Source organism: Fervidibacillus halotolerans (assembly GCF_026547205.1).
Lineage (GTDB): Bacteria > Bacillota > Bacilli > Bacillales > Caldibacillaceae > Fervidibacillus > Fervidibacillus halotolerans.
Map to the genome: position 1 here is coordinate 680,685 of NZ_CP106877.1, position 57,671 is coordinate 738,355.

53 protein-coding genes, 1 tRNA gene, 3 pseudogenes and 2 riboswitches (2 of these 59 cut by a window edge) are annotated in these 57,671 nt (G+C 36.8%); of the genes and pseudogenes, 31 read left to right on the forward strand and 26 right to left on the reverse strand.

The window, feature by feature from the left end; translation table 11 throughout:
• Positions 1-833 carry the 3' portion of an HAAS signaling domain-containing protein gene (locus OE105_RS03215; protein WP_275421296.1) on the forward strand. Its footprint begins 169 nt before the window's first position, so 833 of the gene's 1,002 nt are visible here — the last part of the coding sequence; its start codon lies off the left edge, out of view; its stop codon occupies positions 831-833.
• 134 nt (positions 834-967) lie between these two features.
• Here OE105_RS03215 and ade read toward each other — a convergent pair whose 3' ends face one another.
• Complete coding sequence (gene ade / locus OE105_RS03220; RefSeq protein ID WP_275421297.1) at positions 968-2,704, reverse strand: adenine deaminase; 1,737 nt, start codon at positions 2,702-2,704, stop codon at positions 968-970.
• 52 nt (positions 2,705-2,756) lie between these two features.
• A riboswitch (purine riboswitch) is annotated at positions 2,757-2,858 on the reverse strand.
• A 239-nt stretch (positions 2,859-3,097) separates the two neighbouring features.
• On the opposite strand from ade, the gene OE105_RS03225 reads away from it, so the two are divergent.
• Complete coding sequence (locus OE105_RS03225; protein ID WP_275421298.1) at positions 3,098-3,370, forward strand: DUF3986 family protein; 273 nt, start codon at positions 3,098-3,100, stop codon at positions 3,368-3,370.
• 162 nt (positions 3,371-3,532) lie between these two features.
• Positions 3,533-4,243 carry an HAD family hydrolase gene (locus OE105_RS03230; RefSeq protein WP_275421299.1) on the forward strand — a complete coding sequence of 237 codons (711 nt, stop codon included), beginning with the start codon at positions 3,533-3,535 and terminating at the stop codon, positions 4,241-4,243.
• A gap of 322 nt (positions 4,244-4,565) precedes the next feature.
• Here OE105_RS03230 and OE105_RS03235 read toward each other — a convergent pair whose 3' ends face one another.
• The 4 genes from OE105_RS03235 to hutG all read right to left on the reverse strand — a co-directional run bounded on the left by OE105_RS03235 (position 4,566) and on the right by hutG (position 10,259).
• Positions 4,566-5,903 (reverse strand): YjiH family protein, encoded by a 1,338-nt coding sequence (locus tag OE105_RS03235; protein ID WP_275421300.1) that lies wholly within the window; start codon positions 5,901-5,903, stop codon positions 4,566-4,568.
• A 205-nt stretch (positions 5,904-6,108) separates the two neighbouring features.
• Positions 6,109-7,386 carry an imidazolonepropionase gene (gene hutI / locus OE105_RS03240; RefSeq protein WP_275421301.1) on the reverse strand — a complete coding sequence of 426 codons (1,278 nt, stop codon included), beginning with the start codon at positions 7,384-7,386 and terminating at the stop codon, positions 6,109-6,111.
• 128 nt (positions 7,387-7,514) lie between these two features.
• Positions 7,515-9,179: a urocanate hydratase gene (hutU, locus tag OE105_RS03245; protein WP_275421302.1), complete on the reverse strand. Its 1,665-nt coding sequence runs from the start codon at positions 9,177-9,179 to the stop codon at positions 7,515-7,517.
• A gap of 210 nt (positions 9,180-9,389) precedes the next feature.
• On the reverse strand, positions 9,390-10,259 hold the full coding sequence (gene hutG / locus OE105_RS03250; protein WP_275421303.1) for a formimidoylglutamase: 870 nt from the start codon (positions 10,257-10,259) through the stop codon (positions 9,390-9,392).
• Between the two features lie 373 nt (positions 10,260-10,632).
• On the opposite strand from hutG, the gene OE105_RS03255 reads away from it, so the two are divergent.
• The 4 genes from OE105_RS03255 to OE105_RS03270 all read left to right on the forward strand — a co-directional run bounded on the left by OE105_RS03255 (position 10,633) and on the right by OE105_RS03270 (position 14,041).
• Positions 10,633-11,520 carry a LysR family transcriptional regulator gene (locus OE105_RS03255; protein WP_275421304.1) on the forward strand — a complete coding sequence of 296 codons (888 nt, stop codon included), beginning with the start codon at positions 10,633-10,635 and terminating at the stop codon, positions 11,518-11,520.
• 503 nt (positions 11,521-12,023) lie between these two features.
• The gene (locus OE105_RS03260; protein ID WP_275421305.1) at positions 12,024-12,896 is read left to right on the forward strand and encodes a CAP domain-containing protein; all 873 of its coding nucleotides are present in this window, start codon (positions 12,024-12,026) and stop codon (positions 12,894-12,896) included.
• 159 nt (positions 12,897-13,055) lie between these two features.
• Entirely contained in the window at positions 13,056-13,205 is a 150-nt protein-coding gene (locus tag OE105_RS03265; RefSeq protein WP_275421306.1) for a hypothetical protein, read from the forward strand.
• Between the two features lie 209 nt (positions 13,206-13,414).
• A complete protein-coding gene (locus OE105_RS03270) occupies positions 13,415-14,041 on the forward strand; it encodes a class I SAM-dependent methyltransferase (RefSeq protein ID WP_275421308.1) in 627 nt (208 codons plus the stop codon).
• Between the two features lie 573 nt (positions 14,042-14,614).
• Here OE105_RS03270 and OE105_RS03275 read toward each other — a convergent pair.
• Together OE105_RS03275 and OE105_RS03280 are read right to left on the reverse strand one after the other, a co-directional pair.
• A complete protein-coding gene (locus tag OE105_RS03275) occupies positions 14,615-15,121 on the reverse strand; it encodes a GNAT family N-acetyltransferase (RefSeq protein WP_275421309.1) in 507 nt (168 codons plus the stop codon).
• Positions 15,122-15,482: 361 nt separating this feature from the next.
• Complete coding sequence (locus tag OE105_RS03280; RefSeq protein ID WP_275421310.1) at positions 15,483-16,514, reverse strand: substrate-binding domain-containing protein; 1,032 nt, start codon at positions 16,512-16,514, stop codon at positions 15,483-15,485.
• Between the two features lie 372 nt (positions 16,515-16,886).
• Here OE105_RS03280 and OE105_RS03285 point away from each other — a divergent pair, with 372 nt between their 5' ends.
• From OE105_RS03285 to OE105_RS03310, 6 genes are all read left to right on the forward strand, one after another.
• A complete protein-coding gene (locus OE105_RS03285; RefSeq protein ID WP_275421311.1) occupies positions 16,887-17,951 on the forward strand; it encodes a BtaManbiosPhlase in 1,065 nt (354 codons plus the stop codon).
• 441 nt (positions 17,952-18,392) lie between these two features.
• Positions 18,393-19,682, forward strand: coding sequence for an extracellular solute-binding protein (locus tag OE105_RS03290; protein ID WP_275422078.1), 1,290 nt, complete (start codon positions 18,393-18,395; stop codon positions 19,680-19,682).
• On the forward strand, positions 19,683-20,558 hold the full coding sequence (locus OE105_RS03295; protein WP_275421313.1) for a carbohydrate ABC transporter permease: 876 nt from the start codon (positions 19,683-19,685) through the stop codon (positions 20,556-20,558).
• Complete coding sequence (locus OE105_RS03300; protein WP_275421314.1) at positions 20,545-21,378, forward strand: carbohydrate ABC transporter permease; 834 nt, start codon at positions 20,545-20,547, stop codon at positions 21,376-21,378. The genes OE105_RS03295 and OE105_RS03300 overlap by 14 nt, the downstream gene beginning before the upstream one ends.
• A 74-nt stretch (positions 21,379-21,452) precedes the next feature.
• Positions 21,453-23,069, forward strand: coding sequence for a glycoside hydrolase family 13 protein (locus OE105_RS03305; RefSeq protein ID WP_275421315.1), 1,617 nt, complete (start codon positions 21,453-21,455; stop codon positions 23,067-23,069).
• Between the two features lie 40 nt (positions 23,070-23,109).
• A complete protein-coding gene (locus OE105_RS03310) occupies positions 23,110-24,042 on the forward strand; it encodes an MTP-1 family protein (RefSeq protein ID WP_275421316.1) in 933 nt (310 codons plus the stop codon).
• A gap of 344 nt (positions 24,043-24,386) precedes the next feature.
• Here OE105_RS03310 and OE105_RS03315 read toward each other — a convergent pair whose 3' ends face one another.
• Complete coding sequence (locus tag OE105_RS03315) at positions 24,387-24,962, reverse strand: hypothetical protein (RefSeq protein WP_275421318.1); 576 nt, start codon at positions 24,960-24,962, stop codon at positions 24,387-24,389.
• A complete protein-coding gene (locus OE105_RS03320) occupies positions 24,959-25,810 on the reverse strand; it encodes a hypothetical protein (protein WP_275421319.1) in 852 nt (283 codons plus the stop codon). The genes OE105_RS03315 and OE105_RS03320 overlap by 4 nt, the downstream gene beginning before the upstream one ends.
• 193 nt (positions 25,811-26,003) lie before the next feature.
• Between OE105_RS03320 and OE105_RS03325 the strand changes: the two genes are divergently transcribed.
• On the forward strand, positions 26,004-26,669 hold the full coding sequence (locus tag OE105_RS03325; RefSeq protein WP_275421320.1) for an endonuclease III domain-containing protein: 666 nt from the start codon (positions 26,004-26,006) through the stop codon (positions 26,667-26,669).
• A gap of 149 nt (positions 26,670-26,818) precedes the next feature.
• Here the strand turns inward: OE105_RS03325 and OE105_RS03330 are convergent, their stop codons facing one another.
• Together OE105_RS03330 and OE105_RS03335 are read right to left on the reverse strand one after the other, a co-directional pair.
• Positions 26,819-26,965, reverse strand: a complete 147-nt coding sequence (locus OE105_RS03330; RefSeq protein ID WP_275421322.1) for a hypothetical protein — start codon at positions 26,963-26,965, stop codon at positions 26,819-26,821.
• 388 nt (positions 26,966-27,353) lie between these two features.
• Positions 27,354-29,087 (reverse strand): methyl-accepting chemotaxis protein, encoded by a 1,734-nt coding sequence (locus OE105_RS03335; RefSeq protein ID WP_275421323.1) that lies wholly within the window; start codon positions 29,085-29,087, stop codon positions 27,354-27,356.
• Positions 29,088-29,410: 323 nt separating this feature from the next.
• On the opposite strand from OE105_RS03335, the gene OE105_RS03340 reads away from it, so the two are divergent.
• Together OE105_RS03340 and OE105_RS03345 are read left to right on the forward strand one after the other, a co-directional pair.
• Positions 29,411-29,560 (forward strand): type 1 glutamine amidotransferase family protein, encoded by a 150-nt coding sequence (locus OE105_RS03340; RefSeq protein ID WP_275421324.1) that lies wholly within the window; start codon positions 29,411-29,413, stop codon positions 29,558-29,560.
• Positions 29,532-29,690, forward strand: coding sequence for a glycogen/starch/alpha-glucan phosphorylase (locus OE105_RS03345; RefSeq protein WP_275421326.1), 159 nt, complete (start codon positions 29,532-29,534; stop codon positions 29,688-29,690). Before OE105_RS03340 ends, OE105_RS03345 begins: the two co-directional genes overlap by 29 nt.
• 458 nt (positions 29,691-30,148) lie before the next feature.
• Here OE105_RS03345 and OE105_RS03350 read toward each other — a convergent pair whose 3' ends face one another.
• Entirely contained in the window at positions 30,149-30,973 is an 825-nt protein-coding gene (locus tag OE105_RS03350; protein WP_275421327.1) for an aldo/keto reductase, read from the reverse strand.
• 510 nt (positions 30,974-31,483) lie between these two features.
• Here OE105_RS03350 and OE105_RS03355 point away from each other — a divergent pair.
• Together OE105_RS03355 and OE105_RS03360 are read left to right on the forward strand one after the other, a co-directional pair.
• Positions 31,484-32,821 (forward strand): TrkH family potassium uptake protein, encoded by a 1,338-nt coding sequence (locus OE105_RS03355; protein ID WP_275421328.1) that lies wholly within the window; start codon positions 31,484-31,486, stop codon positions 32,819-32,821.
• Positions 32,822-33,187: 366 nt separating this feature from the next.
• Positions 33,188-34,177: a lipoate--protein ligase gene (locus OE105_RS03360; RefSeq protein WP_275421330.1), complete on the forward strand. Its 990-nt coding sequence runs from the start codon at positions 33,188-33,190 to the stop codon at positions 34,175-34,177.
• 377 nt (positions 34,178-34,554) lie between these two features.
• Here the strand turns inward: OE105_RS03360 and OE105_RS03365 are convergent, their stop codons facing one another.
• Positions 34,555-34,806, reverse strand: coding sequence for a hypothetical protein (locus OE105_RS03365; RefSeq protein ID WP_275421331.1), 252 nt, complete (start codon positions 34,804-34,806; stop codon positions 34,555-34,557).
• Entirely contained in the window at positions 34,803-35,477 is a 675-nt protein-coding gene (locus OE105_RS03370) for a DUF899 family protein (RefSeq protein ID WP_275421332.1), read from the reverse strand. Before OE105_RS03370 ends, OE105_RS03365 begins: the two co-directional genes overlap by 4 nt.
• Before the next feature lie 280 nt (positions 35,478-35,757).
• Positions 35,758-35,858, forward strand: a riboswitch (guanidine-I (ykkC/yxkD leader).
• A gap of 57 nt (positions 35,859-35,915) precedes the next feature.
• On the opposite strand from OE105_RS03370, the gene OE105_RS03375 reads away from it, so the two are divergent.
• Both OE105_RS03375 and OE105_RS03380 read left to right on the forward strand, forming a co-directional pair.
• Positions 35,916-36,254, forward strand: coding sequence for a DMT family transporter (locus OE105_RS03375; protein WP_275421333.1), 339 nt, complete (start codon positions 35,916-35,918; stop codon positions 36,252-36,254).
• A 2-nt stretch (positions 36,255-36,256) separates the two neighbouring features.
• Positions 36,257-36,571, forward strand: a complete 315-nt coding sequence (locus OE105_RS03380) for a DMT family transporter (protein WP_275421334.1) — start codon at positions 36,257-36,259, stop codon at positions 36,569-36,571.
• A gap of 52 nt (positions 36,572-36,623) precedes the next feature.
• Here the strand turns inward: OE105_RS03380 and OE105_RS03385 are convergent, their stop codons facing one another.
• Positions 36,624-37,103 carry a flavin reductase family protein gene (locus OE105_RS03385; RefSeq protein ID WP_275421335.1) on the reverse strand — a complete coding sequence of 160 codons (480 nt, stop codon included), beginning with the start codon at positions 37,101-37,103 and terminating at the stop codon, positions 36,624-36,626.
• A 324-nt stretch (positions 37,104-37,427) separates the two neighbouring features.
• Here OE105_RS03385 and OE105_RS03390 point away from each other — a divergent pair, with 324 nt between their 5' ends.
• From OE105_RS03390 to OE105_RS03405, 4 genes are all read left to right on the forward strand, one after another.
• Positions 37,428-37,679: a hypothetical protein gene (locus OE105_RS03390; RefSeq protein WP_275421336.1), complete on the forward strand. Its 252-nt coding sequence runs from the start codon at positions 37,428-37,430 to the stop codon at positions 37,677-37,679.
• 687 nt (positions 37,680-38,366) lie between these two features.
• Positions 38,367-40,109 carry a carbon starvation CstA family protein gene (locus tag OE105_RS03395; protein WP_275421337.1) on the forward strand — a complete coding sequence of 581 codons (1,743 nt, stop codon included), beginning with the start codon at positions 38,367-38,369 and terminating at the stop codon, positions 40,107-40,109.
• A gap of 150 nt (positions 40,110-40,259) precedes the next feature.
• Positions 40,260-40,517, forward strand: coding sequence for a cory-CC-star protein (locus tag OE105_RS03400; protein ID WP_275421338.1), 258 nt, complete (start codon positions 40,260-40,262; stop codon positions 40,515-40,517).
• Between the two features lie 17 nt (positions 40,518-40,534).
• Positions 40,535-41,458, forward strand: coding sequence for an ArsA family ATPase (locus OE105_RS03405; protein WP_275421339.1), 924 nt, complete (start codon positions 40,535-40,537; stop codon positions 41,456-41,458).
• A gap of 61 nt (positions 41,459-41,519) precedes the next feature.
• On the opposite strand, the gene OE105_RS03410 is transcribed toward OE105_RS03405, so the two are convergent.
• The 4 genes and pseudogenes from OE105_RS03410 to OE105_RS13920 all read right to left on the reverse strand — a co-directional run.
• Positions 41,520-43,097 (reverse strand): MFS transporter, encoded by a 1,578-nt coding sequence (locus OE105_RS03410; RefSeq protein ID WP_275422079.1) that lies wholly within the window; start codon positions 43,095-43,097, stop codon positions 41,520-41,522.
• A gap of 218 nt (positions 43,098-43,315) precedes the next feature.
• On the reverse strand, positions 43,316-43,870 hold the full coding sequence (locus OE105_RS03415; RefSeq protein ID WP_275421340.1) for a flavodoxin family protein: 555 nt from the start codon (positions 43,868-43,870) through the stop codon (positions 43,316-43,318).
• Positions 43,871-43,924: 54 nt separating this feature from the next.
• On the reverse strand, positions 43,925-44,614 hold the full coding sequence (locus tag OE105_RS03420; RefSeq protein WP_275421341.1) for an Rgg family transcriptional regulator: 690 nt from the start codon (positions 44,612-44,614) through the stop codon (positions 43,925-43,927).
• A 48-nt stretch (positions 44,615-44,662) separates the two neighbouring features.
• Positions 44,663-44,821 (reverse strand): annotated as a pseudogene (locus OE105_RS13920) (helix-turn-helix domain-containing protein); the annotation flags it as partial.
• Between the two features lie 239 nt (positions 44,822-45,060).
• Between OE105_RS13920 and OE105_RS03425 the strand changes: the two are divergent.
• Complete coding sequence (locus tag OE105_RS03425; RefSeq protein WP_275421342.1) at positions 45,061-45,363, forward strand: hypothetical protein; 303 nt, start codon at positions 45,061-45,063, stop codon at positions 45,361-45,363.
• Positions 45,364-45,512: 149 nt separating this feature from the next.
• Positions 45,513-45,797 (forward strand): annotated as a pseudogene (locus OE105_RS03430) (transposase); the annotation flags it as partial.
• Between the two features lie 186 nt (positions 45,798-45,983).
• On the opposite strand, the gene OE105_RS03435 reads toward OE105_RS03430, so the two are convergent.
• The 4 genes and pseudogenes from OE105_RS03435 to OE105_RS03450 form a co-directional block, all read right to left on the reverse strand.
• The gene (locus OE105_RS03435) at positions 45,984-46,490 is read right to left on the reverse strand and encodes a hypothetical protein (RefSeq protein WP_275421343.1); all 507 of its coding nucleotides are present in this window, start codon (positions 46,488-46,490) and stop codon (positions 45,984-45,986) included.
• Between the two features lie 188 nt (positions 46,491-46,678).
• Positions 46,679-46,869 (reverse strand): annotated as a pseudogene (locus OE105_RS03440) (ABC transporter); the annotation flags it as partial.
• Between the two features lie 194 nt (positions 46,870-47,063).
• The gene (locus OE105_RS03445; RefSeq protein WP_275421344.1) at positions 47,064-47,744 is read right to left on the reverse strand and encodes a fructose-6-phosphate aldolase; all 681 of its coding nucleotides are present in this window, start codon (positions 47,742-47,744) and stop codon (positions 47,064-47,066) included.
• Between the two features lie 452 nt (positions 47,745-48,196).
• A complete protein-coding gene (locus OE105_RS03450; protein ID WP_275421059.1) occupies positions 48,197-49,540 on the reverse strand; it encodes an ISLre2 family transposase in 1,344 nt (447 codons plus the stop codon).
• Positions 49,541-50,675: 1,135 nt separating this feature from the next.
• Between OE105_RS03450 and OE105_RS03455 the strand changes: the two genes are divergently transcribed.
• The 3 genes from OE105_RS03455 to OE105_RS03465 all read left to right on the forward strand — a co-directional run bounded on the left by OE105_RS03455 (position 50,676) and on the right by OE105_RS03465 (position 54,858).
• The gene (locus OE105_RS03455; protein ID WP_275419523.1) at positions 50,676-51,878 is read left to right on the forward strand and encodes a transposase; all 1,203 of its coding nucleotides are present in this window, start codon (positions 50,676-50,678) and stop codon (positions 51,876-51,878) included.
• Between the two features lie 282 nt (positions 51,879-52,160).
• Positions 52,161-53,672, forward strand: a complete 1,512-nt coding sequence (locus tag OE105_RS03460) for a malate:quinone oxidoreductase (protein ID WP_275421345.1) — start codon at positions 52,161-52,163, stop codon at positions 53,670-53,672.
• Between the two features lie 400 nt (positions 53,673-54,072).
• A complete protein-coding gene (locus OE105_RS03465; RefSeq protein ID WP_275421346.1) occupies positions 54,073-54,858 on the forward strand; it encodes a chloride channel protein in 786 nt (261 codons plus the stop codon).
• Here OE105_RS03465 and OE105_RS13925 read toward each other — a convergent pair.
• Both OE105_RS13925 and OE105_RS03470 read right to left on the reverse strand, forming a co-directional pair.
• A complete protein-coding gene (locus OE105_RS13925) occupies positions 54,814-55,206 on the reverse strand; it encodes an ABC transporter permease (protein ID WP_420842565.1) in 393 nt (130 codons plus the stop codon). The genes OE105_RS03465 and OE105_RS13925 overlap by 45 nt on opposite strands.
• Positions 55,131-55,604 (reverse strand): ATP-binding cassette domain-containing protein, encoded by a 474-nt coding sequence (locus OE105_RS03470; protein ID WP_275421348.1) that lies wholly within the window; start codon positions 55,602-55,604, stop codon positions 55,131-55,133. Before OE105_RS03470 ends, OE105_RS13925 begins: the two co-directional genes overlap by 76 nt.
• Positions 55,605-55,908: 304 nt before the next feature.
• On the opposite strand from OE105_RS03470, the gene OE105_RS03475 reads away from it, so the two are divergent.
• Entirely contained in the window at positions 55,909-56,220 is a 312-nt protein-coding gene (locus OE105_RS03475; RefSeq protein ID WP_275421350.1) for a hypothetical protein, read from the forward strand.
• Here OE105_RS03475 and OE105_RS03480 read toward each other — a convergent pair.
• A tRNA-Val gene (locus OE105_RS03480) sits at positions 56,218-56,290 on the reverse strand. The genes OE105_RS03475 and OE105_RS03480 overlap by 3 nt on opposite strands.
• Positions 56,291-56,721: 431 nt before the next feature.
• On the opposite strand from OE105_RS03480, the gene OE105_RS03485 reads away from it, so the two are divergent.
• On the forward strand, positions 56,722-57,671 hold the 5' portion of the coding sequence (locus OE105_RS03485; protein ID WP_275421351.1) for an AMP-binding protein. Its footprint extends 1,051 nt past the window's final position; only the first 950 of its 2,001 coding nucleotides appear in the window; its start codon is at positions 56,722-56,724; its stop codon lies beyond the right edge, outside the window.

Genomic DNA, 57,671 nt, shown 5'->3' on the forward strand with positions numbered 1-57,671 from the left:
ATCCAGAAAACATTGCGGATGGTTATCGAGGTACGAAACGGTATTTGATCGGTCCGAATTATTATGACACATATATTCTTGTTCTTAAAATTGTTATAGCATCTGTGTTCGTCGGTATTTCGCTCGCTGTACTCGTAGAAAATCTTTTTATCAGCGGAAATCAAATCGGTCAAGTTATGGAAAATTACGTTTCCCTTGTCTTTTCCGGAGTTTTGCAAGCTTTTACTTGGACGACGGTTGCCTTTTTTATCATTGAACGTAAAAATCGTTTTGCAAGCCACCTCACACAAAAAAGAGAATGGGATTTATCGAAACTGCCTGCCATCCCTCATAACAAAGCAATCATTTCTTTTGCGGATGCGATCGCAACAATCGTAGTGACGACGGTTGTTTATACGATTGTTATTACGATTATTTTTTCTGATCCGGAACTGATTGCCGCATATGTTCAAGGTGACAATGGAACGGTTGTCATTCCCGTTTTTCATACTGACGTTTTACAAGGGTATAAATTTTTTATTTTGACCGTATTTATGATGAGTATTTTAAAGGCGTTATTAAAATTGTATTACCGAAAATGGACAGTTTCCCACGCTGTCATTCACAGTGTGCTCACTGCTTTGGTTACAATTATTACTTTAGTGATCCTTTTAGATTCCACTGTATGGAATGCGAATTTCGCAACGGAAATTGATAGTCTGGTGAATTGGTCAATTGATTTCCCATTATTTTGGAAAAGAGTCAAACAGTCGATTGTTGCGGTGGTTGCCATTGTTGGTTTCACGCAAATTATCGTTGCCCTATATAAAGCATTTCGCTATCGATCGGCATGAATAAGTGGGTCAAGGTTCCGGTTCTTTTGGTTCACTTACTTCCAGGAAATGGTGGGTCAAGGTTCCGGTTCTTTTGGTTCACTTACTTCCAGGAAATGGTGGGTCAAGGTTCCGGTTCCCTTGGCCCATTTCTGTTATTCATCCACCGCAATTTTAATATGTTGAAAAGTGGTAGTATCAAAAAGACCTAAATCTGTAATTTTAAGTTCTGGTATGACGGGCAAGCTTAAAAACGAAAGGGTTAGAAAAAGGTTAAAATGCCGGTGTTTGCTTACTTCAAATAGAGCACGGTTTACATCAAACAATTGATTGGCGACAGTTTCATAATTTTGGTCTGACATAAGGCCGCCGATCGTAAGTGGTAATGTGGAGATTGGTTTTCCGTCCTTAACAACGACAAGACCGCCGCCGATTTCCTGCATCTTTTGGATGGCATAAATCATATCCTCATCATTTGTACCGGCAACAATTAAGTTATGGGAATCATGAGCTACGGTTGTAGCAATGGCACCGTTCGTTAATCCTAGTCCTTTCACGATGGCAAGTCCGATATTACCGGTGTTTTTATGTCGTTCGAGCAAAGCGAGTTTTGCCAAGTTCTTTTCAGAAGAAGGGATGAAGCGTTCTCCATCGGTAGGAACTTTCATTAAACGTTTTATCGTTTCGATTTGATTCGGAATGACTTCGATTACATGGGCTTTTTGATTATTTTTCACATGGATGGCTAAATCTTTTTTTGTAAGCTGATTACTATTTAGGTGGATGGAATTTGTTGCAAATTTAAATCGCTGTTCACTGGAGTCTAATCTTAAATATTGACCGTTTTTTGCAATTAATTTTCCAGCTTTATATACTTCTTCAATGGTTAACGTTTTTAAATCTTCGATAATCAAAAAATCTGCCGTAAATCCGGGTGCAATGGCTCCTTTTTGTTTTAGACCGAAACATTGGGCAGCGTTGATTGATGCCATTTGAATCGCAATTAGGGGATCGAGACCGTTTTTTACAGCGAACCGAATATTGTAGTCGATGCTTCCTTCTTCAATCAGGTCGTCCAAATGCTTGTCATCTGTACAAAATAAACAACGGTGACTGTTTTTTTCATTGACAACGCTGATTAAATCAGGCAAATTTTTTGCGACAGAACCTTGCCGAATCATGACATACATTCCGCGTGAGAGCCGATCTTTCATTTGTTCTTTCGTCACACATTCGTGATCCGTTTGAATTCCAGCGGCTCTATATACGTTGATGCCTTCAAAGTCTAGACCAGCTCCGTGTCCGTCAATATGATAAGGAGAAGCGGATATGAGTTTATCTATCATCCGATCTTCCAAGTTTTCAACACCGGGGTAATCCATAACTTCCGCAAGTCCGAGTACGCGGGGATGGTTATAGAAAGGTTTTAATTCTTCATCATTTAGTACTGCACCTGCGTTTTCAAATGGAGTAGCTGGGACTGAAGAGGGGAGCATACAAAACACATCTAAATCTAAGTTCTCTGAGTCCTCTAACATAAAGGAGATACCTTCTGTTCCTGTGACGTTTGCGATTTCATGTGGATCGATGATGACGGTTGTTATACCATGGGGAAGGACCACTTTTGCAAATTCTTTTGGTGTTACCATGGAGGATTCGATGTGGACATGGGCATCAATGAAGCCTGGAACAATGAACTTACTTTCAGCATCAATAACTTCCTTTCCCACGTATTTTCCGATTCCACAAATGACTCCATCCGCAATGGCGATATCTCCATGAATAACCTCTAAATTAAAAACGTCGATAATTTTCCCATTTTTAATGACAAGATCTGCGGGGATTTGCCTACTAGCTACTTGAATTCTTTTTCTTAATTGATTTTTGTTCATTTTTCCTTTTTCCCTTCTGTAATAAACTCAAACACGTTGAGTTTGACAGAGAGATGTGGTGCTATTCTCCCGTAGTCAAACTATTTCCGGTAGTTTGGTAGAGACGTTTGGACCTTATTTCCAAACTTATACGAGAACGCGTTTCGTATTTTTAATTAATGATTATACGGGTTATTTTATAAGAAAGCAAGAATGAAGGTGAATTTTTTAACAGCTATATTTCTATATGCTTTGAAAAATGGAAATGGAATGTAAGTTGAGTAAAGAACGATTTTGGATATTGATATAGATTTAGAACGATTATATGATTATGATATTGATAGATGGGAAATTTAAAGAATAGAAAAGTATAATTATTTAATAATTCACATATTGACAAAGGTGGGTTAAATGATGAATTTCGATTCAACGGTTCATCTTCATATTGGTTACTATGAAGATTCTGTTGACTTAGAAGCTATTGCATATAAACTTCTAAATGAAGATAAATGGATTGTCTTTTTGAATGACGACCAAGACGTTTCATTACTCGAAGGTGTATTACATCAATACGATTATTATGACCAGCTCGGTTATCGAATATTTGATATTCAGACGAAAGATTTAACTTACGAAAGAGGATCGAAGTTGTTTAAAGACTGGCTAAAAAGCCGTAACGTTATTTAACGAAAAATGACGAGTTAAGTGGGTCAAGGTTCCGGTTCTTTTGGTTCACTTCTTTTGGTTCACTTTCCGAAAATTGGTAGATCAATGCTACGGCTCCTTTTTCCTGTGGTATAATACTTAAGAGCATTTTACAAATTAAGAAGGGTTGTGAAGAAATAGTACATGGAAACCATTTTATTTGATGTGGATGATACGTTATACGATCAATTACAACCATTTCAACAGGCTTTTCATTCGGTTTTTCCGAATTTGACGGATATACCGATCGAAAAATTGTATGTTTCTAGTAGAAGGCATGGGGAACAATTGTTTAATAAAAGCGAAAGGGGAGAAATTTCATTACTGGATTTGCACATTCATCGAATTACGGCCGCCTTTCGTGATTTTAACATCGAGATTGAAGATGAAAAAGCAGTTCAATTTCAAAAGGTGTACGAAAAGGCACAAAAACAGATTACCATTTTTCCAGAAATCGCCCGTTTATTCGATTTACTAAAGGAAAATAAAAAGCAAATGGGTATTTTAACCAATGGTCCTTATCAACACCAATTGATGAAAGTCCATCGACTTGGATTAACTAAATGGATACCAATGGAGAATATTTTTGTATCCGAAGCGATAGGGAGTGCCAAACCAGATCCGCAAAGTTTTCAAATTGTCGAACAAAAGATGCAGATAGACAAGGAAAAAACCGTATATATTGGCGATTCCTTTGAAAATGATATGATTGGAGCGAAACGGGTCGGTTGGAGTGCAATATGGTTGAATCACCGCATGCGAAAACTACGCGAAACATCCGTTACGCCTGATAAAATTGTCCATAGTCCTGAAGAATTACTAAAGTATGTAGTAACAAATTATTTGTGTTCATAACCGATCCGATTTGAATGGATGGTTCTTAAAATGTCCACTTTCTATAGAGAAAAAAATCGTTCGTTATATGTGTGACATTATGTTTATTATTTAACATGCTTTTAAATAATTATTGAGTCCTTGATACATTGGAAGTAAAAAGGGTAAACGAAATAGAAATCTCAACTTTTGAATTAGCTGAAAATTAATCCATTTTTTTGAATAAAAAAGGCCTTGCTAACATGCAGGGCCAATTTTTTTACGACATATTCGAACGTTCATTTAAGTAATATGAGGGGATACTTCATGCCTTCGTTTAAAAATTACTTTTTCCAACTGCTTGTTACAGCAATAAATATGCAATTGGTGTGGTGATTAGAATCGTTAAAACCGTCCGTTCAAACCAAATGAAAACCATTTTCGATATGCTAATCGGGATTTCCGTCGACAAAATTACAGGTACAACGGCAGAGAAAAAGATAATAGAAGATACGCTAACAACGCCAATAACGAATTTCGTAATGAGTGCTGCATCTACGACTAGAAGAGCTGGCAGAAACATTTCGGCAATCCCCATAGATGCAGCTTTGGCGGCCAAAGAAGCATCTGGAAGTTGGACAAGCCAAGTGAACGGGTAGAATATATACCCAATCAAATCGAACACAGGTGTATATTCTGCTAACACGAGTCCAAGAAGCCCGATCGACATAATGGAAGGAAGAATGGACGTTGTCATTAAATATCCATCTTTCAAATGAATCCAGACAGTTTTAACAAAATTGCTAGATTTTCTAGATACCTCCATTGCTTGGTTCCAGGCTTCTTTCATTCGGTGTTTTTTGATTACCTCTTCGGGATTCCCATCCATATTGTTAAAGTAGCCGTTGCTCATGTTTCTTAATGGATGCAATCTAACGGTAATAGCCGTCACAAAAAAGGTTACGAATAAAGTCACCCAAAAATACGTATTCCAAATTTCCATTAAGTCTAATGTTTTAGCAACAACGATCATAAAGGTAGCTGATACGGTAGAAAATCCGGTTGCAATAATGGCTGCTTCTTTAATTGAATATTTCCCTTCTTTAAATATACGGTTCGTAATTAACAAGCCGATTGAATAACTACCGACGAAGGAGGCAACTGCATCGATGGCAGATCTTCCAGGTGTTTTCCAAATCGGCCGCATGATCGGTTGCATAATTACTCCGATAAATTCTAATAAACCGTATCCTGTCAATAATGAAAGGAATACAGCACCGATTGGGACGAGTACGCCTACGGAAGCGACGAGACTATTGAAAAGAAATGGTCCCATATCTGGTTCGAAAAGCCATTTAGGTCCGATTTCAAATACGATCAAGGATGCTACAACTAAGCCGATGATTTTAAAAATTGATAGGACAACATGAACCCCATCCTTTTTCCAATTTCCTTGAATAAAAGGATGTATTGCTCCAAAGGCAATGGTTACCAATAAATAAAAGGGGACCGCTTCAGGAAATGTATTTCGAATCCATGTGACGATGTGGTCTAAGGGAATCGATGAACGGTTATTTAATGTAATCGGAACGAAAAACATAAAAATTCCAATAAGACTGAATATAATAAACTTGAAAAAGGGAATTACTGAAGACGGTTTTCCACTTTTTAACTCTGGCACCCCTGTTTGAATCTGATCCATTTCATCATCCCTTTTGTTTCAATATTATTCAAATGTAAACATGCAAACATACCCCTTTAAAAATTGCAGATAAATTACGAAAGATTCCAATCTATTCCTGTATGTTCGAAACTAACAAGATTCATTATGAAAAAGAGCGGTTTGTTTACGTCCCATATCAAGAAAAATGGATAGGTTTTAAAGTATATTTTACAATTAAATGCGGCTAAATGATTAGTTTTCCTCCTTCGACAACTACCTTGCCCCGTTTAATGACCGTATCCACATGATTCATTCCGTATTGATAGGACAAAAATAAGTAATTTGGCACATTGAAGATGACAATATCGGCCTGTTTTCCTTTTTCTAAACTTCCAACGGTTTTTGCCCGATCAATGGCATGGGCGGCATTTATGGTCGCTGCAGTAATCGTTTCTTCCGGCGTCATCCCCATTTTCAAGCAGCCTAAATTCATAATAAAAGGTAAGGAAATGGTAGGGGACGAACCTGGATTGGAATCGGTCGATAAAGCAACGGCTACACCGGCATCGATGATTTTTCGTGCAGGGGCAAATTCTGCCATTAAGAAAAAGGCTGTACCGGGAAGGAGTACGGCAATCGTATTTGTTTTTGCGAGTGCATGAATCCCTTCATCGGATGCTTTCAAAAGATGGTCGGCGGAAATAGCCCCGATTTGAGCAGCCAATTGTGCACCGCCTAAAGGTTCAATTTCATCCGCATGGATTTTTGGCTGCAGTCCGTAACGTTTTCCTGCCTCCAATATTCGTCTCGATTGTTCAGGAGTAAAAACCCCTTTTTCACAAAAAACATCGTTAAATTCGGCTAATTTCCGTTCAGCAACTACAGGTAGCATCCTTTGAATAATTTCATCCACATAACGATCCGGGTCGTTTTCGTATCGTTTCGGTATAGCGTGGGCGCCCATAAATGTGGGAACAATATCGATTGGATGATTTTTTCGCAATTCATCAATTACTTCAAGCTGTTTGAGTTCCTGCTCTAACGTTAGTCCGTATCCACTTTTTATTTCAACGGTCGTCACTCCATAAAGTAAAAAGGTGTCTAATCTCCTTTTTGTTTCTTCATAGAGCGTATGGAAATCAGCTTTTTGGGTGGCAACGGTCGTTGCGTGAATCCCGCCACCAGCTTCCATAATTTCCATATATGATTTCCCTTCCAAACGCATAACATATTCCTTTTCCCTTGAACCTGCATAGACGAGGTGGGTGTGGGGATCTACAAGACCCGGGGTAACGATCTTTCCCTTCGCATCGATTACTTGGGCCTGATTAATGTCATCCGTATATTTTTCTCGGATGAAATCATCTTCTCCGACGGCTAAAATGATTCCATCTTCCACAAGAATGCTTCCGTTTTCGATAATTTGGAGGTGCCTCATTTCATCTTTTTTTGCTGGTTTTTCTGAATGATTGGTCGTTGTGATTATTTGGGCGGCGTTTTTAATATATAGAATGTGATTCATCTGACACACTTCCTTTACAATGGAATTTCCAAATATGCTTCAAATTGAACGCCTTAAACATATAATTTAATTGATTATTAATCTAAAGATTTATCCATCTTTTTTATATACGATTTTAAAGTTACAAATTAATTTGTATCATCATTTAACATCGGAATGTGTACACCTTTTTCTTTTGCTGTTTTGATCGCCAGTTCATATCCAGCATCAACATGTCTTGCAATACCCATTCCTGGATCTGTTGTCAGAACCCGTTCCAACCGTTTTTCCGCCTCTTTCGTTCCATCGGCAACGACGACCATTCCGGCATGGATGGAATAGCCCATTCCGACTCCACCACCGTGATGGACGCTTACCCAACTCGCACCGGATACGGCATTAATTAAGGCGTTTAATATCGGCCAATCTGCCACCGCATCGCTTCCGTCTTTCATCCCTTCCGTTTCCCGGTTAGGAGATGCAACGGAACCCGAGTCTAAGTGGTCTCGACCGATGACAATCGGTGCTTTTATTTCACCGGAAGCTACTAAATCGTTAATGATTTTTCCGAATTTTGCCCGTTCCCCATAACCGAGCCAACAAATCCGTGCAGGTAATCCTTGAAATTGAATTTTTTCTCTTGCCATCCGAATCCATTTCGTTAAGTGTTCGTTGTCGTGAAATTCCCGTAAAATGACTTCATCGGTTTTATAAATATCCTCTGGGTCTCCGGATAAGGCTACCCAACGGAAGGGACCTTTCCCTTCACAAAACTGTGGGCGGATAAAAGCAGGGACAAATCCAGGAAACTGAAAGGCATTTTCTACTCCTTCATCCTTTGCCACTTGTCGGATATTGTTTCCGTAATCGAATGTAACTGCACCTTTTTCTTGCATTGTAAGCATTGCTTGTACGTGGGTTGCGATGCTTTTTTTCGCCAGTTTCACATATTTTTCTGGATTTTCTCTTCTTAGTTCTTTTGCTTCTTCAATGGAATATCCACTGGGAATATAACCATTTAAAGGATCATGGGCAGAGGTTTGGTCCGTTAAGACATCTGGAATAAAGCCTTGTTTAATCATTTCCGGTAATATGTCCGCCGCATTTCCTAATAGACCGATGGATAAGGGCTGCCCTTTTGCTGCTGCGTCCTTTGCCATTTCGATCGCCTTGGACAAACGATCTGTATAAGTATCCAAATATTTCGTTTTCAATCTCCGTTCGATTCGCACAGGATCCACTTCGATTACAATGGCAACCCCATCATTCATCGTAACAGCGAGGGGTTGAGCTCCACCCATTCCTCCGAGACCAGCAGTAACGGTAATTTTTTCCTTTAATGATCCGTGAAAATGTTGCCTAGCCAGCTCTGCAAAGGTTTCATAGGTACCTTGAACGATTCCTTGGCTTCCGATGTAAATCCAGCTTCCGGCTGTCATTTGTCCGTACATCATGAGTCCTTTTTTATCCAACTCATGGAAATGTTCCCATGTTGCCCAAGCAGGGACGAGATTGGAATTGGCAATTAATACCCTTGGTGCATCTGTATGGGTCCGAAAAACAGCTACCGGCTTACCTGATTGAATGAGCAATGTTTCGTCGTTTTCTAAGTTTTTCAACTCTCGAACGATTGCTTCATACGCTTTCCAATTGCGAGCAGCCTTTCCAATTCCCCCATAGACAATAAGTTCTTCCGGTTTTTCTGCAACTTCTGGATTTAAGTTGTTGTTGAGCATACGTAAAGCTGCTTCTTGAATCCAACCTTTTGTATGCAGTTTCTTCCCTCTAAATTGTTCTACGGTCGGTAACGTCATTTTAAAAAACCCCTTTCATTCTTCATTCGTTTGCTACTACTCGTATAGAATCCATGAAAGACTAGATTGGTACCCATATGTTTTTATTTTCAACACGTATGGGATTGACGAACGGTTTGGTTTTTACGATTTGAAAAACATAAAACCTATAAAGGATATTTATGAATTTTTCCATTTGTTCCCCCTTTTCCCGATGTGACGTTTAAACCATTACGTACTACGGTTATGAATGAAATCCGCAATCAGTAAAGATGCGAGTTTTGCCGTTTTTCCGCTTTCATCAGTTACCGGATTAACTTCAGATATGTCAAAGCTAAGTAGGTTTGGTAAACGGGCAATCATTCGAAGCAATTTTCGAACAGTTTTCGGGTGTAAACCAAAGGGAGAAGGTGCACTAACACCAGGTGCATAAGAACTATCGATGGCATCAAAACATAAAGTTAAAAAAACATAATCGTGTCGATTGGCAAATTGTTGGATTTTTTCAAATGTCACATCGAAATGATCGACTTCTTCTTCTAATAAATATTTACAGTTATATTTTTCAGCAGTTTGAAATAGTTTTTCCGTATTTCCAAATCGTTGAATACCGAGAACAAAATAATCTACTTTCCCATCCTCCTCAAGGATTTGTCGAAACATTGTGCCTGAGGACGGTTTTTTACCTTCTCGAAGGTCAAAATGGGCGTCGATATTGATAATTCCAATAGTTGGTGCATCACCTAAGAAGGACCTGACCCCTAAATAATGTCCGTAAGCGGTTTCATGTCCGCCACCAAGTATAAGTGGAAACACATCCCGTTGGAGTAAATGTTGAATCGTTTTTCCTAATTCGTGCTGAGCAGCTTCCAAACGATCCTTTTCACACGCAATATTTCCAAGATCAAAAAGGGATAGGGGAGTATTTGGAACTGGAATTTGAGCGAAAAATTTGCGGATTTCATCGGGTGCCTGCTTTGCACCTACTCGTCCTTGATTTCGACGAACGCCTTCGTCACTTTCAAAACCGAGAATACCGATTTTCGTTTTCCCATCCCTTTCTTGAGGTGGGAATTGTTCCAATGAAAAGCATTGAACCATTTGAAAATAGCGCCAATAAGGTGGACTTTCTCCATCAAGTCGTCCCGTCCATAAGCTTTTATTCGGTGGTCGATATATGACGATTCACCTCTCAAAAAATCTTAATATATTCAACTTTTAAAAATATTATAGTTTATATATGATAGAAATACCAATATCCTTTGCCAATGGATTTATAGATAAAAGCTATAAATTTACATCGATTTGACTATTGTTTCATTTTTATCAAATAGGTTTAACAATAAGTACTTAATTATATTGATGTTAACGAATGAAACTGTAAGTGCCCTATGTATATTCAAAACACCACCACTTTTGACTATAAGTGTACGGAATTGGTCGATGTCACAATCTCAAAGGAAGGAGAAATGAGATGGAAATTAGATATTTAAACTATTTTGTCGTAGTAGCAGAAAAAAGAAGTTTTACGAAGGCTGCAGAGCAATTACATATTTCTCAACCTTCTTTAAGTAGTGCAATAAAAAATATGGAGAAGTCTCTCGATTTGAAACTCATTGAACGATCAACGAAGGAATTTCGGTTAACAGAGGAGGGAGAGTTATTATATCAAGAAGCAAAGAAACTGATTCGGCATCACGAAAATGTTTTAAATGAACTGGAAAATGTAAAAAAAAGCGGAGTAGGCGAATTTTCGATCGGATTAATCGAAAGTTCTATGCTATGGTTACCGGATCTTTTAAATCAATTTAAGGAAAATTTTCCTCACGTAAAAGTAAAATTATTAGAAGTTCTTAGTTTGGAAGAGGTAGAAGAGGCGTTATGGAATTATGAGATCCATTTGGCCATTACGAACCAGTTTATCCATCGGGAGGAGATTGAAACTGCTCCCGTTTATCGGGAAAGGCTCGTCGCGTTATTCCCTCCGCAACATCCCCTGACAGAAAAACCGTATATTCATTTATCGGATTTGGCGGAGGAGCCCTTTATCGTTAGTCGTGAAGGCTTTCAAACACGGGAAGATATTTTAAAGGCTTTCCGTGAAGTTGGGATTGTACCGAATATCCAATTTGAAATCGAACGTTTTGAAACCGCGACACGACTTGTTGAAGAAAACTTAGGGGTTACAATGATCCCAGAAAACTATGTGAAATATGCGAAAAGTTTATCAGCAAATGCAAGACCAATTCAAGATTTTCCGTTGCTCCGTACCGTATATTTAGCCTTTGAAAAAAACAGGTATTTACCTCCGACTGCTTCAGGTTTTATCGATTTAGTGAAAAATTATTTTGAAAAAGATTAGAGGAAAGGATTTTTTCCATTGTCTGGAGTTCGCATATGAAATGTTACAGTTTCAATCGATTCATAATGAAATTAACAAACGGGAAAAAGATTTTTAATGGGAAGGGTGAACGAGAAAAATCGTACCCTTTTTTATTTTTGTAATGTTCTTGGATTCAAAAGAGATGGAAAACATTTGGAGGATTCATCCTTTACAGTTGTTACAACGAGGGAAAGGTTCGGTTCGCAAAAAATATATAGCTACGTTTTATTCCCTTTTTTGTAAACTTAACTTAACGTAATAAACTTTACAAAAAATAGAGAATATTACATAAATTACATAGGTACTTTGTCCTGTTTTTTAATAAAAGTGTTAAATCGACTCGACATGCGTTGATATAATTTGCAAAAATCAGTACGATAAAGTTGGGTTTATTCGCTGGGATTTGTCGATTTATCGGTTCTTAATGAAGATTTAGACGATTGATGCTACAAATCCTTTAATTGAAAAATGGAGGAGTTTCCATGCGTACGAATAGGAGAAAGTTTTTAATCATATTCGGAATCGGTCTTTTCGGATTAATTCTTTTAATTAATTTTCAAGGTGTGAAATTATTTGAAGGGACCTATGCATCTACCAATATTGTTGAAACAAACGGAGAAAATGGATCGAATCGGGAAGATTATGAAATTCATGTTCATGCAACGAAGCCAGAAAGACTCGATTACCTTGAATTTTCATCGGAAACCTTTTTCGGGTCCAATTCGAAAAAGGATGAGGTAAAAGAAAAAGAGGAAAAGGATAAAAAAGTAGTAGAAAACGATAAAAACGGTGATGAAAAAGTTGAAGAAAAAAAGAAGGAGGATATCGTTGAGCCCCAGAAAAAAATAGAAATAAAGGAAGATGAGAAAACGGCTCAAAAACAACCAACAGAAAAGAAAAATTCAAGTGAAAGTGAGACGAAACAAAAGGAAGAGAAAGTAGAAAAACAAAAAACAACATCCGATCTATCTTATGAATTAAACGAATTTGAACGTGAAGTCGTTAGACTAACAAATGTGGAAAGGGATAAACAAGGGTTGTCGAACTTGCAAGTGGATCCTTCTTTAAGCTATGTAGCCAAGAAAAAGTCGGAGGATATGGTGAATAATAAGTACTTTTCTCACACGAGTCCCGTTTACGGATCATTTTTTGATCTACTAGACCATTTTGGAATCGATTATACATATGCAGGTGAAAACCTGGCCTACGGATTTCCAACACCGGAACAAGTCGTATCTGCTTGGATGAATAGTGAAGGGCACCGGAAAAATATTTTGAACCCTAAGTATACTCATATTGGCATCGGTTATGTTTCAACAGGGCATTATTGGACGATGCATCTCATTCGTAAATAAAGGGAAAGAAAGGGGGACATCTATTTACCCTTAAGGTGGTTGAACATTTCTTTTCGTTAAATAGCACTGAAAACCTATGGATTTCATGCTATGATAAAAATATCGTAGAACCAATGATCTTCCCAGAATCCGTTCATTTTTTTAAGGAGGTTATTTGTAATGAAAATATTGCAGACGTTACTCGTTATTGTCGCTGCCCTTTTTTTAATCAAATTGATGTTAAAATTATTGTTCGGAATTATCTCCGTAATTGTCAATCTTATCATTGTCATTGGGGTAATTTACTTTATTTGGAAAATTTTCTCTTGAATCCGGGGAAGTGACAGCCTCGGTTTTTTTATAAGCTTTCATTGGGAGAGTTTTCCTTTTTAATGAAAAAAGAATCTAGTACAACTGGAATTTCATCGATTAATAATTCGTTTCAATTTGATGTGTAGTAGGGATATTTTTCTTCGTCAAAAAAATAACGACAGACTTTTCATAATATTTTTAATTAACAAACTGATAAGGGGGATTATATGTTAGATAAAAATGGATTTGATCAATGGGCGGTGGAGTATGACTTAACTGTCCGAAAGAGTGAAGAAGGCAATTCCTATCCTTTTGCCGGGTATGAAAGGATTTTACAAACGATTTACGAGAAAGCAATGGAAAAAAGAAATTCAAAAATATTGGATATCGGTTTTGGCACTGGACAACTTACAACACGACTTTATAAAAGTGGGCAGCGTATTTATGGGATTGATTTTTCTCGAAAGATGATTTCTATCGCGAAGGAAAAAATGCCTGAAGCACATCTAATCGAATGGGATTTGTCGATGGGATTACCAGATGTCGTTAAAGAACATCGGTATGATACGATTATTAGTACGTACACATTACATCATTTTACCGACGAAAAAAAGATCTCCCTTTTAAAAGAATTCCTAAGCTTATTGACACCAGATGGAAAAATCCTAATTGGAGATATTGCCTTTAAAAGTCGCAAACAGTTGGAAATGTGTCGAATGAATCATATCGCCCACTGGGATGATGAAGAATATTATTTCGTGATCGATGAGCTGAAACCGGCCTTTAACACAATGGGCAATTTTGAATTCATCCCAATCTCCTATTGTGGTGGGGTACTTGTAATAAGTAAATAATGTGAAGATCGTACGCTGACGATGAAACCCATTGCATCTGGTTATAAGTGCTTGGATCATTTTAAAAATCGTATTCTTATTACCAATCATTTCATAACCATAAAAAAGGTGTCCACAAAGTCCAACATAGGAAATAATTGAAGTTCCATTGGGGAGACTCCTGCGGGGAAAGCACGAGCCTCGAGACCCCGCGGACAAGGAAGCTCGAGCCGTGCCATTGGATGCCCGTCCATCGATGGAACGAATCGCTTCAAACCGATTTTGGATGAATGAACAACCTAATCCGATTACTTTTCACTGAAAAAAGTTACGAAATTATTCACCAATACGATTTGACAAAGAACCTGATAAAAAGCCATCGTTTTCAACGGTTGAAATAACTTCTTCCTTGAAGACGATGGACGTTTGTTGTATGGCTTCCACTTTTCATCATTTTTGAGATGAACGATTGGAAGGATATCTCCGAGTTGTAGGAACTTTATTTATTGGTGAATAATAGGAAAACATTTCTTTAAGTGAAAATCATCGATCTCTTCGTTCTTTTTCTCCTTCACCAATCTGTTCAAATAAAAACTACAATAAAACGGAAAGATTTTTCCATCCATAGACGAATGAATGTAGGCGTTGTTTTCCAATCATTGTAATTTCTTTTCCAATACGTACACCGCCGAGTGATTCATAAAAATATTTCGATGGATTTTCCTCTAACACAAGGACAATCATCCCTTTAAATCCCATTTTCAGGAAATCTTTTGCAAGCATATTTACGAGTTCTTTACCAATCCCTCGTTTTTGGTATTGTTGTAAAAGATAAATGGCATATAATTCCCCGTCATATCCTTCATATTGTTCCAAACGCTTTTTTCCACCACTTATAAAACCGATGATTTCTCCATCTTCCTCGGCGACATAAGTAATTTTTTCAGTAATGGCTTTTTCAATCACGGATTTTCGCTTTTCATAGGAAAGTTGACGTAAAAAATCCTCTGAAACGATTCCTTTATATGTTGTACGCCAACTGTCCACTTGAACTTTAGCAACTCCCATAGCGTCTTCAGGGAGTGCCTTCCGAATCTTCAAAAAATCACTCCTTTTTCAAGTCTTTTTATTGTAGTAACGGGACATATTTTAAGGGATTCGACAATAATATGAGGAATCCCTTTCTCATTCAAAAAATAGGCAATCGATAAGGGAATGGAAAAATCTAGTCTCTACAAATATTGACATAGAAAGAAATTCATTCATACGGATGCAACCATTTCGAACATAGGCAACTATACGGTTTCACCTATAAGGAATGGAAAGGAGGGACAAAGTTTAACATTCAGTAAAAAAATAAAACTGTTCATTTGTATAATCCAAGGGGGTTTTCTTAAGCATATTAAAATGCGCAGGCCCCGATTCAGACAACTCATAGATTTGACGTTCCAAACGAAATCATTCATTCGGTTTTTCCAAATCCCGGTGCTATGCCCGTTGATTCCCGTACAATTAATTTCGATGTGAGTAATAATTCTTGAATCGGTTCATTCGGATTTTCCATTCGCCAAAAAAGCATATCCACTGCCCGTTTCCCGTAAAGATTTAAATCGATATCGACCGTCGTCGTTTTCGGCGAAGATAATTGGGACAACTGTCCGTTATCATAACTGCAAACCGAGACGTCTTTCGGGATTTCCATTCCTAATTGTTTTAATGCGGACAAAACGAAGAAACCGAAACCATCGTTCACACAAAACCATGCGGTCGGTTGATTTTTGAGACTTCGAACGTAACCTGCAACTTTTTCTTCCTCTTCAATAGCATTTTGGAATATAAATTCTTCCCTCGGTTCAATTCCATATTCCTTTAAGGCAAGTAGGTATCCTTCGTACCGTTCTTCATAACTTGGCGAATAATCGATTTTCCCAACAAAGGCAATATCCCGATGACCAAGTTCGATTAAATGTTGAACGGCTAAATAAGCTCCGAAACGGTTATTCGTTAAAATTGCATCCGCTTCTAAATTTGGATGATGATGATCAACTAAAACGGTAGGAATCCCAGTGTCCAGCACTTTTTGAATATATTTATTACTAATATGTGAAATGATTAATATTCCATCTACCTTTTTTTGTTCAATAAAAGGGGGGAGAATTAACTTTTCCTTCTGTTCTTTGTTGATCGATTGAATATGAAGATATTTTCCCTTTGCAGCGACTTCCCTTTCAATACTTAAAAAAATCTCCCCAAAAAAGTTTTTTAATGAAAAGGCTACATCGGATGCAATTAACCCAATACTACCCGTTCTTTTAGGTTGGGGATTGGATTTTTGCTGACCGACATACGTATAACCCATTTCTTTAGCAGTTTTAATGACTAAGCGACGTGTTTCTTCACTAACCCCTTCTTTTCCACGAAGGGCCTGGGATACGGAATTTTTAGAAATATTCAGTTTATCCGCAATATCTTGCATCGTTACTTTCTTTGACATTAACAACACCACGATTCAATCATTTTTATTTTGTAAAGTTATTTAAAAAACAAGGATGAAATATTTATTAAATTGTAAACTAAAAAGTAATGTAAATTAATGCAATAAATCACATTACAAATATATATTTTCTATAAATAACATATTATTAATTACAAAATAATTCAAGGAAAATAAGAAAAAAATAACAAAATAATATTGACTTATTTGTCACTTGGATTAATAATATAGTTAGGATGACAAATTCATAATTACTACTTTCCGGAATGTAGTTTGTAACCTTACTAAATTAATTTTGTAACGTGATTACTTCTATGTTACTTATTAAATTATAAGAAATACGCAAATTAAAATGGGATAGAGGGATGACTTGTGAATATTAAACGCTTTCATGAAAACCCTTTAATAAAACCGAGTGATGTGAAACCTTATCATCCAGATCATGAAGTCATCGGTGTTTTTAATGCGGGTGTTGCCACATATAAAGGTGAAACGTTATTGCTTTTGAGAATTGCTGAAAGACCGATCAATCATAATCCAAATACGGTAAAAGTAAGTTTTATCGATTTTGAAAATCGAGATGGTCAATTGACCGTGGTCGAATTGGATAAAAATGATCGTCGGTATGATTTTTCCGATCCAAGATCGATTTATTTTCATGATCCAAGAAGAATTGCTTATCTTACCTCTTTATCGTATATCCGCATTGCTCGAAGTAAAGATGGTAAATATTTTGAAATCGATGATAAACCGTTAATTTATCCGGAAAATGAGCAAGAATCATGGGGGATGGAAGATCCGCGTGTTACACAAATTGGTGATACGTATTACATCCAATATAGCTCGATTTCTCCGAACGGAATTGGTGTTGGATTAATTTCTACGAAAGATTTTATCCAATTCAAACGACTTGGAATGATGTTACATCCACAAAATAAAGATGTAGCAATTTTTCCTGAAAAAATCAACGGAAAATATTATGCTCTTCATCGCCCAGTTCCGAAAGACATTGGAACACCGGATATATGGTTAGCTGAATCAGATAATTTAATCTATTGGGGGAACCATCAATTTTTGTATGGTGTTAATGAAAACTCATGGGAAAATGGTAGGGTCGGCGGTGGAGCGGTACCGATTCGAACAGAAAAGGGCTGGTTAGCAATTTACCATGCTGCTGATCGAAATGACCGATATTGTTTAGGAGCCTTGTTATTAGATTTAAATGATCCTTCGAAAATTTTGGCGAAAACAGATGAACCAATATTAGAACCTGAAGCTCCTTATGAAAAGGAAGGGTTTTTCGGAAATGTCGTCTTTACTTGTGGGGTTACAAAAGACGGAGACGATTTAACGATTTATTACGGTGCAGCTGATGAATATATCGCAGGTGCAACGGTTAGTTTGGAAGAAATCATGTCCAACTTAAATTATCGATAATTCATGAATATATGAAGAATTCGATTTAGTTAAATCCAAAAAGAACCGATCATCGTTTTGTCCGTCCTACATTTCCGATTTTAATGAGGTCGGAATATGGGACGTTCAAAAATAAATAGCCCTTTACAATCATCTATTCATACAATGTGGATTAACGATTGATTTTGTTGACGGACAAACGGCAATTGGGTGAAGACAATCACAAGTTGCTTTACAAGGGTTGATTGGCGTTTGTCTATCAACTGTATTCAGGGCTTAAAACGCTTTCAATTGTTGTGCAATTTCAAAAAAGGAGTTGAAGGCAGTCACAAAATTCTTTGAATTCGTTTTCTTTAGCTATTGAATTGGTGTGAGCGGAATTGTGGTAGAAACAAAAGAAATTTCAATTAAAAAAGTAAGGGGGAAACAGTCGTGAAAGGATTAAAAAAATTATTTGCTGTAATGCTTGTTTTACTCATTCCCTTAACAGGTTGCCAAGGCAGTGGTGATGAAGCATCGGACGATTCCGAAAATGAAAACGTTGTAGAATTTGAATTTTGGGCAGCACCGAACCCTACCCAAGAAGCTTTTTGGAAGGGCATGGCTGAAGAATATATGAAGGAAAATAAAAATGTGAAAATCAATGTTTCACCGATGCCTGAAAGTCCATCATCGGAAGCGGGAATTCAAGCTGCGATCGCTTCTGGAAGTGCACCTGCTGCTTCCGAAAACATTTCCCGTGGATTTGCTGCTCAATTGTCAGATAGCCAAGCGATTGTACCTCTCGATGAATTTGAAGGGTATGATGATTTAATCGCTAATCGAAATATGGAAGGCTCGATTGCTGGTTGGGAATTTGCTGATGGACATCAATATGTTTTACCGATCTATTCAAATGCGATGATGTTTGCTTGGCGTTTAGATATTTTAAAAGAATTAGGTTATAAAGAACCGCCGAAAACATATAGCGAAGTTATTGAAGTAGGACAAAAATTGAAAGAAAAATATCCAGACAAGTTCCTTTGGGCACGTGCGGATTTAGTCCAACCGACATGGTGGGCAAGATGGTTTGACTTTTTCATGATTTATAATGCAGCATCTGGTGGTGCGAATTTCACATCTGGTTCCGATTTTGTAGCTGACCGTGACGCGGGAATCAAAACATTAACCTTCTTTAAAGATTTAAATGATAATGAATTAGTTTTAACTCGCGAAGCAACGGATCCCTTTGAAACAGGTATGTCCATTATGATGGATATCGGTCCTTGGACGTTCCCTTATTGGGCTGAAAAATTCCCAGAACTAAAATATAATGAAACTTACACATTATCCATGCCGCCTGTTCCAGATGATGTAAATCCAGCAGATTCAAAAACTTTTGCTGATACGAAAGGAATTGTTATTTATTCCCAAGCATCGGAAGAACAACAAAAGGCTGCCTTTGACTTCTTAACTTGGGTTTACTCGAATCCGGAAAATGACTTAACATGGTTTGAAAAAACAAACCTTCCTCCTGCAAGGGATGATTTATCGACGAATGAAGCGTTCCTTTCCTATTTGGAAGAAAGTCCACAATTGAATATGTTTGCGGAAAATATTCCGAATGCAACACCAGCAATCGACAATGAAAAATTTGTCGAAATCCAAGAGGAAATTGGTAAACAGGCGTTAAATCCCATTATGAAAGGTGATAAGGATCCTGAAAAAGCATGGGATGACATGGTTGACGCCATTAGTGGGGTGTTAAAGTAAATGCATAAACGAAATGAAAAATTGGGTTGGCTTTTCGCCAGCCCATACCTTATCTATACTTTAATCTTTTTTTTGTTTCCACTCCTTTGGGCTGTATACCTCGCTTTTACAAATTGGAACACGATTGCTCCTGAATACGATTTTGTTGGGTTGGAAAATTTTTTTAGTGCATTGTCCAGTGAGACGGTCAAAGCCGCATTTTTCGTTACTTATAAATTCATGATCATGTTTGTTCCAATCGTGATCATCGGTTCTTTGTTATTAGCATTTTTAATCCATTCATTACCTAGATTTAAAGGTTTATTTTCCGTCGGTTTTTTCCTTCCTTATTTAGCATCCGGTGTTGCAACGGCTATCGTTGTAAACGGTGTTTTATCATATAATAGTCCATTTAATGAACAACTGAGAAATTTTGGCCTTGATATTGATTGGCTCGGATCACCGATTTTGGCGCCACTTATTATTGCACTAATGATGGCTTGGAAATTTGTTGGATATTACGCCCTATTATTTTTGTCAGGGTTAGAAAGTATTCCGAAAGAAATATATGAAGCAGCTGCCATCGATGGGGCTGTCGGTTGGAAACGATTTTGGCACGTAACAATTCCTATGCTCTACCCATCCTTTTACACCGTAACGATATTAGCCGTCGGGTTGATGTTTGGAATTTTTACCGAACCGTATGTGTTGACAGGAGGCGGACCGGAATATTCGACCCATACGTGGCAATTGGAAATATATAACCAAGCCTTTGAAAAGTTAAATGCCGGTTACGGAACTGCGGTTGCGATTATCAACTCGATCGTCACATTTGTTTCCATTTATATATTTAAAAAACTGTTAGAAAAGTGGGGTGCAAAACATGGGTGGGAATAAGAAAAAAATCAAAACCTTTTTTCTGTACCTTTTAGCCTTTGCTGTTTTATTTCTTATGGTATTCCCATATTTGTATATGGTGTTAAGTTCCCTTGCCCCGTGGGATGAAGTAGATAAACGGATTATTCCTACCGAACTCAGCTTACGTTCTTATGAATGGCTTTTTGGTGGGGGAGAAAATATTTTACCAAGACCATGGCTACGGGCATTTTTCAATAGTATTTTTGTAACTTTAACATCGACTATTTTAATGATGGTGACAGCGATTTTAGTAGGTTATTCAATTACAAAACTACGGTTTAAAGGAAGCAATTTTATCAACAATGTCATTTTGTTCCAAATGTTTTACCCAGCTGTAATTTTATTAATTCCCCTCTTTTTAATCATACGTTCATTAGGTATGTATGATACGTATTGGGCGATGATTTTGCCGAAAGCCGTAAGCTTATGGGCAATCTTTATGTACACAAACTTTTTCCGTAGTATTCCAAACGAAATGATTGAAGCGGCGAAAATCGATGGTGCTGGACAAATTAAAATTATCACGAAAATTGTAATTCCTATGTCCAAATCAATTACGACGATTATCTTCCTCTTTTTATTTATGGAACGTTGGGTAGAATTGTTATGGGATATGCTCGTTGTTAAGGATGAAAACATGCTTACATTAAACGTTTTGTTAGCACAAATGTTTGGTCCATATGGGGGCTATCCAGGACCGATGTATGCAGCTTCCGTTCTTTTGACGTTACCGATTTTAATTTTATTTATCTTATTCAGTAAAAACTTTAAAAAGGGTATGGATTTTGTCTTAAAATAAAAGGTCAACCCATTAAAAAATATAAAACTACTGTTTAGTTGACATGATTAAGAAATTTCGTGGAGAAGAGGAAAATGAATATACCGTGGTGGAAAAAAGCAGTTTTTTATGAAATTTATGTTCCAAGCTTTTGTGATGGAAATGGAGACGGAATCGGGGATTTTATCGGGATCATCTCCAAACTCGACTATTTAAAGGAATTAGGAGTCGATGGCATTTGGTTGACCCCCTTTTATCGTTCTCCAAAAGTGGACAATGGCTACGATATATCCGATTATTATGCGATTGATGAAGATTACGGTACAATGGAAGATTTTGAACGCTTTATATCAGAAGCCCATAAGCGGGACATAAAAGTGATTGCTGATCTCGTATTGAACCATACATCTTCAGAACATCCGTGGTTCCAAGAAGCAAAGTCATCGAAGGATTCCCCAAAAAGGGATTGGTATATTTGGAAAGACCCGGTTGATGGACATGCCCCGAACAATTGGGAATCGTTTTTTGGGGGATCTGCCTGGGAATATGACGAAAAAACCGGTCAATATTATTACCACGCCTTTGCGAAAAGCCAAGTGGATTTGAACTGGAAAAACGAAGAAGTAAAGAAAGCGATGTTTTCAGTAATGGATTTTTGGCTCCAAAAAGGGGTCGATGGTTTTCGCTTAGATGTGATTAATTTTTTGAAAACAAGTGATCATTTTCCCGATAATCCGATAAATGAAAAGGGTGAACAAGATCACGTTTTCGATAAGGATCAAGTAGGCATTTTAGAAACAATTGCAGAAATTTGTTCCTTCGTTCGCAAAACACCAGGGAAATTTTTAGTTGGAGAAGTCGGTTCAGAAGATTTAACCGTATTAAAACAGTATAGCGGAGGGCCCTTACTCGATGTCGTTTTCAATTTTAATTTAGGTAGTATAAAGGAGTTCGACGGAAAGCGGATTTTTTCCGAATTGAAAAGGATGGAAGAGGCGTATACATCTGATCAAATTCCCACATTATTTTTCAGTAGTCACGATATGTCTCGCCATATTTCCCGCTTTAGTAAGGGCAAAAATGAAGTGAAAATCGCCAAATTAATTAGTGTTTTGATGATGACGGCAAAAGGGATACCGTTTATATATTATGGTGATGAAATTGGCATCACTGATTTATATTTTGATCATGTGAAAAAAATGAGAGATGTACAAGGCTTAACCGCCTATCAGTTGGCCAAAAAGGTAGGAAAAGGGGAAGAAGAAGCAATTCGAATCGCCAATGAAGAGGGAAGGGATAAATCCCGTTCCCCAATGCAATGGAATGATTCGGAATATGCAGGTTTTTCCGATGTCGAACCGTGGCTTCCCGTTTCCAACCATTCCACCAATGTGGAAAAGCAAAAGGGGGATCCCCATTCACTACTTTCCCACTATCAAAAGCTGATTCATTTGCGAAAAAGATTCCCTGCGTTGCATGCAGGTCAGTATAAATTGTTGGAAGAAAAGGATAATGTTATTTGTTATATTCGGGAAAGAAACGGAGAACAAATTTTAATTGTGTTAAATTTCAGTGCTAAAAAGGTTCCGTTTCCAATTGGAAAATTTGCATCAAATTCATCAACGGTACTCGTTTCTGAAATCGAACGAACGATTAGAAATGGCCAATCGATTCAGTTAGAACCGTATGAATCATTGGTTATTCAAATATAGTTAAAAATCATTCTAAAAGTAAGATGTTTAGGAGGATTTCATGTTTAAAAAAATTGGTAGCAGACAAACTTGTGCCCAATTGTTAGAAAAATATCATAAAATGGTTTCCAAACCACGTCATCCTGAAAAGTTAATGTTCGATGGTGTCGGTGAAAAAGATGTGTATAATACGACGGCACCTTTTTTCGATGACGGGGAACTCGTCATTGCTGGAAGAGTAGAATCGAGAGATAATGAGTATTCCCAAGTGTATTTTTTCGTCGAAAAAAATGGCAAATGGGTACCACGAACAAATGCACCCATTTTTTCACTACAGGACCCATTCGTGACGAAAATTGGAGGAGAAATGGTTTTCGGTGGAGTACAAATTTTCCCCCATCCTGTCCATAAAGGGCAGTTTGGGTGGCGAACGGTTTTTTATCGAGGTAAACGCATCGCTGAATTAAAAGAATTTGCAAAAGGTCCTGAAGGAATGAAGGATATTCGTCTCGTTGAAATTGGGAAGGATCGTATCGGTATTTTTACCCGGCCACAAGGCGAAAAAGGTGGACGGGGCACCATTGGCTATACGGAAATATCCCGTCTCGAACAATTGACGGCCGAAGTCATTGAACAAGCCGAACTTCTCGAAGGTCAATTTATTGAAGAAGAATGGGGAGGTGCAAACGAACTTCATCGATTACAAGATGGAACCATTGGAGTTTTAGGTCATATCGCATGTTTCGATGACAAAGGGGACCGCCATTATTACCCGATGGTTTTCCTTTTTGATCCGGATACGAGGCAATTTTCTGATCTCCGTATTATTGCCACCAGATCTGACTTTATAGATGGGCCTGCAAAACGACCGGATTTGAAAGATGTGGTTTTCAGCGGAGGATTAATCCGAAAAGAGGATGGTACGGCCGAACTGTATTGTGGAACGAGTGATGCAGAAACGCAAAAAATCACCATCCCAGATCCATTTCTGTAATTAATGTTTACAGTTGTCTTCAATCTCTATACGCCTAAATCCATTTAATAGTGGAAATAGGCTTATGAAAAGAGTCGAGGTTTCATCCCCTCGACTTTTTAAGTGCGAAAAACGATTAAAACGGTGAAACCTAATAAAGAGGTTACTTGAAAATCTTGAAAACTTCGATGACCACATTAATATTTTAAAAGCGATGATGAAGCGTGCTTTCATATCGTTATCAAATTTTAATAACAATTGGAAGAGTAGCTGAATTGATTGGAAAAGGAAATTGACTGAAACAATGGGCGATGAAATTAATGAGATCGATTCCCTATTATTCGAATTTCACTGTTCCTTTCTCTTTACATCTTCGCTTCAAGCCATCCATCAGGTGTTTTCCGGTAAGAAAAAAGCAAAAGGATAAATAAAATTTGCAGCACAATGTTTACCATGTATAATATGCTCAAGGTCATAACAAGCCATCCTTCTTGGATATTCCATACAAAAGATTGTGTGGTCCCAATGATTAACCATACAATAAAAGATAGATAAAATAGTCGGATTGAATTTTTCAAAAGATTTTGTTCTTCTGCTCTCTTTGCGATATCGAATAGGAAATGAAACAAATAAAAGATAAAAATGAGAAAAGCGATATTCATTATGATTAAATAAACTTGTGTAAATAAAAACATATGAAAGATTTCTTGGTCAGTTGTTCTTGATATAAACACGGACGGAATGGATAAAAAGGCAAAGGTTATCGCCAAATTTTTTACGATGATTGCATTCGATCCGAGGTTCCACCGTTTCGATAACTCTTTGATACCGGAGTGAATGAGGAAAAACCCGATAGGATCTGGCAACCAATCGATGAAAAAATGTATGTTCAAAAATAGGAATAGCTGTCCAATGATAATTTTTGTAAAACCCTTTTTCATTGTTTATCACCTTCTTTAATTAATTCGTTCACCTTCTTTTGATCGATAGTTGGCTGACTACTAACAAATGTGGGGGTCACAAATGGTTTACCTGTTTCTGTTGTACCGATCAAATACAGTTCCACTTCGAAAGCATTGGAAAGGGAATCGATTTTCCACTGGATTTCGATTAGGTCATCTTCTTTTAAATTAGCGGAACCAATCTCCTCGTTGTTTGATAGTGATACCTTTTGTCCATTGATTCTCAAATCGATATCGTTTTTCAATTTTTCATCCAAAAGGGTTTCGATCTTTTCAATTTGTAACGATTCAGTGGTATAACCTTTGAATTTACCTAAACCGTCTGAATTGCTTTCGGATATTGTAAAATCAATCGCTTCAGAATTGTCATTTTCCATTTTATCCTTAAATACGACTTTGCCGATATCCGTAGTAATATAATCACCATCGGTAAAATAAACGGAAATTTCCTGAAACGACCATGTCCCGTCTTCGTCAAAGGGGATGGAATCATAGGAAAAGGAAATATAATCACTTAATAAATATTGATGATTGTATTCATCTACCGGATGAATATCACTCGTATTAGAAACAAGGTCTTGTGTCGTCTGATTATTAGGATAGGCCGCCACATTGTCTGCTACAATATACTTAATTTTCTTCGGATTAGCTTTGTTCGTTAAATAAAAAAATGGAAAAGAATATTCATCGTTTTGGTAGAAGGAGTGGGAATAAAAATGTTTCAGAAAGATGGGATGTTCTAATTGCTGTGATTGGTAATACAAATAATTGCCGATGTTACTAATTATGATTCCAATAATACCAATCCATAATAAACCTTTTTTCACATTATCCCCTCGTTTTCATTACATTTTCAAACAGTCTTCATATAGTAGTGGACTGATTGAATGAATTCATGTGAATATTATTGAAAAATCAGAATTCTACTTAATTTATGATACAAAAAAAAACGGGTAAAAGGAAGGGAAAAAAACACTATTTTTAAAAAATTTATATAACGGATTTGAGGGTAGAAAAGGTATGAAAAATTGGAAGAAAAACAAGGATAATCGATATATTAACCTTTTTGAAAAATTATATGATGTCTACGGTCCGCAAAAATGGTGGCCAGCAGACACTCCCTTTGAAGTGGTCATAGGTGCCATTCTCGTTCAAAATACGAGTTGGAAAAATGTTGAGCGATCTATAAAACGATTAAAACCGTATCTTAGTCATCCAAAAAAACTTGCCCAATTGCCGGAAGAAACCCTTGCTCAACTTATTCGATCCAGTGGATTTTATCGTGTGAAAGCGAAAAGAATCAGTGCGTTTTTACGTTGGTTTCAACAATATGATTACGAGTTTGATCGGGTAAAAAAAGACGGTGAAAAATTACGAAACGAGTTGCTAGAAATTAACGGCATAGGAAATGAAACGGCTGATGTTATTTTATTATATGTATTTCATGTTCCGGTATTTATTGCCGATCGATATGCTCGAACGATTTTCCAACGATTCGGAATCCATGTACCACCTACGTATGAAGAATTCCGCAAACAAGTTGAATTCCATTTTCCGAAGGATGCGATTTTGTTAAATGAATTCCATGCGTTATTGGTAACACATGGGAAAACGTATTGTAAAAAGAAGCCGATTTGTGAAAAATGTCCGATTCAGAATATTTGTCAACGTCGTTTTACGTCATAAAAAGGACCAAAAAATATGGAATATCCTTTGCATCCTAAATGGAAAAATCCACGAAAATACCTATATTATACCCGTATACAATCAAAAAAAGAGACCAAAAATTCGGGTTCTTTGTCAAATCGTGTTGGTGAATAATTTCGTGACTTTGTTCAGTAAAATGTAATCGGATCAGATTGTCCATTCATCCAAAATCGATTGGAAGTGATTCGTTCCAATCCAGTGGCACGGCCCCGCCTCCTCGTCACAACGTTTCCACGGGGTCTTAAGGCTCGTGCTTTCCCCGCAGGAGTCGCCACCAATGAAACTTCAATAATGATGAGACAAGTGACAGTACTCCTTTAAATGGGGTTTGGCGATTCCATTTACTAAGGGAGTGTCACTTGTCTCTTTTGATCAAAAAAGTGCTGGTTTTTAGTCACCAATACCAAAAATTATAGAGGCAAAATTCGTCCCTTTATCGTTGTTTGAGGAAGTAAAAAGGATGTCATCGTCCTATGCATTTTCCTGTAAGTAAGGATCATTTTTCTTTTAACTGAAGTTCCAAGCTCAACTAGAAGGAAAACATTCTCCTGTTTGTTAAACAAAAAATTTGATCAATAAAATATACTCACGGAATCATTTGCATATCGTTATCTTTATACGAATAAACATTGTGAAGTTAAACATTTTAAAAAACATATATTTTTACGAAACCTGTTTGATTAGTTCATCGATTTTTTGAATCATCAATTCGGATACTTCCACTAACTGATTGTACATTTCCTCCGCACTTTGTAAGTCGTTATTTTTATAATAATCTATCGCCCCTTTGGCATATTCATGTACTTTTTTATGCGGCTCTTCAATTTCCTGAAAAGCCATATTATTTTTCACTTGTTCCAGTTCATGTCCGTAATACCACTTTCCTAACCGGCAATCTTTGTGAGAAATGACTTCCTTGGAATCCATCTCTTCCACTCCGAGAAGGACATTGTATACTTTCCATTTCCAAAGGAGGTGATCGGTTTTTGCCATTTGTAAAATATCTTTTTCAGTTAAGTATAAATTGAGTCGTAAGAATAGATTTCGATAATCTTCCATATCCTTACTTAATTCGTAAAATAGTTTTCCCGTTTCTTTCGCGATTTGTTGTGTTTCTGTACTTTGATTAAAAATATTCGTCATCCTCGAGGAAATATCTTGAATGGCTGCCGTTTGTGCTTCACCCATCGCTGCAATTTGTGAGGTGGATTCGGTAATGGTTTTCATATTTTCCACGATTTGATCTAACGCTTGCTCCGCATAACCTGATTCGGTTACACTTTTTTCAACAAGTTCTCCCGTTTGGACGATTTTTTCCGTTACATTGTTTGAACCTTCCAGCAAATGATTTAAACTCGTCGTAATTTGTTCAATTTGCATATTCGTATTTTCCGACAGTTTCCGAATTTCAGAGGCAACAACGGCAAATCCCTTTCCATGTTCCCCGACACGAGCAGCCTCGATACTTGCATTTAATGCGAGCAAATTCGTTTGATCAGCAATTTCTTTGATCATCGTGATAAATGTTTCCGCATTTTTAATTTCTTTTGTTAATCGGTTAACATGATCTTGAAGGGTATGGAAAACATCACCCATTTGATGGATGTTTGTAAGGGATTGTTGGATCGTACCTTTACTTTTTTCGGCAGATTGAAGCGCATCATTCGTTTCTTCGGCTACTTTTTCAATATTATTGGAAATATCTTCAATACTTGCTGAGATTTCTTCAGAGTTAGCAGTCACATTATGAATTTCATCGATTTGCTTTTCCATACTAAAAATTAATTGTTTTGTCTTTTCCGATCGACAAATACGGTTTAGCATATCGGACATCCGTTTTAAAAAATCCGCTTCCGTACGATCGACATAGGTTTGTACAATCAACTGCAAATCGTACGTTGCTAATTTTTGAATCGCACTTAAATAATCCATCAATTGTTTCGGCTTATTTGTTAATTTCTCGATTAATATTCCTGTAATCAATTGGACGAATATTTGATAAGCTGGGATAAATAATTCAGGTGTAATATGAATTTTACTTTTTACTTTCCCAATGGAAATTCGGGAATCGATATATTGTTGATTTACCTTTGCCTCAAAAAACTCCTCGATATATTTTGAAAGTAAACGTTGAAAATGTTCTTCATTGGAATAGGTAAGAGCAATTTCTTTTAATTGGCCATCACTTGTAAAGTAACGGAACAATTTTTCACAAATTTTGGATTTATAGGGAAGGATGAGTTCCCCAGCTTCCCGAACGAATGTTAACGTTTCCTTATCAATACATGAAAAACCTAATCGTTTTTTTGCTCGTTCATTAATTTGTTCAATGTCGGTTTCCGTTGGTGAGTCGATCAGCTCATTCCAGTTTTTTGCTTTTTGTAAGATAATTTGCATGTTCCTTACTCCTTTCGTTGGAATATTTTATTTTCTTATAATAATAGACGGTGTTAGAAGAAAGTTGGAATAAAGATACTTTATTTGTTCTGTCGTTATTCTTTCAATTATATAAAAGATTGGGACAATTTTCGTTTTGGACCGATTTTTCCTTTTGATGTAGCACTATTCCTGCTTTAAAAAATGTCGGAAATGTTATTTTATTTTTATATTACTATAAATGTATGAAGGAAAGAAGTAGTTTTGGACAGATATTTTATCTTATCTTTAATCGATTATTGATTTATCAATGAAAGTAATATGGAAAGGAAGGAGTGGTACCAGTGAAAAAAGCGATGATTTTATTTGCTAATGGTTATGAAGAAATCGAGGCATTGACCGTGGTCGATTATTTAAGGAGAGCGGAAATCCCCATCGATATGGTAACGATTACTGGAAAATTACATGTTTATTTTCGGTTTAACGGCAGATGAAGTGTTAAATTATTACAAAAACGGTGTGTACAATTTGAGGGATATATACAATACAGACGAACGGGTTCGGATCGTACTTGAACAGTTGAATCGAGGGGAATTCTGTGAATATGTGATCAAAGGGTTTTGAGTTGGATTCGAAGATGGTTTCCATTTGAAAGAGACGATGAGTTGTATAAAATATACGAATGTACTAATTTCCTCATTATTAGGTAATTTTCTTTTTTTCATAGTTTTTATCATTTAGCCCATTTTGAACGGGTTTAAATCATCTGTGTCACCTATTGTATTTACCCGTGTTTAATTTTTGGGGATTTCTCGTACAATTAGAGAACCGTTTCAGACCGATTCAAAAGTGACCAATTTAGTATTTGAAACATCCATAGTATATTCCCTGTGATAAACAGCTGTTTGCCAAAAGAGCTTAATAATAGGGACTTCTCGTACAACGCATTCATATTTGATGAAAATAAGAAACCATTAAAATGAATTGAGATTCGTACATATGAGAACCGATCCTACTGTCGGAAAATAAAAAGCCTAGTCATTGAACGACTAGACTTTGGAAAAAGTTTGAGAGATGATGTTTTATCTTCTATGAAATTCGGAAGGAACCGCATTGATGCGCTCGTTTCGATCTAACTGGGCGATTTTTTCCACGTCCTCACTGGACAGTTCAAAATCAAATACGTCAAAGTTTTCTTCAATTCGCGATGGTGTGACCGATTTTGGAATCACGATTGTATTTCGCTCAATATGCCAACGGAGGATGACTTGGGCCGGTGTTTTTTCGTATTTTTCAGCGATCCCCTTAATCACTTCATCTTGTAACACATCCCGTCCGTTCATCAGTGGACTATAGCTTTCCAAAATGATTCCGTGGGATTCACAAAATTCTTTTAATTCCTTCTGTTGTAAGTATGGATGGCATTCCACTTGGTTGACGACCGGAACGATTTCACATTCATCCAAAACCCGTTGTAAATGATCAATGTCAAAGTTACATACTCCGATTGCTCTTACCCGTCCATCTTTATAAAGCTTTTCCAATGCTTTATAAGTATCGATGTATTGGTCATATTTTGGCATCGGCCAATGAATTAAATACATATCGACGTAATCGAGACCTAATCGTTCTAGACTTGCATCGAATGCTTTTAAAGTCGAATCATATCCTTGATCGGCATTCCAAACTTTTGTTGTTAAAAAAATCTCTTCACGGAGAACGTCTGTTTCTCGTAATGCCTTTCCGACACCTTCCTCATTTCGATAGATCATCGCTGTGTCAATCGATCGATAACCGGTTTCCAACGCTTTTTTTACAACGACATCTGCCGTTTCATTTGGCACTTGCCAAACACCAAACCCGAGTTGGGGAATTTTGACACCGTTGTTTAAAGTTAAATAATTCATTGCATTCCTTCCTTTCAAAGAATATTGTCTGTCAATTGGTTGAATGAAAGCGTCAACGCGGAAACATTCTGTAATTTATATTATATCATAGGGAATTCCTTCAAAAAACAACATCCGTTTTAAACCGACCAATTTGCCATTCTGTTTTAAAACACTGCACCTCATTTGATTCAAAAGTTGAAAAGGTGGGGACTTCACAAACTATAAAAAAATTTAAAGAATCTTTTCAAATCCTGTTGACAAATAGTAGAAAAGGGAGTAGATTATAGCTGTTTAAATGGTCGATTCGATCGATCGTTCTGTACAAGCCGATTATACTAGCGATAGATTTTACAAGTTAGAAGGTTTAATGGAGTAAAAACAGTTCTATGGAGACAGTTTCGATTTCCACCAAATCGGGTTACTTCCATTTTAAAAAAAGAAGTCGATGGAAATGGTTTATTTATATTTCCGTTATTCGTTCATTAAATCACAAAATATGATAACGTCATTTAAAAGAGGATGGGAAAAATGAATAAGCTCATTACTTGGATGTTAATGCATATGAATTTGAATCCGACGAGAAAATTAGCGTTTAGTTTTTTCATTGTCATCGTTGCCGGAGCGTTGTTACTGAAATTGCCTATTTCCCATCAATACCCGATATCTTGGAGCGATGCTTTTTTTACCGCAACTTCAGCGACGACTGTAACCGGTTTAGCGGTAGTTGATATAGGAGAGGCTTTTACCATTTTCGGACAAATCGTCATTATGCTTTTAATTCAATTTGGTGGAACGGGAACGATGGTTTTCGCGATCTTTTTATTAATGATGTTTGGCAAAAAAATCGGATTAAAGGAAAGATTGTTAGTTCAAAATTCCTTAAATCAAAATCACTTAGGTGGTATCATTCCACTCGTTCGTTCCTTACTCCTTTATACGTTTATCATCGAAGGAATTGGCTTTTTATTTTTGTCCTTTCGATGGGTGCCCGAATTTGGATGGAAAACCGGTTTATTTGTCAGTTTATTCCATTCTGTGTCTGCCTTTAATAACGCGGGTTTTTCCTTATGGAAGGATAATCTGTCCGCATTTGTCGGGGACCCGATTGTCAATATCGTTATTTCCATTCTTTTTATTATCGGTGGAATTGGATTTATCGTCATGAAAGATATTTGGAAAAGGAAAAGGTTTCAAAAATTATCCCTTCATTCAAAATTGATGATTGTTGGAACCTTATTGATTAATGTGATTGCAACATTGATGATCTTTTTTCTGGAATATGGAAATGGGGATACAATTGGAAATCTATCAATCTCTGAAAAGTGGTTCGGCAGTTATTTTCAAGCTGTAACAACCCGTACGGCAGGATTTAATACGTTAGACATCGGTGCAATGACCCCTGCTTCCTTGTTTTTTATGATGGGCTTAATGTTTATCGGCGCAGGGAGTGCATCAACGGCAGGGGGAATAAAATTAACGACCTTTATTATTTTAATCTTTTCGATGGTTACGTATTTAACGTATAAAAAAGAAACGGTTTTATACCATCGGGCAATTAAAAAAGCGACCATTTTCCGTTCGTTGACAATTGTAACGGTCAGTTTATTATTGATCTTTGTTGCGATTTTTATTTTAACCATTACAGAAAAATTCCCTTTTATCCAAATTGCATTTGAAGTCTTTTCCTCATTTGGAACCGTTGGATTATCTACAGGGATCACGGGGGATTTATCTCTCATCGGAAAAATTGTGATTATCGTCATGATGTTTATCGGAAGAATTGGGCCTTTAACTTTTGCATTCCTATTTACAAAGAAACTCAATACACCGATTCGTTATCCGGAAGAGGAAGTGTTTACAGGATAAAATCTTTACTTTTCTTTTATTTGTTGTTTGAAATAACTTGCCAATATTCCGTTTCAATGGACAAATCTATGAAAGATTATGCTTACTGCCATTTTTTCTTTACGAAAGTGGATGCAACCGTATAGTCAAATCCTGCTCGGTTACTGGCTGAACTCGTTATACAATTTCTTTGCTTTTATTATGTGAAGTTTTATCATTTTTTTCTCGAACTATATAACATTGTGCTGCTTTGGTGGAATTGGTTTTGCATCTTTTGAAGGATCCGTTAAAGTACTTCGAATTCGCACCATAAAAAGCGCTCTAGACGTAGGATGAGAGCAATCGCTATTGGGAAGTAATAGAGGGAATAACAAAGGGGAGATTTCTATGAAGTACATCGATAATCATGACGTTATGGATGCGACGCTGAATTTGGCAATCGAAGAATATGCGCTCACGGAATTGGACATCAATGAAACGTATTTGTTGTTCTACAGTATGACGCCGACGGTCATTGTCGGTAAAAATCAGAACACAGTCGAGGAAATCAACATGGATTTTGTTCGAGAACATAACGTGACCGTAACACGGCGCCTGTCCGGAGGCGGAGCGGTTTATAATGATGAAGGGGACTTAAGCTTCAGTTTCATTACGAAAGATGACGGGAATAGTTTTCATAACTATGAGAAATTTACGAAACCGGTCGTACGTGCTTTGCGGCAAATGGGTGTATATGCCGAACTTCAAGGGCGGAACGACCTTGTCGTAGATGGTAAAAAGATTAGCGGTAACGCTCAGTTCTTTACACGCGGCCGTATGTTCAGTCACGGCACGCTTCTATATGACGTGAATCTGGAAAACGTCGCGCGCGCCCTCAATCCGGATGCGGAAAAGTATTTATCAAAAGGTGTCAAGTCTGTGCGTAGCCGGGTGACCAATATCCGCGAATATTTAAAAGAAGATATGGACATCAAGACGTTCAAAAGGAAGCTTTTAGAGCACATTTTCGAAGGGAAAAACGACATTCCCGAATACAAGTTGACGGAAAAAGACTGGAAAAGGATCCAAGAGATTGCCGATAAGCGTTATCGCAATTGGAATTGGGTGTACGGCCGTTCTCCAAAATTTAACGTGCAGTACAAACATCGATTTCCCGCTGGAACAGTCGACATTCGCCTAAAAGTTAAAAACGGCATGATTAACGAAGTTGCGATTTTTGGCGATTTCTTCGGTATTGGTGACGTGAAGGATATCGAGGCTCTTCTCATCGGAACACGCTACGATCGGGATGCGGTGAACGACAAACTGGAAACGGTCGACATCGGTCACTATTTCGGTAAAATCACGAGAGAAGATTTGTTGAGCCTCATGTTTTAATACCGATGTGAGAAAGGGTGCGGTCGACGCACCTTTTCATGCTTCTACAATGATTCTTAGTATTTTAAAATTTCTATGATTTCTTCGCTACAAAAAACATTCAATAATCCTCTTTAATCTTTTTCCTTTATACATCGTTACTAAAGGCATTCGTTAAGGTGTCAATGAAATACGCGGGTTTCGAAAGGGTCAGTTTGTGAAAAATTGACTGACTACATCTTTCCGAAAGTTGTTCTTTTGAATATTTCAAAGTCTGAATCGATTTATTAATTCAAATAATTCTTATCGCCCAAGTTGTGAAAGTTTCCATTCAGTAAATCATTGAATTGATGACTTTGTAATATGAAAAGGAACAACATTGGAATGGTTAACTATTTCTATTTTGGTGATGCACTTTCAAATAGATGAAAACAAATACCAAAGGGATCTTGAACGATTATATCTTTTTCGCCATACTCTTTCTTAATTTGGCACCCTTTTTCCAATAGCATCTGTTTTACTTGTAAGAAGTTGTCGACGGCCAATTTTAGACAAATCGTTGAACAATCCGATTTCCGTTCTTCCACAAAAAAGTTGTGTCCATCAAAGGATAGGCGGGATTCGCCCTCTGAAAAATGTTCAACGGTCATTCCAATAATTTGTTCGTAAAATTGGATGGCCGCCTTCGCATTTTAGCATTTTTTACTTGAACTGTTATATCGTTTGTAAAATGAAAAGGGCTTTGTTCGTGTATTTTCTTCTTTGGAATAAAATCTTTGGAACCGGACGGGAGAAGGTCAAATAACGGATAAACCGGGCAAAAATCATCCCAAGGACCGAAATATGCATCGGTAACGTGATAAATTTTACCTTCCTCATCCTTTTTAAAAGAAGATACGCCTGGATATTGAGAGCCATCTTTTACAAAACCGAAATCTTCTTTAAATGTCGTTCCCATCGTTGAGATCATTGGAAATTGCCATCTTCGCTCCGCTTTAAAGGCCCTTTGAACTTCCGGAGGATCCGGTGTTGCGACGACAAAAGCACTTTTTGTTGTTATATGATGGTAAAGTCCATTAAACCCATCGGCCCACATTGTACAATAGGCACATGATTTTCCCATGTTTTGAATGACGAGCAATTCATTTTTATCACCGAATAATTGGGAAAGGGTGACCGGCTTCCCAAAGGAATCGGTAAATTGATAGTTTTTCACCGGTCTATTTGGGAGAGATTGTTTCAGTTCAACTAATCGTTGCTTTTTTTCCTTAATTTCCTGTTCCAATTTTTCGATTTCTTTTTGTATTTCCGATATGTTCAATGAATGATTCACTCCTATTTTTAATATTTTCCGTTCGTACAATTCACGAGTTTAAACATATTTTATCAAAAAATAGCCGATTAATGATTGAAATCTAAAAAAATGATTTGAATGATTGTACGATCTTCGTTGGATGAATAATAATAAATTGTTGAAAAAATATGTTTGAAAATGTATTGTCATCATCCATTTATGGAAAACGCCTCTTTTCTTAGATTTTTTTACCGTCATGAAACTTGCTTTGTAAGAAAAGGTGTGTATAATTGATTAAAAAAGAATACTTAAAGTTTTCTAGGGTTCCGCAAATGATGAATTGGTCTGGTCCGAGAGAAAACTCACAGCGAAATCGCTGTGCCACGGAGGGATAAAAGCCCGGGAGATTCTGTGTATTTCAAACAGTATCTCTTGGGTTTTTTAAGTTTTGGGAGGTGTAAAGAGATGAATCGCCAATGGCAAAAAGTGTTGATTGCCGCTTTGTTAGAAGTGTTTTGGGTAATGGGGTTAGCCCACGCCTACGATGTTTTCACATGGGCTGGAACGATTGTTGCGTTATTGATTAGTAATTATTTGATGATTACGGCGGCACAAGTTCTACCGGCTGGCACCGTTTATTCCGTTTTTGTCGGATTAGGGACAGCGGGTACGGTGATTGCCGATATTCTTCTGTTTGGAGAACCGTTCGAATGGTTAAAAATGTTGTTCATTTTATTCATCTTAGTCGGTGTTGTCGGATTGAAGTTAATTACAGATGAGAAACAAGAAGCGAGGAATGAGTAGAAATGGCGTGGATTGCATTAATTTTGGCCGGATTATTTGAATCTTTCGGTGTTGCGATGATGAATCAAGTACAGAAAACGAAAAACTTTTTTACTATATTTTTATTAATTAGTAGTTTTGGTACTAGTTTTTTTCTATTAGGGTATGCCTTACGATTTTTGCCGATGGGAACGGCCTATGCGATTTGGACAGGAATCGGAGTCGTTGGTGGTACAATTTTCGGTATGATTTTTTATGGGGAATCAAAAGACGGGATTCGAATTTTCCTCATCGGCATTATTTTAAGTTCGGTCATTGGATTAAAGCTTTTATCGTAATCGAGAGGAAAAAGAAAATAGGCAAGGGAAATAGTCCCCTGCCGATCATGAATTATCCCCCATAGTAAAACCCTGTTTCTTTTAACGTCATCGGATCGCCTTCCCGATGGACACCGGCGTTAATCACTTCTCCTACGTAAATGAAGTGATCCCCCTTTTCGATTTTATCGACAACTTTACATTCAAAAAAGCTGAGGGCATCGTTAAAAATTGGGCATCCCGTTTCTTCCGTATAAAATTCATATCCTGCAAGCTTATTACCATCCGGTTCGACGGATTTGAAAAAGGCGGTTGCCATATCTTTTTTTCCCGTTTCCAAAATATTCACGCTAAACACACCTGCTTTTGCAATCTGTTCTTGGGAACGGGTACCAGCTTTCACTGCGAGGGCAACGAGAGGGGGTTCAAAAGAAGTTTGTGTTAACCAGTTACCTGTAAACCCATTGACGACTCCCTTATCATCTTTCGTACCGACGATATATAAACCGTATGAAATTCCTCGTAAAGCGGTTTTTTTCGCCTTCTGATCCATATTCGTTCCTCCTTCATTTATTCACAATCTACTATTACTGTAGACAATGGAAAAGGGATTTGTCCAGTAGAAAGCATATGTCAAAAAGGGTGGTTTAACGTGAAGTCTTTTCAGTGAGCCTGTGAAAATTAGTAGGAAAGTTCGTTTTTCGTCCGATTGTGGAGGACTATTTGTACCATCACTCCATTTTTGGTGAATAATGATTTTTACTATTTGAAGGGTTCATTTGTGAAGTATCCCGATGTTGTCTTTTTGCAAAGGTCGTTTCCTTTTTATAAAATTGGTATCGGGATAGGTATATATTTTTTTAAAAGGAGAATGAAAATGGATAAAGCCACATTGGAGAAGGAAGAGATGATTATTCAAGCTTTACGCATCCAATATTCTGTTTTACAATTGATGGATCGTACCTTGCATGAAACGTATTTGTACGAAAAGGGTTTGCCGGAAAAGTTGCAAAACGAAGAAGTGATTCATTTGACAGAAAGAATGCGAAAAATTATCGGACGAAAGCCAAAATTAAAGGAAATATATCGGAAATTGGAAGAAGAGTATCATATTAAACTGTCAAATTAAAAGAAATTGCCCGCACCAGTCTTTACTGGAGTGGGCATTTTTTTCCATATTAATTTTAATTATTCGTTTGTACGAATGAAATCCGTTCGGTTCATCTCAAGATCTACAACGTCGTTTCTATCGGTTTTTTCGTATGAAGTGAAGTCGGTTTTTTCACTTGAACAGTGAAGATGACAATCAAGTTTTTCTTCGTTTCCATTACCGTAAAAAAAGAAGTTACACCGTTTAAAATCTAAAAATGATAAGATGTCCCAATTTATTCATTTGATATTTAAAATTTACTAATTTTGTTCATACGATTTGATCGGTTTGTAACAATTTCCAAATCGAAATCAGTTCCCTCCAGGCCGATTAGGGTAAACTGTAAAAATTTTCGGAAGTAGGTCTCAAAAAACCGATTACCTTTCCACGAATTTTGTACATTCTTAAAGATGGGTGCTTTCTCCCTTCCTGAAAAATAAAAAATTTGAAGTGTTTTTTCCACTTGATTATGAATTTTTCAATTCCCTTATTATATGTGATTAGTCATTGGATTCTGGAAGTCAAAAGGCAATAAACGAATTGAGGGATCAGTACTAGAGTACTATATTTTATTTATTTAAAATATTTACACAATAATATTTGTATTATAAAATGAATAGAGGATGAAGCGTTTTCATCCGTGAAATCTTTGGGGAGGGAGATAATTTGAGTGCAATTATTGTTGCATTGCTAGGATTTTTCGTATTTCTTTTAGGGTATCGGTATTATTCCAAGTTTATTGCAGAGAAAATTTACAAACTAGATCCGAACTATGTGACACCAGCACATCAGTACAACGACGGGGTAGATTACGTTCCAACGAATAAATTCGTCCTATGGGGTCATCACTTCACATCGGTTGCGGGAGCTGCTCCGATTCTTGGACCTGCCATTGCCTTATATTGGGGATGGTTGCCTGCATTTTTATGGGTAATTTTAGGCACGGTTTTTGCAGCAGGGGTCCATGATTTCGGAACATTGGTTCTTTCCGTCCGACATAAAGGCCAGTCGGTAGGAACGATTGCCGACCGTTTGATCGGTAGAAGTGGGAAATTATTGTTTTTATTTATTATTTTAATTCTTGTATTAATGGTGAATGCGGTATTTGCTTGGGTTATTGCCAACTTGTTTATTAGCTATCCATCCAGCGTTTTTCCGGTTTTATTGCAAATTCCATTGGCCATTGCGATCGGTTACATGGTTTATAAACGGAAAACGAAAATGCTCGTTCCATCTCTAATCGTTTTAGCAATTATGTATATTGCTGCCATCGCGTCCGCCCAATTTGAGTTTTTGCAAATCGACCTTGTTAAGTACATGGGTGGTGAAGAAGGAGAAGGGCTTTTCGGATTAGGGGTCGTGTCGACGGCATTTTTCATTTGGATTATATTTTTAATGGTGTATTCCTACATCGCTTCCATATTACCCGTTTGGAAATTGTTACAACCGAGGGATTTTATTAATTCCCATCAACTTGTTGTCGGTTTAGCGATTTTGTACTTAGGGTTATTTTTCACAAATCCGGAGTTAACAGCACCGATTGTGAATGAAAATCCCGATCGTTCTTGGTTGCCCCTATTGTTTATTACCGTTGCTTGCGGTGCCATCTCCGGTTTTCACGGTTTAGTTTCATCAGGTACATCGGCGAAGCAATTAGATAAGGAAACGGATGCCCGCTTCGTAGGGTATTTCGGTGCTGTCGGAGAAGGATTATTGGCCCTTGTTTCCATTCTTACGGTTGCAACATTCTTTTCAAATACGGATGCCTTTTTTGCCACCTATGCAAGTTATAATGATGCCAATGCAGCTGGTTTGAATACGTTTGTCGAAGGCGCTTCCGTTTTAGCTGGTGGATTAGGAATCCCATCCAGTATTGCTATTACGATCGTTTCCATTATCGTCGTCAGTTTTGCTGCTACGACATTAGATACGTCTGTTCGTCTAATGCGCTACATTATTAGTGAATTAGGAACGGAATATAAAATTCCAACATTGTCGAAAACCCATGTTGCTACATCGATTGCTGTTCTTTCCAGTGCAGCACTCGTATTGCTACCAGAAGGTCCAAAAGGGTTTGGCTCTGGAGGATACTTAATTTGGCCTTTGTTCGGAACATCCAATCAATTATTAGCAGGTATTAGTTTAATGTTAATTTCCATATGGCTGAAACGGTTAGGAAGAAATTATGCGTTTACTTTAATTCCAATGATATTCCTTTTATTCATGACGATGTACGCCATGTTTCAACAAGTATTTTTCCAATGGGCAGCTTGGGGGACGAATACGAACATGCTTCTATTCGTATTAGGTGCAATAATTTTCGCCTTTGCCCTTTGGATTGCAATTACAGCTTTCCGAATGTTAACGAAAAAGTATGGAGACCCGATTGACCAGAACAAAGCAATGTAGCAAAAAGCGAGTTGAAAGGGATCGATGGACTTGATCCCTTTTCCTTTTCACGGTTCCAAAGGGTTATAAAAGATTCCTAGTGAATCATCCATCGACCGGTTTCGTACTGTTAAAACAGTAATATTTTTTCTCGAGAAAGAAGGGAGTCATATGTTGGAAAAATTGAAAAAGATTATTCAATTTTATGAAGAAGTGCTTTCCCTTCCCCACCGTACGGAAGTGGCTAGGGAATTGCGGGAAGAAGAGGATGTTTTTTTCCTTTTGTTGTTCTCCGAAATGGTAGGTATTCCGAATCCAGCTTACTATTATACATTAGAGTTGTATCCATACATGATTGAAAAATTTCATGATTGGCATTTACGGATGGGGATGGAAAAGTCCCCGTTATCCGGGATTCGTTGCTGCTAAGAAAAGGGGAAGATTTGATGGAAGAATTAAAAAAGACGATCATTTTTGTCGGTGGTAAAGGTGGAGTGGGAAAAACAACAATCGCTGCAGCCATTTCGATGAAACTTTCTGATGAAGGGAATAAAACGTTGCTTATTTCCACGGATCCTGCCCATAATTTAGGAGATCTTTTTGGTCAACGAATAGGTGGAAAGATCAATCAAGTAAAAGAAAACCTATATGCATTGGAGATCGATCCGGAATTAGAAACGACAAACTATATTAATCAAGTAAAGGAAAACGTACAAGGTTTAGTGAATCCGACGATGATGGAAGAAGTATATCGAATGCTTGATACAGCAAAGGCATCGCCTGGGGCCGACGAAGCAGCGCTTTTCGATCGAATCATCTCCATTATCCTCGATGAAAAACCAAATTTTGATAAGATTATATTCGATACGGCACCGACTGGACATACGATTCGCCTATTAACGTTACCAGAGTTAATGAATGTTTGGATTGAAGGTTTATTAATGCGGAGGAAAAAGACGAGGGATAATTATGTTCAATTATTAAATGATGGCGAACCGATAGAAGATCCGATTTATGACGTGCTCAGGAAGAGAAGGGACCGTTTCCGAGAGGCGAGATCCATTTTATTAAACCACGATGAAACAGCATTTTTATTTGTTTTGAATCCGGAACGATTGCCGATTATGGAAACGGAAAAGGCTACCCGTTTACTCGATCAATATCATTTGCACGTAAAAACATTGGTCGTCAATAAAGTATTGCCAGAACAGGTTGAGGGAGACTTTTTGCAGGAACGAAAAAAACATGAGAAAGTACATTTGGAATGGATTAATCGAACATTTCAAAATAAGCAACTCATTTTCATCCCATTTTTTTCAAAGGATATAACGACTAAGGAACAATTAAGATTGGTTAGTGAGTATTTATAAAGTGAATGAAAAAATCCCCCCTTCGATGGAATGTACCATTGAAGTGGGGGAATGATCTTTATTAGGATGTGAACCCTTGATTTGATTTGACTAATCGTTTTTTACGAATCGGAGCGAGGATGAACGTGACAATAATCGCTAAAATCGCCAATATAACGGCAGAATAAAAGAGTCCACCAAATCCGTCCTGTGCAGCCATATGAGTGACTTGTTCCACACTCGATTGAATAACCTCTTTTAAGTTTGGATCTTTGATTTGATTAAAAGCTTCCATCATCATATCTTCCGAAACATCTCCAGATTGGGAGGAGAATTTTCCTGCCAGTTGGGAAAACTCTTGCATCGCTTCTGGACTTAAATTAACTTCGGACATCTTTTCCTTCAGGATTGACGGGAATTCCGATTTGAATAGATCCGGTATTTGATTAAATCCTCTGGCAATAAAACCGGCATAAATTGTCGGTGCAAGGGTCATCCCGATTTGTCGACTGAGGGACAAAGTAGAAAGGGCGGAACCTTTATCCGATTTCAATGTTTCGGTAGCCAAAATATTTAATGGGGCACCGAGAATAATTCCCATACCTAAACCGGCGATGGATGAGGAAATTAAAAATTGCCATTTTGTATCGACCCATGTGGGAAATAAAACAAAACCGATGGCAGTAATTACTCCTGATAAAAGCACCGCTGTAATTGGTCCCCTTTTATCAACGAAAGCACCACCCAACGATGCGCCAATTCCTGCCATTAGGGCAAGGGGAGTTAACCAGTATCCGGAATTTTCCGCTGCAATTCCGAGTACTTGTTCAGTAAAAGCCGGAACAAAGATCATCGCTGCTAGCAATGCGCCGGAGAATGCCCCGATTAGTAATGTTAACAAATAGGGAGGTTGTTTAAGCAAACGGTATGGAAGAACCGGATCGCCACCTCGTTTTTCAAGTTTACTTTCATGGAAAATTAATGCGATGAAAAGAACAAGCCCAGTTAAAATAAATCCATACACATTTGGATTTAATACGCTATCCCAAAATTCTACTCCTTCAATATTCGTCAATCCATACATAATTCCTAATACGGACAAGGATAATAAAATCGTTCCGAACAAGTCGAGACGCCCTGTAGCTGGATCCTTCGTTTCTTCCAGTTTTAACCATCCAAAAATAATTAAAAGAATGGCGATGGGTACATTGATTAAAAATAAAACATGCCACGACCCCGTCAAATCCAAGAGCATACTTCCAATATTTGGACCTAAAACGGCAGCGATCCCATTCATTCCACCAAGCATTCCAAGGGCCCTTCCTTGTTTTTCGGCAGGCATCGTACTTAACACGTGGGAACTACCGATAATAAAAATGCCCCCTCCACCGAGGGCTTGCAAAAATCGTGCACTTAAATAAAAAACAAAGTTTGGACTTAACGCGACGAGAAAAGAACCTAATCCAAATAGGGCGATTTCGATGATAAATAATTTCTTCCGTCCGTACCGATCTGATAATTTTCCAATGATCGGAACACTAATCGCTAATCCTAATGTATAAAGGGTGACGCCCCATGCGCCCCAGTTAGCTGACACTTCAAAGGAGCTGTTAATCGTTGTAAGTGCAGCACTGATAATCCCGTTGTCAAGAGCTGCCATAAATACGCCAATTGCAAATAAAGTCAAAGCCCATGTTTGACCAGATGTTTTTTCCTTCAACCCTACCACTCCTTATTTTGGGAAAATACAAATGACAAATCGAATGTATTCATTATATATAAATATATGAAAGTTGCACAAGTGTAACTAATGAAAAATCAAATATTTTTTCCATTAAAAAAAAGTGATGGTTACCCTGTCCCTTTAAACGCTTTTTATTAAAATGAAATTTTGCTTTTTAATATTAAATTTAATGCTTTTGCCACATGAATTGCATATCGATCGTTTCTAACATCACCAGGTTTATTCCCTTGACCGATTACATAATCTGAAAAGGAGAGGCCGATAAAATCGAAGGCGTATTGGAATTGTTGGATGAGGGGAAGTCCTTTTATTCTTGGATGGTCACCTCCGCATAAAACGACAAACGCTTCTTTATTTTCCATTTCTTTTTTCATTTGAAATTGCGAGTCACGTAACGTTTGACTCCAACGATCGATAAAATTTTTCATGATTCCCGTCATACCATACCAATAAATTGGTGTGGAGAAGATGAGGATATCATGTTTGAAAACTTCTTTCATAATCGCATCATGATCATCATCAACTTTAGAAAAACCTTCTTTATCATGCCGTTTATCGACAATTGGTACGATTGTTTTTTCCCGAAGATAAATCGTCTTCCGGTCAATTCCTTCCAACATTTCATTCGTTAACCTTTCCGTATTTCCTCCTGGTCGAGAACTACCTTCCAAAACGAGTACAGTTTTCATAAACCCCAACCTTTCTAAAAAATTACTTTTTAACACCAATCCATTTGAACGAATTTATTTTTTTGAATGGGCTATTTCATTATAATATTCGCGATAAAATCTTTCTAAATTATAAGATCCTGCTAATTTCATTGCCAATAAGGCCTCTTTTGCCATTTTTTCTCCTCTTTTTCGCTCTTCTTTTTCAATCAAATATAATCCTTTAAAAAATTTTACAATAACCCGTTCTAACAAGTCACTTTCATCCAAATGAAAATTTTCAAGTATTTTTATAAATTCACCTGCATCTTTTAAACGTTCGTGTTTTAAACATACAAAAACCATGTTTTCTATGATATTAATAATGGTCTCAAAACTTTGCCTATTTTTATAAAAAATTTCTGATTTTTTTACAAGTTCCTTGGAAATAACAATTGACGTTTCAACGGGAATGTATCCCATAGCATTTCCAAATAATACAAGATCAAACTGTGTCCATAACTCACAACGAAAAAAATAATCGGTCAAAAATGTCAGATGATCATCGTATTTTACATTTTTTTCTGTCAAATTTTTATAATGTGTCTCCAGAACAATAGCAGTAAGTTTAGCATAAAGATCAGCTGTATTTTTGTATTTTTTCCATTCGTCTTCGACTAATTGTTTTAGCATCTGTAGATCATTTGAAAGAATCGCTTTAGGTAATAGCTCTAGAGCATGCGCCTTCGGATTTTTTTTCAATGAAAGATAAAAAAATTCATTCATGGAAATCTTCAATTTTTCAAGGAGATGAATCAACTTTTCAAATGTTATATCAGATTCCGACCGTTCAAACCTAGAAATCGTGGATTTGGACACGACATCATCGGCTAAACTTTCAATGGAGTAACCTCTGCTAAGTCTAATTTCTCGGAAAATTTCCCCAAATGCCAAACATACCACTCCTATTTTCGATTTTATGTATTTGCACATATATAGTATAACTTCTGATAATTAGCATTCAACAACCTTAATAATGATCTTCACCTTTTCATCTTACGTACATTTAAAAAAGTTTTTAAATTTAGTATTTGCGTTTATTAATTTTAGATTTCAACATTGACAAGAAACAAATTTCCCGTTTTCGGGAATTTTTAAAAATGTTTTGATAAGCTATGAGAACATTAAGATAACGGTACGAATCATGAAAAAAGTTTAAAGGAGGAATTTAAATGAGTAAAGTATTGGAGTCCTTTTTCAGTTACTTGCTATCGAATGCCCGAATTATTAAACCTGAAAATGTTTCGAAGGAGGAAGTGATCCAAGAAATAAAAGCGGAGATTTCAGAGATTGTTTCAGAATGGAAAAGAATACAAAAAGAAAATGAAAATGAAATCAAGAATAGCACTGATTTCCATCCTCTCTTAACACAGTATATAGCGTTCCGTATATGGTCATTCAAATATTTTTCAGGCGGTTCGGATAGTAATCAACATGTTGACCTAAAATTTGTCATTAGCCCCCCGATTACTTGACGACGGCAAAGAAATAGCTTTTAAGTTCATATAGCGTTATAGACTATTTATAAACAACATTTTGGAGGAGAAATCATTATAGAGTGAACTAGGTGAAGCCGTGGCAAATTTCACTTTGAGAAGCAAAATCCATATAAGCCTTAGAGCGGATGCAGAGCAAGTGGGATAAGTCTGATCCACGTGTCATTGAATCAGTGATGAACAATGAACAGATTCTAACATTTTATGATTTTCCAGCTTCCATACGTCGCAGTATCTACTCAACAAACTTGATTGAAGCTTTTAACAAAGGAATCAAACGATATGTTAAATGTAAATAACAATTCCCGAACGAAGAATCGTTAGAACGCTTTCTCGCAAAACGGTTTCTAGATTATAATCAAAAATTTGGCATACGTTGTCATCGGGGGGTAAAAAGGCGAAATCAGAATTGATACAGATGTTTGAAACACTAGAAGGTTAAAGTGTAGCACTAATCCGCCATCCTTGACCTTGTTTACGGTCGCGGTGGAATTGGCGGATGGGAAAAATAATGCCTTGTGCAACCTATCTACTGGAACAGGGTCATTTACACAAAATTATTGACACACCCATGACATTTTCACTGACGCTTGACACATTTACTTTGAGATAATCTTTAATAGTTCTCTAAATTCTTCTTTCACAGGTAACAAATGAGGAGTTTCTTTTCTTACAAAAATATATGTGTTCTCCCCATCTGGCGAATAAATGAAATCAAATTTTGAAATACTATCATCTTCATGAACAGGTAGCAAAGAGATTTGATCTTCTTCCACTTTATAAATGTTCATAGAATAATAAATTTCATCATTAATTAAAAATTTTACTTCATAGACTGGACCGTTTTTTAACAATTTTCTTCTTTCCGACCAGTTCAATTTAATATAGAATACAGAGTAAATTTGTCTGAAAAAAATTGGATCTGAATTTGTGAGAGTCAGGATTTCCTTTGATGTTTTCCCGTCCTTTACGATCACTGTATTAATATCATCCACTGGATAGTCTAATGCTTTTCCTATTAGTAATAGCTCTCTTCGATCCTGCCAATCCAAAAACAAAATGACTCCCACAATAACAATGGGAATAATAATTTTCCATCGTTTCATATATGTTCCCTTACCTTCCTTTTGTTGAACTTAATGGTAAGCGGTAGTTAATAAAAATAAAAAATTTTCTTATTTTTTATACTCTTATTATAAAAATTATCTATAGTCAATGCAATATAAACTTTATTGTCATCCATACAGAAAGGGTATGAATAGATTATAAAAGATGCTAACGTAATATAAAGACATAATCGGGCAAGTACCGTCCGAATAAACGTCTCATGATGACGAGAAGTACCGGAAACATTTTGGGAGATCGCTTTTTGATTATCTAAAATAGCCAATTTTCACAGAAGGTGAAAGTTTAACTCTCGGATCTTTACTTATCAATTAAAGTTGTTTTTCCACTTCCATTTGGACCAATAATCGCCAACTTATCATACCACGTATTTGGAAGCTTATGTTTAATATTGGACTTTTTATTACCGTGGGAATAACGTTTAACATTCGATATACCATATAAAATAGGAAAAGGATTTAGACTTCGTTTTTTTGAAAGTCAAATCCTTTTCCCTTTTTGTACAATAAGATTTCAACAAACGGATCGAATAGAAAACAGATTGTTCGTTTTTGTTACAGATTCAAAAAAGAAGCCCCTTTTCCATATACACTTTCCCAATCTTCTTTAAAGCGGTCGATCGCCCCTTGAATCGCGGGCATTTTCAACGAGTCTGCAAGTAAAGATGGGTCGACAGTTGCACTATGGGCACCACATTCAAAGGCACTCATCACTTGTCCCATATTTTTAAAGCTGGCTGCAACAATTTTTGTCTCCTTATGAAATGCTTGAATTACATGGGAAAAATGGCGAATAACGGCCTTTGCGTCGATATTAATATTTTCCATTCGGTTAAAATAAGGCGCGATATAATCGGCACCTGCCAAGATTGCATAATCCCCTTGAGCCATTGTATATATGGCAGTGGCAGTAATATGAAAGTCCTCTGTTTTCAAAAATTGAATCGCTTGCAAGCCTTCGATCGTAACAGGAATTTTAATATATGTTTCTTTCCCCAATTGTTGAACGATTTTGTAAGCCTCTTTAATTATTTCATCTGAACGGTCCGTTGTAACTTGCACGTGTAAAGATTTTTCTGGACCGATAATGTTACGTATTTCACGTAAATGATCCCAAATATTTACTTTGCCTTCCTTTTTCAAAATACTCGGATTCGTCGTAACCCCACTAAAAGGGAACACGTTCGCATAGGTTTTAATCTGACTAATATTCCCCGTATCAAACATTAACTCCATTGAAGATCCTCCTTTACTGTTGATTGTTTTATTTTTTTCCTTTTATACTGAACGAATGGCCTTTGAAACGGTTTGGAGAAAGTTGGTTAGAAGGGAACCATGGATTAATTGCATACCTGGAGGGTTTCAAAGGTTCGAACAGGACAAATATTTGTCATTTATTTCCATTCGGTGACTTTAATTACATTAATAAGGAAAACGATTTCAAAACGATGATTTACGATGATGGTTCCATTAGAAAATATAAAGGGGTTTCTAAACCGATTCAGAATCGGACGTATAATGATTTTATCATACTTGCTTTTTCGATAAAAGGCGAGTTTGATTTTCGTTTGAGTCAAGTATTTGTAGGCAATTTTTTTCAGGTCAGTTTTTGTCTGTTTTTTTAGGCCAAAATATGTAAGCGTATTCAACTGTTTAGGGTCCTTCCTTGGTTGAATTTTCCTCTTTTTTTAAATACCGCGGATTTCTTTTAATGCTTGATACATTGGAATACTTGCCCTTCCTTTGAGGTACGCAATATTATCTCTCGTTACTTTCGTGACAACACTTTTCACCTTTTTTAAAATCCGTTGGGCTGGCTTCTTCTCTTCTTTTTCCTCATTCCACTGTTCGACTCGACCAAACATCGTTTTTAAAGGTAATTGGTCCAAAATGGCCACCATGCCGGTCATCATGGCACTAATTCCTTCATCACTCCAACTTCGGCCATTTTTTAATCGATTCGCAAAAACATGCATCATTGCTTCCGCACTACCCATTAGTCGCATCCCTTTTGTATCGATTCCCTGCTCCCTCAGCCATTCCCGATAATCCCTGAGTGCTTCTGGATACATTTCCAATTGATGAATCAATGCTTCCAATTCTTTTTCTTTTTCTTCGTCCTCCAATGTTCCAACGGCACTATTTAATTCCGTCAGAAGAGTTTCACGATCAAAGGAAGCGAGGGCCACCCGCATTTTTCGGTACCGGGGATGCTTACGAAAAAGGCTACGAATCGCTTTTGCCACATGGAAGCGATCGATGGTATAGAAAGCCCGGTCTTTGAAATAAGCTCGACAAGCAGTAATCCAACTGGCCCCGTCCCCATTAATAATGAGCTTATGAACCATCGGATCGTATTCAAAATTTTCCACGAGAAACTCCTCAAATGCTTCCCAAAAAGGAAGCTTCCCATCGTGAACAAAATGACGCTTATTTTTTAATTGCGTGCGTTTCCCATTCTTTTCCCATCCTTGATGAACGGCGGCAATTTTTTCTTCTTTTCCCTTTTTCCCTTGTCCTTGCCTTTTCGTATACAAGCCATCGACTTCCACAAATAGAACGGGACTCTGTACAGATTCCTTTTCTTTCTGGAAAATTTCCGCTTGTAACAGGTGTTGACGGATCGTTTCATGACTGATGACTGAATATCCAAATAGGGTTTCAAATGTTTGAGCCGCCTTTCGAAAAGAGGGACCTTTTACAGCCAGCACAATGGCTGCTTCCTCCACTAACGGACTAAAAGATCCAGCTCCCTCAAAACCTAAATAACGATCCAATAAAAAGACATATTTCCCCGCTTTACGATCTTTATAATAGTTCCGTTTAAAGCTTATTTGTCCGAAAAGACTATCCAGGTGAAACGTTCGTTTTCCCATCATTCGATATCGTTTTTTATCACGCTTTTCGGCAATGATTTGATCAAACGCTTCTAACAACTGTTTCATAACCACCGAATACGTTTCCTGCAATTGTCGCCAAACCAATAGCTCAATCTCTTTTAAGGTTGGATATTTTGTGGTATTCTTGTTCATGAGGGATTCTCCTTTCTGTAGGGTTTTTTTCAACAATTATTCTAACAAGGAGGATCCCTCATTTGCATGAATGATGCTTACACACCTACCGCGCTATCGCTTGGTTTCCCCCCACCTTTTGAGAGCGATCTATGGATCACTCACAAAAGGTGGGGGTTCAATTTTGCCTACAATAATTTTACTCATACTTGATTTTCGATGGATTGTAGGAAGGACATTATTTATCATATGTCACTCCTGTCACGCCTTTTATTTACTGTTCATATATGTGAATAGGAACGATACAATTTTAATATGTAAAAAAGATTGATAATTTTTTTACATCTTGATCGATCCATTCCATGATAACCATCGATATCGATGGAAAACGATTGACTAAACCCTAGTAAGCATATAGGATATATTTTATTAATGAAACAGGTTCTCGGGAAATTTCTTGTAATTGAAAAACGATGATGATTGATCGTTACGATACAAAGTATAGAAATCGGAAGAATTTAGCTATAGCCGACGAAATGAGTGATTCAAGAGCTCCTGTTTTTATTAATAAATAAATGTCGCCGATCGTATTTTATTTATGGCAGATGGTGTCGTCGTTGAAGATGCAGAACCGGAAACATTTTTCCAACATCCTCAAACGGAACAGGCACAAAAATTTTTGCAGAAAGTAACAACGTTTTAAAAAGATAAATAGTCGAAATAGGACGTTCATTAATTGAACATATATTTTTTAATTCTTATATCGGAATTGAAATTTTATAACCACGGTCATTTGTACGGATCGTGGTTTTTTTGTTGATGAAAAAAGGAATGCATGAAAAACAGACAGATTAAGCAAAGAAAGAGCTTCTTTACTTGCTAATTGTATTCATCAGCTTGAATTTTTTTATAATGAATACTATATGAAGATTGGAACGAAAGAAAAAATATTTTTTATTTAAGCATGCATCGGATAATTGGAATAATTTCTAGGAGAAAATAACATTTAATAAAAGAATAGTACTTAAATAGAGCATTTTGCAGATTTTTTAACCCAAGAGTTACAAGGTTTTTAACGAAATAAAAAAGGACTTCACCCCTTATTTATAGAATTTTGAAGTGACCCAAAAACAAAATTCATAAGGAGGAAGTCACTTTGTATATTCTACAAGAAAGTCTATTTTCCTTTGAAGAATTGCAAATTTTAGAGTCAAAAGAGAAATTACCGATCTTTTTTAGTGCTCTAGATTTGCGTCCTTATGCTAAACAATTGAAAAGTTCTTCACCCCAAGGGGCTGAAGGCTATTGTAGAGAGGGGATATTAAGGGCTCTTATCGCCGCCCCATTAGAAAAAATTGATACCTTCACTGAACTTCACAATCGTTTAAAAAATGATGTGCGCTTTCGATACCAATGTGGATTAGATATTAGTCGTCCTGCACCGTCTATTTCTACGCTAAGTCGGGTGTTTTCAGATCTAACTCGAAAAGGTCTGGCAAAACAGATTTTTCATGATCTCGTCTCAATTGCTCAAGATGAAGGAATAATCGATGGAAGCCATCAAGCCATTGATAGTGCTGCCATCGATGCTTATGAAAAGAAACGACCTAAGAAAAGATGTGAGCATACAGGCAATGCAAATTGGGGTGCTAAGTTTGATTCATTTGGCAATAAAATTACTTGGTTTGGTTATAAGATGCACCTTTCAGTTGATACCAAAAGCGAATTGCCGATGGCAATTGAAGTAACCCCCGCTCATATGAATGACGGAGATGTTGCCCCACAATTAATTGAGCAAGTCAACCAATGTGTAAAAACGAAAATCGAATATTTGATTATGGATGCAGGCTATGACCAACTGAAAAATTACGAATCCGCCAAGAACATTGGGGCACAAGCAATTATCCCATTGAATTTGCGTAATGAAAAAGAACCTCCAGCAGGAATCGCTTCAAATGGAACCCCACGTTGTTCTATGGGATATCATATGACTTATTGGGGATCCGAAAAGAATCAACTTAAGTTTAGGTGTCCCCATGCTACTGGAAAAGTTGATTGCCCTTTGGGCATGACTGCATGTTCTTCTTCCAACTATGGGATGGTTGTAAAAGTAAACACTCTTAAAGATTTACGAAGATATTCGATTCCTCATCGTGATACAAAGCGTTGGAAAGAACTATATAATGAACGAACGAGTGTAGAACGCTGTAATTCAAGAATGAAAAGTTATTTAACCGCAAATTCTTTACACATAAGAGGAATTGAAAAAGTAAAAACCCATATCTATTTAAATGCAATTGTGTTAATAGCTTCAGCACTAGCAATGAACAAGCAAAGTAGAAAGCAAATTGCTATTTAAAAATAATAAAAATTCATAAATTCTGTAAGTATGCTCAAATTTGTGGATTGATCCCTTTCTAAACTTTATCAAAATTATTGTAATAAAACATCTGATTATAATCAGCATTTTTTAAACGCTTTTTTTGTAGAAAATCAAATTTTGCAAAACACTCAAATAATGAATTATATTCAAATAATGATATACTATAATATAGAAAAAAATGTAGAAAAGAATCTAGATAGAGAAAAGACAGTTAACTAGATTTTTTCTACAGAAAATAGGGGATAAGGATGGAGAAAAATGAGTAACAGTAAAGAAACGACAGATGTGGTATTAATTGGTGCTGGAATCATGAGTGCAACGTTAGGCACACTTTTGAAAGAATTAGCACCGGATTGGGAAATCAAAGTGTTTGAGAAGCTAGACAAGCCTGGGGAAGAAAGTTCAAATGAGTGGAATAATGCAGGAACGGGTCATTCAGCATTATGTGAATTGAACTACACTCCAGAGAAATCCGATGGAACGATCGATACGACGAAAGCGGTTAAAATTTATGAACAATTCCAAGTATCTAAACAATTTTGGACCTACCTTGTGAAAACGAAACGAATACAAGATCCGGAAGAATTTATTCGACCTTTACCTCACATGAGTTTTGTGGAAGGGGAAAAGAATGTAACCTATTTAAGGAAACGGTACGAAGCGTTGAAAAACCATCCTTTTTTTGAAGGAATGGAATTTACAGATGACCCGGAAAAATTAAAGGAATGGATTCCCCTCATAATGGAAGGGCGTACATCGAATGAACCGATTGCTGCAACGAAAATCGATTCCGGCACCGATGTAAACTTTGGAGCTTTAACGCGTAAGTTATTTGATTATTTAAAAGAACATCGTGTTGAAATTAACTACAACCATAGTGTAAAAGATGTGAAACGGACAAATAATGGCTTATGGGAATTGAAAGTAAAGGATCTTCGTACAGGTTCTATCAAACATGTGAAATCGAAATTTGTATTTATCGGTGCTGGTGGAGGTAGCCTACATTTATTACAAAAATCCGGCATACCAGAAGGCAAACATATCGGTGGTTTCCCTGTAAGCGGATTATTTTTAGTATGTAACAATCCGGAAGTGGTTGAACGACATCATGCTAAAGTATATAGTAAGGCTAAAATTGGTGCACCACCGATGTCCGTACCACATCTTGATACGCGGTATATCGATGGGAAAAAATCACTACTTTTCGGACCCTTTGCTGGTTTCACACCGAAATTTTTAAAGACCGGTTCGAATTGGGATTTGTTTGCTTCGGTAAAATCCCATAATATTACGACATTATTGGCGTCTGCTTTTAAAAACTTTCCTTTAGAAAAATATTTAATTCAGCAGCTTCTTTTGACGAAGGAAAAACGTATACAAGAGTTGCGTGGATTTGTACCAACTGCTAAATCTGAAGATTGGGAGATTGTTATCGCAGGTCAACGGGTACAAATTATTAAAGATACGAAAGCGGGTGGAAAAGGTACAATTCAATTCGGAACGGAAGTTGTTACGTCAAAAGATGGTACGATTGCAGCGTTGCTTGGAGCTTCTCCCGGTGCTTCCACAGCTGTACAAGTAATGATTGAAGTAATTGAAAAAAGCTTCCCTGAACATTTAAAAGAATGGGAACCAAAAATAAAAGAAATGATTCCTTCATATGGTATGACTCATCAAGATCACCCAGAACTGTTCCGTGAAATTCAAACATCGGCTTCGAAAGTGCTCGGTTTAACCGCCCAAAGTGAAAAGGAACCGGTTTACCAGTAATGTTTCGATAATTATTGTATAGCAATATTCAATACAATTTTCAAATTTATTAATCTACTTATCGTTTCAAATTGGAATCTATGTATAAAGGCATATTTCCATATGGGTTATGCCTTTATTTACATTTTTCCTTTAATGTTCTAAAATAAAAAAGTGTTCATATTCTTTATTAGACTTGTTTTGAACCATAGATCGCCCCGGCTTTTGTATTTCATTCTTTTGAAAATTCGGGGCTGTCTACGGTTCTCTATTTTTTCTAATTCATATTTTCAAATGATCAGTATGTATTTATTGTTATTTTTCTAGAATGGAGGAATTCACTTGAATCGTTTAACTCATTTTGAAAGGAATTTTTTCAGGTGAACAATAGAAAATTTTACCAACTTGGAGTTGACAGAAAGTGAATGAGAAAGTTTTGAAATGGCATTTACCAGTTAAACCGATTGGGTATGTCATTCGTGGAGGGATTGTCGGCATTTTTGCTGGACTAATTGTTAGTCTGTTTCGGTTGTCCATAGAAAAGGCAATTCAACTCGTAAAACAATTTTTTCAATATACCCATGACAAATCCATTTTGTTTATTTATGCAGTGATCTTTGTTTTTATCATTATGTTCATTTTAGGTCATCTAACTAAAAGGAAACCAAATATTAAAGGGAGTGGGATTCCACAAGTTGAAGGACAAATTCGGTGGGTTATTGATCTCAAACGGAGATCTGTACTTTTCGGAAAATTTTTTGGAGGGATTTTGTCTATTGGTTCAGGAAGTTTTCTTGGTAGAGAAGGGCCTTCTATTCAATTAGGAGCCGCAATTGGGCAAGGGGTAAATGAATATTTACGTGGAGATAAAACAGAAGAAAAAATTATGATCACAAGCGGCGCAAGTGCCGGACTTTCCGCTGCGTTCAATGCGCCGGTTGCTGGTTTACTTTTCGGATTAGAAGAGGTTCATCACCACTTTAGCTCGGTCCTTTTAATTACTTGTTTTTCGGCTTCCATAACAGCCAATTTTGTTTCATTAAATATTTTTGGTATGACGCCTGTACTCTATTTAGGTGAATTATCGATTTTTCCTTTGAAAGAGTATTTATGGTTAATTGCTTTAGGGATGATATTAGGAATTTTTGGTTATATTTACCAACTAATTTTGTTTAAAGTGTCGGATTGGTATCGATTTATACCTTAAATTCGGTTGACCGTAAATAATCGACCGCATCGCCATGATTTGATATGTTAATGGATTAAAGCTAGCAATGAAATTGATATAATTCGGAACCGCGTCGATAACATAAAAGGTTGGTGCTGAAAATCCAATGGGCATGATCGACATGGCAATGATGGTATCTCTTTTCTGGTAGTCATTAATAAACACAGTTAGTAGGACGCCAAGGGATGTCCAAAAAATTAATGAAACGATGCCTAACAAAACGCCTAAAAAGAAATCGAATAAGTGGACATTCAAAGTAAAAATAACAGATAGAAAATACAAAATAATGGATTGGGTGACAAAACCGATGATTGGAAATGTAGACATTCCGAGAATATATTTTGTTGTAAATTCACTTTATTCAATGCCTTTAATGTCATTTCTTCAGATCTTTTTTTATCAAAACCTGCCAATAAAGGTCCAAGTAATACATTATCAAAAACATTAAGATACCAATCAATCACTTGATTTTGTGGACTAAACCCTAAAATGCGATAAGGGTTCTTGGGATTGATATATTGATCATGATATATGATTGTACCTTCAGTAATTTCTTGAATTCCTGAAAGCCCATTTAAAAGTGTTGATTTACCTGCTCCGTTTGATCCTACTAATGCAACAAAATCTCCGGGATAAATATTAAAGTTGATATTCTTTATTCCTGCACCATTATTGTAGGTAACTGAAAGGTTCTTTACCAATAATATCGGTTTTTCATTATTCATTTGTGTTCACGCTCCTAGTTTTTAAATCTACCAATAATGGTTACTTTAGAAATCTAAAATTTCTGAAAACTCAAAATGGTAGATTTCCTTAGCTTATCGAACATCTATATGACACCACCTTTTTCAATCGGTTGAAACTTGACATGTTCTTATATATAGTAGTACAAAATATCAAAAAATAGTATAATTTTGGAAAAAAACATGGCTTTGTTAGTATTATAAGTAATGAAATATTCTTATAAAATTCTTAGTCAAAAACATATATAATATAGAATTTAAGAGGAAATAAGGTGCAGAAACAAGTATGCATTCTAGTAAAGTTATCAGTTTTCCGGAATTGAAAGTAGCTGATCATGATTTTGAGGTTGAATTTGACGTAGAACTGGTTAGTTTCGTTAATGAAGATGCTGGGCAGTTCAAAGATTTTAAAGAGCAAGTTATACATGTGATATTGGAAAAATATTATTTGGTCAACCTCCACGGAAGTGAGCAAAATCATTGGAGAGTATTTCATCGTTGTATGAGACGAATTGGTGACCAAATGCTAAAGTTTCTCTTGTTTGGAATGGGAGACAAAAGAAAAAAGCCCTTGGATATCAAGGACTTTTGTTTATGATTCCGACTGGGCTCGAACCAGCGACCCCCACCCTGTCAAGGTGGTGCTCTCCCAGCTGAGCTACGGAATCGCAATCAAATAAGTAAGACATGTATTAATATAATATACACTTCATCCAATGTCAACTATTTTTTGTAAAGTTTTTTTGCAAAAACTAAAATACATATTTTTTGTAGGCAAATTTATAAAAAACACCAGTTCTTATCTTTTGGAAGGCTTTATTTTCAAAAGGTAGAAAAAACGGCCAATCGTTCAATTTCCTGTTCTATCCAATATGAATGCGCCTTTAATGCTTATAATCCATTAATATTAACGGATTTTTTCCTTTACGAAGAAAATGGAAGAATCTATATCTCTGGATATTAAAAATTTGTTCAGTTGACTTCTGCCTCCTTTAACGAAAAAGGAGTGATGACACTTTGTTTGATGGTTGATTTTTTTTGTGAAATTCGAAAAAATAGAATTAAAATAATTTTGAAAAGAACAAAGGGGTTGGGAAATGTGGATAGTTTTGAATCCGCTTACAAAAATAAGGGAGAATCTCAAATTGTTTGGTATCCGACGGAGGAACAAAAAAAAGAGGCCAATGTGACGAAATTTATGGAAAAGCATGAAATCCGATCGTATGATGAACTTCTCGAAAAATCGGTGCAAGATTCCGACTGGTTTTATCCGGCTATATTGGAAGAATTGCACATTCCTTGGATGAACGAATATGAGAAAGTGGTGGATTTATCGAATGGAAAGGAACTACCCACTTGGTTTAAAGGTGGACGAACAAATGTATACGTATATGGATTGGAAAAACATATAGAAAATGGAGATGGTAACCGAATTGCACTCATTTGGGAAGGGGAAAACGGTGCAACGATATCGAAAACCTATGCCCAATTGAAAAAAGAAACGGATCAGTTGGCCATCCAATTAAAGGCACTAGGTGTAAAAAAGGGAGATCGGGTTGGCGTATTTCTCCCCCAAATTCCTGAAATTCAACCAATTTTATTTTCCTGTGCGAAAATTGGAGCGGTCGTAATCCCTTGTTTTTCAGGATTTGGTGCGGATGCGGTCGCTTTCCGTTTACGGGACGGAGAAGCAAAATGGCTGTTTACCGCAGACGGATTTTATCGACGAGGAAAAATTGTCAATATGAAGGAAGTAAGTGACCGGGCAGTAGCGCAAGTTCCGACGATTGAAAAGGTCATTCACGTAAAAAATATCCAACGGACGAAATTGGATCCTACCTTTTTATACGGAGAACAGGATATTTTTTACGACGATTTGTTAAATAAGAAAAACGAAATTATGGAAGTAAAGCCAGAACCGATGGCATCGGATGAGCCGCTTATGATTATCTATACTTCTGGAACGACGGGGAAACCAAAGGGCACTCAGCATACCCATTTTAGTTTTCCGTTAAAAAATGCAATTGATTTAAATTTTGCCTTTGATGT

Coding starts and splice junctions, on each gene's coding strand:
- OE105_RS03355 (WP_275421328.1), top strand. CDS start 31,484: ATGAATAAGCTCATTACTTGGATGTTAATGCATATGAATTTGAATCCG.
- OE105_RS03475 (WP_275421350.1), top strand. CDS start 55,909: ATGCATTCTAGTAAAGTTATCAGTTTTCCGGAATTGAAAGTAGCTGAT.
- OE105_RS03450 (WP_275421059.1), bottom strand. CDS start 49,540: ATGAACAAGAATACCACAAAATATCCAACCTTAAAAGAGATTGAGCTA.
- OE105_RS03470 (WP_275421348.1), bottom strand. CDS start 55,604: ATGAATAATGAAAAACCGATATTATTGGTAAAGAACCTTTCAGTTACC.
- OE105_RS03290 (WP_275422078.1), top strand. CDS start 18,393: ATGCTTGTTTTACTCATTCCCTTAACAGGTTGCCAAGGCAGTGGTGAT.
- OE105_RS03350 (WP_275421327.1), bottom strand. CDS start 30,973: ATGAATTATTTAACTTTAAACAACGGTGTCAAAATTCCCCAACTCGGG.
- OE105_RS03410 (WP_275422079.1), bottom strand. CDS start 43,097: ATGGCAGCTCTTGACAACGGGATTATCAGTGCTGCACTTACAACGATT.
- hutI (WP_275421301.1), bottom strand. CDS start 7,386: ATGAATCACATTCTATATATTAAAAACGCCGCCCAAATAATCACAACG.
- OE105_RS03405 (WP_275421339.1), top strand. CDS start 40,535: ATGGAAGAATTAAAAAAGACGATCATTTTTGTCGGTGGTAAAGGTGGA.
- OE105_RS03265 (WP_275421306.1), top strand. CDS start 13,056: ATGAAAATATTGCAGACGTTACTCGTTATTGTCGCTGCCCTTTTTTTA.
- OE105_RS03310 (WP_275421316.1), top strand. CDS start 23,110: ATGTTTAAAAAAATTGGTAGCAGACAAACTTGTGCCCAATTGTTAGAA.
- OE105_RS03460 (WP_275421345.1), top strand. CDS start 52,161: ATGAGTAACAGTAAAGAAACGACAGATGTGGTATTAATTGGTGCTGGA.
- OE105_RS03420 (WP_275421341.1), bottom strand. CDS start 44,614: ATGAATGAATTTTTTTATCTTTCATTGAAAAAAAATCCGAAGGCGCAT.
- OE105_RS03255 (WP_275421304.1), top strand. CDS start 10,633: ATGGAAATTAGATATTTAAACTATTTTGTCGTAGTAGCAGAAAAAAGA.
- OE105_RS03335 (WP_275421323.1), bottom strand. CDS start 29,087: ATGCAAATTATCTTACAAAAAGCAAAAAACTGGAATGAGCTGATCGAC.
- OE105_RS03365 (WP_275421331.1), bottom strand. CDS start 34,806: ATGACCGTTGAACATTTTTCAGAGGGCGAATCCCGCCTATCCTTTGAT.
- OE105_RS03385 (WP_275421335.1), bottom strand. CDS start 37,103: ATGGATCAGAAGGCGAAAAAAACCGCTTTACGAGGAATTTCATACGGT.
- OE105_RS03280 (WP_275421310.1), bottom strand. CDS start 16,514: ATGTCAAAGAAAGTAACGATGCAAGATATTGCGGATAAACTGAATATT.
- OE105_RS03235 (WP_275421300.1), bottom strand. CDS start 5,903: ATGGATCAGATTCAAACAGGGGTGCCAGAGTTAAAAAGTGGAAAACCG.
- OE105_RS03230 (WP_275421299.1), top strand. CDS start 3,533: ATGGAAACCATTTTATTTGATGTGGATGATACGTTATACGATCAATTA.
- OE105_RS03270 (WP_275421308.1), top strand. CDS start 13,415: ATGTTAGATAAAAATGGATTTGATCAATGGGCGGTGGAGTATGACTTA.
- OE105_RS03315 (WP_275421318.1), bottom strand. CDS start 24,962: ATGAAAAAGGGTTTTACAAAAATTATCATTGGACAGCTATTCCTATTT.
- OE105_RS03400 (WP_275421338.1), top strand. CDS start 40,260: ATGTTGGAAAAATTGAAAAAGATTATTCAATTTTATGAAGAAGTGCTT.
- OE105_RS03225 (WP_275421298.1), top strand. CDS start 3,098: ATGAATTTCGATTCAACGGTTCATCTTCATATTGGTTACTATGAAGAT.
- OE105_RS03345 (WP_275421326.1), top strand. CDS start 29,532: ATGTTTATTTTCGGTTTAACGGCAGATGAAGTGTTAAATTATTACAAA.
- OE105_RS03435 (WP_275421343.1), bottom strand. CDS start 46,490: ATGAAACGATGGAAAATTATTATTCCCATTGTTATTGTGGGAGTCATT.
- OE105_RS03305 (WP_275421315.1), top strand. CDS start 21,453: ATGAATATACCGTGGTGGAAAAAAGCAGTTTTTTATGAAATTTATGTT.
- OE105_RS03380 (WP_275421334.1), top strand. CDS start 36,257: ATGGCGTGGATTGCATTAATTTTGGCCGGATTATTTGAATCTTTCGGT.
- OE105_RS03360 (WP_275421330.1), top strand. CDS start 33,188: ATGAAGTACATCGATAATCATGACGTTATGGATGCGACGCTGAATTTG.
- hutU (WP_275421302.1), bottom strand. CDS start 9,179: ATGACGTTACCGACCGTAGAACAATTTAGAGGGAAGAAACTGCATACA.
- OE105_RS03325 (WP_275421320.1), top strand. CDS start 26,004: ATGAAAAATTGGAAGAAAAACAAGGATAATCGATATATTAACCTTTTT.
- OE105_RS03425 (WP_275421342.1), top strand. CDS start 45,061: ATGAGTAAAGTATTGGAGTCCTTTTTCAGTTACTTGCTATCGAATGCC.
- OE105_RS03295 (WP_275421313.1), top strand. CDS start 19,683: ATGCATAAACGAAATGAAAAATTGGGTTGGCTTTTCGCCAGCCCATAC.
- ade (WP_275421297.1), bottom strand. CDS start 2,704: ATGAACAAAAATCAATTAAGAAAAAGAATTCAAGTAGCTAGTAGGCAA.
- hutG (WP_275421303.1), bottom strand. CDS start 10,259: ATGGTTCAATGCTTTTCATTGGAACAATTCCCACCTCAAGAAAGGGAT.
- OE105_RS03375 (WP_275421333.1), top strand. CDS start 35,916: ATGAATCGCCAATGGCAAAAAGTGTTGATTGCCGCTTTGTTAGAAGTG.
- OE105_RS13925 (WP_420842565.1), bottom strand. CDS start 55,206: ATGTCTACATTTCCAATCATCGGTTTTGTCACCCAATCCATTATTTTG.
- OE105_RS03300 (WP_275421314.1), top strand. CDS start 20,545: ATGGGTGGGAATAAGAAAAAAATCAAAACCTTTTTTCTGTACCTTTTA.
- OE105_RS03390 (WP_275421336.1), top strand. CDS start 37,428: ATGGATAAAGCCACATTGGAGAAGGAAGAGATGATTATTCAAGCTTTA.
- OE105_RS03445 (WP_275421344.1), bottom strand. CDS start 47,744: ATGGAGTTAATGTTTGATACGGGGAATATTAGTCAGATTAAAACCTAT.
- OE105_RS03260 (WP_275421305.1), top strand. CDS start 12,024: ATGCGTACGAATAGGAGAAAGTTTTTAATCATATTCGGAATCGGTCTT.
- OE105_RS03415 (WP_275421340.1), bottom strand. CDS start 43,870: ATGAAAACTGTACTCGTTTTGGAAGGTAGTTCTCGACCAGGAGGAAAT.